We start from the raw sequence: 57,477 nt of genomic DNA, 5'->3' as shown, positions 1-57,477 counted from the left end.
TTTCGATCCATTGTTTATAATTCCCGGTCTGTTTTTTTATATCTTCGTGAACAGGAATACTCTCCACTACCGACCATGTCATACCCGCATCTTCGATCTCCTGCTTCCGTTTTTGGATCTCGTCAACAGTCCAGACCTCTCCATGCGGCAGGTGATGTAGGGCTGAAACGATCCCGGTAGCCCCGGTCTGCTTAATTTCGGAGAGCTTTATGGTGTCGTAGGATCCAAACCATCGCCAAGTCTGCTCAAATTGCATAGTATCAATCCCTTAATTTAATTTAAATATATTTTAAAATAGCCAAGCCTGTTTTCAGGTAAAGAGTTTTAGATTTTCACCAATTACGCTTGAGAACAATTCTGCTTCTAAATGATGATATGTAACCACCCAAATAGAAGTACTGTTTTGGTTCATTTGAACTGTTTAATCATTATTTTCGAGTTTATATTTTATAATGAACTTCATCTAAATCCTTTTAAGAATCGTAATACAAACTTTAGTAATTAGGAAAAGGAGGGGGGCGATAGCAATGGGGATAGCTATCATTTAGGGTAGGACATCCCCCTCCTTGGGATAACTAGATTTTAAATAATCTTTCTACCGTGAGACGCGTCCGGAGGCATCTCCGCCCATCAGCTTCTCCACCTCTTCGACCGTCGACAGGTTGGCATCCCCGTAGATGGTGTGCTTCAGGCAGGAGGCGGCCACCGCAAAGTCCAGGGCCTTCTGGTCGTCCCCGTCGAAGGTGATCAGCCCGTAGATGAGGCCCGCCATGAACGAGTCGCCCCCGCCCACGCGGTCCACAATGTGGGTGATGTCGTAGGTGTCGGTGGTCAGGAACTCCTCCCCGTTGTAGAGCACCCCCGACCAGGTGTTGTGGGAGGCGCTGATCGAGCCCCGCAGGGTCGTAATGATCTTCTTGGAGCGCGGGAATCGCTCGTAGAGCTGCTCGCAGATGGCCCGGTAGGCCTCCGATTCAACAGTTCCCCCCTGGGTTACGTCCACCTGGTCGGGATGGATGCCGAAGTGCTTCTCGGCGTCCTCTTCGTTGCCCAGGATAATGTCACACCCCTCCACCAGCTCTGGCATCACATCGCCGGGCTGCTTGCCGTAGTTCCACAGCTTGGCGCGGTAGTTCAGGTCGGTGGAGACGGTAATTCCTAACTCATTCGCCGCTTCAATGGCTTCTTTGGTCGCGTCGGCGGCCCCCTGGGAGATCGCCGGGGTGATGCCGGTCCAGTGGAACCACTGGGCATCGGCGAAGACTTCTTCCCAGTCGATCATTCCTTTTTCGATAGTGGAGATCGCCGAGTGGGCCCGGTCATAGACCACCTTGCTGCCGCGGCTGACGGCCCCGATCTCCAGGAAATAGATGCCCAGGCGTTCTCCGCCCCAAGCGATATTGTCGGTTTGGACCCCGCGCTTGCGGAGCTCACCCAGCGCGCAGCGGCCGATATCGTTGTCCGGCAGGCGGGTGACGAACTCGGCCGGCAGCCCGAAGGTGGCCAGCGAAGAGGCCACGTTGGACTCCCCGCCGCCGTAGACCACATCGAATGAGTTAGCCTGTGAAAACCGGAGATTACCCGGCGGCGTCAGCCGGAGCATAATCTCCCCGAAGGTTACTACTTTCTTCATATCAAATTGTTTAAATAGTTTTTCAACCAAAGTTTTAGTTCAAATAATTTTGTTGATTTTCAAAATCGTAGCCCATTTCGATCAATACAAAAAGGTATACTCTAGATGAATATGAAGGCTTGAAATCATTTATAAAGATCAAATAAATCGGTTTTTGTTTCTTTGTAATCTATCCTACAGTTTTAGCTTTAAAATTGCCGAACCATTTAATAGCTCAAACCATAGCCAAAAGGATATAGGGTATACTCTTCAGGATATCCGGGAGCATCCGGAGCCTGCTCTATAATAGCCTCCGGACTGTTAGCAAGGGCAAATGGCAGTTTCCCCTCAGGCGGGTAATTTCCTGTCAATATATCCATAATGGCTGCATCCCGTACACCAAACGTGGCGAGTATAGCCCCGGCATCCCTCATGCCGCTGGCCTGATCTATTACGAACGGCTGGCGAAAGTAAATGGAAAGGATAGTTTTTTCAGAACCGACCTCTTCCATGACGGCCCGAATATCTTCCACCGAGGGTGACACTTCCCACGATTTTGCCCCAACCATATCGGAGAATGCCAGCATATCCAATTCTTCCGGTATCGCTCCCCCAAACATCCCGGCGCCTTTATTGATCACATTAACTCTAATAATCGCATAATCAGTATCTTCTGGTATTCCGGGTCGCGTTTCTCCCAGCTGGGAACTGTAATCCCCTGAAACGACCTCATACCCATTCCATCTTTCATGGCTTACTACGTCCGGATCCATACCCATTGTATATAATAAAACAGGCTTCTCTTCTGTAGGAGACGCTATAGGTAATAGACCATTCTTATTTTCCAGCAAGACGATCGATTTTCGCTGTGCCTCTTCCGCTTTGGCTTGATAGACACGGTTACCAACCAGGTACGCCGCGCGATCCGGATCAACAAAAGGATCTTCAAATAATCCGAGTTCAAACTGCTCTCTCAGAAGTCTACGGACTGAGATGTCCACCCGGTCCTCGGTTATTTCTCCCTTGTTAAGGAGATCCAGTATCACATCCTTGTCATCAAAACCTGACAGTACATCTGTTCCTGCACCAATAGCGACAGCAAGTTGTTCATCTATACTTTGATCCTCCAGACCCCACGCACGTTCGCCGATGATGCCCGTATCAGAATTAACATAACCCTCAAAATCGAGTTCATTTCTCAGTAGTTCTGTAACAATACCCCGGGAAAACGCCATCCCCACATCATTCGGCTTGTATTTCTGCCCGATGGGTATGCCATAATACGGCATGATAGCAGAGACATCCGCATTGATAGCCGCCTTAAATGGCTTCAGGTGATAGTCAAAATTACCCGACGGATAGGCCTGGTTCTTACCATATTCGTAATGGGGATCTCCGCCCCCTTCCTGGGGACCACCACCCGGGAAATGCTTAAGAGTTAGCGCAATACTATTTGCATTAAGCTTTTCTTCCTGCAAGTTTTCGACCAAAATTCGGATGATATCGGTAGCCAAATCAGCGTCTTCGGTGAAGGTCTCATGGACCCGATACCAACGCGGCTCTGTGGCAAGATCTGCCATATATCCATACATGCTTCTTAGCCCAATTACTGTCCACTCGCTTCTCATAGTCTGGGCGAAATCAGCGATGAGGTCCATATCACGCGTAGCGGCCAAACCCGCCTCTTTAGGCCATTCGGAAAAAGAGCCAGCTGATACATTAATGCCCGCTTTTGCATTCTGATCATAATGATTCCGGGCGTTGGATTTAAACAGTACCGGAATACCCAATCGGGTGGATTCGGCCATCTCCTGCATCAGGTTCATGAACTGGGCAGCTTGGTATGGAGTAATCTCAGCGCCTCCCCATCCCAGGTCTTCTGAATTATCAGGAGTACTGGTTACAGGATTCCGGAAGATAAAACGAGTCATTTTTTCCTCATTGATATAACGAACTGCACGATCCGAAAGACGCCCATCCGCTTCTGCATTTAGCGTATTTATGAGCATCATGCCCGCTTTCTCCTCGATGGTCATCTGTGACAACAGGTCATCCACACGGTCTTGTACGGGCAGGCGCCAGTCTTCATAGGGATCAAGAGCTCCATTTTTATTCAGGTCCTTGAACTGCAGGCCATCCTTATAGATATACTCAGATCCGCGCGCCTCCAATGACTGCTGAACCGGTTGGGTCTGTACAGGTACCGATAGCATTCTAATACCTACAAGTGATAGAATAGCACCAATTATAACTACCGAGCCATATTTTGAACTGAATATTTTCATATGGGATATCTCTTATGAGTATCAGATTGTATTGTTGCGCTTTATTAAAAGGCCAAGCATACAGACTATGCATACTTGGCCCACACTCTACCGAATATTCTAATTTTAAATTTTCGGTTCCCAACCAGGCTCATAGTCTCTCCCCCAAAGCTCCATGGCTTTGCGATCATAGGCATGACCGGTTGAGGTATCCACATCAAAAGATTTGCCAGTACGCCATGCAATATTTGCCAAGTGACACATGTGCACACTTTTGGCACCTTCATCAATCGGTGAGTTCTGCTGGTCAGCCTCTCCTCGTATGTTTTGCAAGAAGTTGGCCACATGCCGTGTTGACATGCTGCCGCCACCGCCTAGTGCTGTGCCCTGCTCACTACCGCCTGAGGATTTCTCGCGTACTAAATCACCAGCACGATCGTATAATTTGTATTCACCACGATTAACAAATACTGAGCCTTCGGTACCATAAATAATCGTTCCTCGACCACTGCCATACGTGTCGAGCCCGTTACGACTTTTACCATCCCAGTTGATAACTTTCTCACCAGGAAATTCAAACGTAGCATACATGGTGTCATACATCGTCCAACCGTCCTCAGGGTAGTGCTGCTTGTCAGCATCTACAAAAATATGTTTTGGATAATCTACCTGCAGAGCCCACCGGGCGACATCCACCTCGTGGGTGGCGTTGTTACCGGTTTCGGCCGTACCCCATTTCCAGCCGTACCAGTGCCAGTTGTAGTCCCAAGTATTGTGATGGTAGGCCTCTCTTGGAGCCGGACCTTGGAACAGCTCCCAATTCAAATCTGAGGGCGGAGCTTGCTGAGAGCGATTAGGTACTTCTCCCCGGCGATTACTGTAAAATGCTACAGCTTTATAAGCATGACCGATGACACCATTGTGGATCTCATCTATAATTTCAATAGTATGCGGGGCGGAACGCTGCTGGTTACCCATTTGAACCACTTTATCATATTTTTTCTGAGCTTCAACCAGCAACTCACTTTCACGTGGATTGTGACTGCACGGCTTTTCCACATACACATGCTTGCCGGCTTTCAATGCCATAATCGCACCGGGAGCATGCCAGTGATCAGGAGTGGCATTAAATATGGCATCAACATTAGAATCATCGAGTACCCGACGAATATCATCTGTCAGTTTTGGAGAATAAGACAAGTTTTCCTTCAGATCATTTGCGACCCTTTCTCGCTGGCTTTGCTTTACATCACAGATATAGGACAGTTCGGTGTTAAAAGGTTCCGACAAGCTTTCATAGTAGGCCCCAACACGTCGACCACAGCCCATGAATGCTACATGAATACGATCATTGGCTCCTAGCACCCGGCCATAACTTTTGGCTGAGAGGCCCATAGCAAGACCACCTGCTCCAAATGTCGTTTTTTTGATAAAATCTTTTCGTGATCCCATAATATTTCCTTTTAAGTTAATTTTTAAAATTCTCGAACTTTTATACTTCGATAGTGTACCTCGTTTCCATGATCCTGCAGCAGTATGTGTCCCTGTGGCCACTGCCCGAAATCTTCCCACTTCTGATATTTGCTGTATGCTACCAGTGCTGTAAACATCTGGGAAAACCGATCATATTCGACTACTTTTATATTGTTGAGCCAGTGTTCAACATGCCCGTCTTTGGAGACGATACGTGCCTTATTCCACTGGCCAACACCATTAAAAGGCTTACCCCTACTAGGAACTGATAGGTTACGAGCCGCAATCAGGTCGTAAAGAGAACCCACCTTACGGTTTCCGGCTATACCTGCGTTGGCATCTGGATGGTTTTCATCATCCAAAATCTGGAACTCCGCTCCGATAGCCGAACCGGGACCCTGATTAAGTTCTGGATCTACAAAATACTTTATCCCGCTATTAGCTCCCTTGGAGATTTTAAATTCGAGTTCAAGTTCAAAATTGCTAAACTCATTTTGGGTTACAATATCACCAGGTCCCGTGGACTCCCCACCATCGGTTTCCTGTATGGTGAGTATCCCGTCACTCATTTCCCATCCACTTTTGGGGAAATGATCGATTTTTGCTCCGCGCCAGCCATAACTCGTTTTGCCATTCCAGAGCAAGCGCCAGCCATGACGTTTTTCCAGTTCGGTCAGTTCATTTTTCAGATAACTGATTTCTTTAACCTGCGTGTCAGGTTTGCGTCGGTTTTCTTCAAGGTTTTTAGTACGGATCTTTATATTGCGCCATTTTATCTTGCCACCTACCATCTCTTCCATATAGGGATAATGCACTTGGAGAGCGATGAAACCTTTGGCAGTCATATCATCTACAAGACGGGCACACTGAACGTCGTTGATCCAAGTATTTATTGAATTTCCTATTGCTTCCACCCGAATCTTATTCCATTGGCCATTTTTAAACGCCTCTTGAGATTTCTCACTTTGCGTAATTGGATAGAGCCATCCGCGGCGTGCCTCATCATAGATCCCGCCAGACCAGGCACGTTGTGAAGGATCTAATTCGACTTGGTAGCCATGTACTCGGCCATCCCGATAATCAGGAGAACTCAGACTTCGAATCTGTACGCCGCTGTTAACCTGAGGATCAACCCATACCTCGAACTCAAGGATAAAATCGTCATATTCGTCGTTAGTAGTCAGAAATGAATTCTCTTCATTACTAATAGTTTTGCCGACAATCATTCCATCCTGGACTGCATAGGGAGCATTGCCACCTTTTTGAGACCAGCCGTTTAGTGTTTCTCCATCAAATAGATCGACCCATCCATCCGCCTGAGCCTGCAGAAATAAAGGTGTTAGTAGCAGTAAAAAAAAGAGAACTGTAGTTTGTAAACGCATATCAAAAAATAGATTTGTTAATTTTTATGGTAGCAATATGCTTGAATTAAAGGAGACAGGAATACTCACCTTGCATCCCTTTCCACCCGACGATTGACTATTAATAAATGCAATCGATTGCATTTAGTCAAAAATTTTTTTGCCATAATACATATGAGAACTATTGCATGGTAAACCTAAACTTTGTGATCGGTTATTGTACCATTCGGCTTCTAGCCAGCCGCCTTCTCGAAAACTTCTTCCATAGATACCTCGAGGCCGCCCCTGCGTTTGCTTTCATCGGCTGCTTCCATAAAGGTATATATCTCCAATATTTCCTCCTTACTTACCGGGGGAACACCTGTTCGAAAAAATTTAATGATCTCCACTAATAAAGGCCTGTATCCGGTATAAGGTCCAACTTGGGCTTCACCTTCCTCCCCAAATGCTGTCCCTCCATAGCTATGATTGCCGGATCGTCGCCCGCGGAAGGTTCCTATCCTGCCATCTTCCCATGTTCCAACAACTACATCGGTATCTTCTGTATGGACACGAGTAATACTTTCACAACCGGTCCCCATCACTGTAAAGAGGGTTTCCACGCCATGAATACCATACCAATATAGGTCGGGATGTGACTTCTCCAGCGTCGCGGGGCTATAGGTATCGGCACCGGTAACCTTCCCAATTTTCTCCCCTTTCCGTATCGCCTGGGCATTTTCCATGTACCGCAGCGATGATGAACAGAATGTAGGGATGCCATAGCGCTCTGAAGCATCAAATATTGCGATTGCATCTTCAAGCGACCCTGCTATCGGCTTGTCGATAAATACAGGAGTTCCTGATTTAAATACGGGAAGAACCTGCTCCAAGTGACGGTTTCCGTCATTTGTTTCCAACAAAACGGCATCAACCTTTTCAAGCAATTCATCAATTGAATCAACAATTTCTACGCCTAAATCCTGTACCTGCTCGGTATACTTTGGTATTCTACTGTAGCTGGATTCTATTGTTAAACTACCTTTGGGATAGGCTGCCACCACCGGAAATCCTGCCAGATCAGAATTAACATTTGGATCATTGAGCGCTTCAGTAAACGCAATGCTGTGTGAGGTATCCAAGCCAATAATTCCCAATCTCATTTCAATATTTTCTGATTTTTTGCCCCATAAAGCTACCGGTCCTTTTATACTCAGGCCAAGCCCAGCCGAAGCAGCCATTTTTAGAAAATCTTTCCGATCCACTGAGGTATTCATAATGATTTCGTCCATTTTATTTCTTTAAAATTGACAAATTATAATTTATGGGACAGTGCATTCCAGCCGTTATGAAATCTCCCAAATGCATTGTTGAGACAACGGCCTATTAGCATTTAAACGGAAGGCTCCCAACCAGGCTCATACTCCCTTCCCCAAAGCGACATCGCCTCCTCGTCTCCTATAATTCGCCCTGTTTCGACATCACAGTTGAGTGTTCGGCCGGTACGGTGAGCAATATTTCCGAGCTGGCAAAGTACTACACTAATGTTCCCGTCATCTATGGGCGAATTCAATTCCGTGCCCTTACGGATAGCGTCCCTGAAATTGGCGAGGTGATCGGCATCTAGATCAAATCCTGGACCGCTTGTATCCAGGGCATCTTCATTGTCAAGCGTAACACTCTTTAATTTATTACCATCATTGTCGAAGGTGGAATACCCATTGCCATGGATAACCAAACTCCCATCTGTACCGTGAAAAGAGGCTCCGACTGAATTCCCCTCTATATTCTGTCCATTGCAACTTCTGCCCTCCCAGGCTATAGTCTTCCCTTCTTTAAAATCATATGAGGTAATCTGGGTATCGGGTGTCTCCCAGTCATCATCGTATGCGTATCGCCCACCGTTTGAACTAACCTGTTCTGGATAGTCTACCTCAAGCCCCCAGCGACAGAGATCAACAAAGTGAGTTCCATTATTCAATATTTCGCCGGTCCCCCAGTGCCAGAACCAGTGCCAGTTATAGTGGATCAAATTATCACGATATTCCTTGCGGGGTGCAGGACCCTGCCAGAGCTCAAAATCTAGTTCGGACGGTACCGGCGCAGGCTTTCCGTGACCGATGGATCCCCGGGTGTTGGCATACCATGCTCGCGCAAAATACGCGTTGCCAATTGCACCTTCTTTAACCTCTTGGATTCCTTGCACAACATTCGACCATGACCTTCGCTGATTTCCCATCTGAACGGCCTTACCATATTTCCGTTGAGCTTCAACCAGCAATTCACCCTCCCGTGGATTATGGCTACAGGGCTTTTCAACATATACGTGCTTGCCCGCTTTCATGGCTAATATGGCGGCTGGTGTATGCCAATGATCCGGTGCCGCAATCGCCAGCACATCAAGGTCCTTGTTTTCAAGAACTTGGCGGAAATCCTTAACGCCCTTTGGCGTTCTCTTCTGGCCTCCTTCGCGAACGGCATCAATTCCATTTTTTATGGCCTTATCGTCCACATCGCAGATGTAGCCAACCTCAGCCCCCGGCAACTTTGCAAATCCCTGAGCCAGTGCTGCGCCCCGGCTGTTTGTTCCCATCACAGCCACCACAATCGTTTCATTGGGTGAGCCGCCAGCGAATACCTGGGGAGCACTACTTCCCACAAGCCCTACACCAACTCCGAGCGTTGAAATTTTCTTAATAAAATCTCGCCGTTTCATCCTATCTTCCATAATCGATTGATTAGTTACCTATTGAGTTATAATTGTGTTAGCTTCCTTTTAAGCCTTCGGCTGATGCCTCATCCAAAAAGAGCACAGCGTTATCATGGGTTCTAAGTATAGAAGCGGGACAATCAGTACTGATCGGCCCATAAAGAGCATTATGTACAGCCTGCGCTTTGCGACGATCGGGCACGACACAACTGATCACCCCGCTAGCCATAATCGCCGGTATAGTCAATGAAAGTGCTTGCGTAGGAACGTCATCAATACCGTTGAACCAGCCTTCGCCCACTTGCTGTCGACGCGACTGTTCGTCCAGTTCCACAACCTTAACCATTTTAGGATCTTCAAAATCGGCTATTGGAGGATCATTAAAAGCAATGTGCCCATTTTCCCCGATTCCGATACAGGCCACATCGATCGGATATTTCTCTAAAAGATTTTCATACCGCTCAATCTCTTGTTGGATATCCTCCGTATCGCCCTGTAGAAAAAAAGCTTCTTTAGGCTGCACGTCATCAATAATGCGGTCTTGCAAATATTTTCGGAAACTAGCCTTGTGGGTAAGGCTCAGCCCTATATATTCGTCCAGATGAAATGTTCGTATTCTGGACCACTCGATGTCCTTGTTCTTTTTAAAAGCTTCCAAAAAGGAAAATTGAGATGCTCCTGTTGCTAGCATAAGGTTTAGAAACTCCTTCCGTTCCAGGACCTTTGCTATCTGATCAGCAACAAAAGATGCGGCGGCCCGACCCATCGAAGTATCATCCCTGTACACTTTAATCGCTAAAGAATCGACTTTGGACTGGAGCGTAAGACTATTTTCCATCATAAATACATACTTCTATTATTAGATTTTAAATTGATGTGCCTGCCTTATCTTTTACAAGGCTCATAGGCTTTCCTTACAGATCTTGTATGTTTTAACTGTTTAAAACCCCTGTTCCTGTGATCCCCAGATAGGTCATTCACCATCCCATTAAAAAATCAATATTCCCAAAACTATCGATACTTCAATCTTATTTGACGATCAACTAAACCAAAAACAGGCAAGGGAAAAACTTAATCACTTCAAAAAATAAGAAAAAACAACATTTATCTTCCAGATAAGTAAGCTCTAACATTTTTACTAATAAAATAGAAAAACTTCAACTTTCATTTCCTTTTACCTTGGGGAATAGTAATTCTCTAACTGCCAACCTTGTTGGTCGATCACGAGTTTATAAAGGGTATTCCTTTGAAAGTAAGGGCTTTTCTATGAATAATTTCTTTAAATCAATATTTTCATTCAAAATTGTAATATACAGTCAGTGGTATTTATGGGATCAGATCAACCAGAGTATGGGATAGGAATAGTTGGATGTGGGAATATCTCTAACACCCACGCCGAAGCAATCAAACGAACAAAACGGGGGAAATTGGTATCGGCCTACAGCAGAACCCGGCAAACAATTCGGGCTTTTGCCAAGGAATATGATATTACTGCTTTTACCTCCTATGATGATTTTTTAGCTGATACCGCTCTTGACGTTGTTGCCATCTGCACCCCTACAGGAACCCATCTTGATTATGCCCGGGCAGCGGCCAAAGCGGGCAAGCATGTTATTGTGGAGAAACCTATCGAGGTTTCCATTCAGCGTGGAAAATCCCTGATCAATTCCTGCGAAACAAACGGCGTAAAACTTGCCGTTATCTACCAAAGCCGCTTTATCGATGATGTCACCCGGATGAGGCAACTGGTTAAGCAACAAAAATTAGGCAAGATTGTGATGGCCAGTGCATCTGTAAAATGGTTCCGCTCACAAGAATATTACAGCGATTCCTCCTGGAGAGGTACTTATAAACTTGATGGCGGAGGGGTGGTTATCAACCAATCGATTCACACCGTAGATCTGCTGCAGTGGGTTATGGGTAGAATTGATTCAATAGCTGCTTTCAAGGGAACCTTTACGCATGGCGACATTGAAGCAGAAGACAACGCCGTGGCTTGCCTGAAATTCCGTAACGGTGCTATTGGTGTTTTTGAAGCATCAACCTCTATTGACCCGCCCCAGGATCGTCAGATAGAGATTAATGGAACTAAGGGTACACTCCTGCTGAAAGGAGACAGACTTCATACGATGTTGGATGATCAAACAGAGGTTTCGGATGAGAGCGATTCGACTGAATCCGCTGGTGCAGCAAGTCCCTTGGCGGGAATGACGTTTCAGCATCACAAGAAACAGTACGATGCGATCCTGGAAGCCTTCTTCCACGACAAAGTACCTACAGTTTCCGGTGCTGAAAGTCTTCGGTCATTGGCCATTGTTGAAGCCCTCTACAAGGCCGCTGATGAGCAACAAATAATTCATATTGATGAAATCCTGGACAGTCCATATTGTAATTCAAGTAATTAGATGTTACCAACATTGATATATCTTGCATATCTCAATTGATAATTTGAATAAACCATTGCACAACATTACCTTAAAATTTTTGCTTTTAAGGACTAAAAAAGTTTAGCACACTAAAATCACTATTTTATATTAAATGTTATGATTTTATTTCCTACTCATTCTCAGGTAAGATTGCTATTCATTTCTTTTAGTCTCTTGATGATGTCCTGTGGTGAGGCATCTGATGAAAAAGCCACCGACTCCCAAAGTCAACAGAATGGTTGGAACGCTATATTTAATGGACAAAATATGGACGGATGGGAAGTAATGGGTGGAGAAGGTAATTTTTATGTAGAAAATGGTGCTATAGTGGGAGAAACAAAAATGGGAATACCAAATACATTTCTGGCCACTGAAAAAACCTATGATAATTTTGTCCTGGAATTAGATTTTAAAGTGAATCCTGATCTCAATTCCGGCGTTCAATTAAGAAGTAACACATATGAGAAGGATACAACCACCGCCTATATTTCGGGGAGCCTGGAACACAGTACCAGAGATTGGTCAGCCGGCCGAGTGTATGGATACCAAATAGAAATTGATCCTTCAGATAGGTCCTGGACCGGGGGACTATACGAAGAAGGTGGTCGAGGCTGGTTGCAACCGCTGGAGAATAAAGAAAAAGCACAAAATGCCTTTAAACAAAATGAATGGAATACAATGAGAGTGATGGCAAAAAATGATTCGATAATCGCTCATATCAATGGTATTGAGACTGCCAATTATTCTGATATTTTGCATACATCTGGGTTTATTGGGTTGCAACTGCACAGCATTGATGATGAAGAAGAGGCAGGCAAGAAATTGATGTTTAAAAATATCAGAATTAGAGAAATTGAATAAAGGCTATACGTTAGATAATGACCATTCCAGGTTTTGTTGACTTGCAGGTAAATGGTTACAAAGGTGTTGACTTTTCAAGTCCTAATCTCACCGAAGAGGATTTCACCTTTGCCTGCCGGGCCCTTCTTGATAATGGAACAGCAGCCCTTTTACCGACGATCATTACCTCTCCCCTTGAGGTTTTTGAGCGCAACCTGCGCCTGATGTCACAAGCTGTAAAATGTAATGGACTTGAGGATAGATTACTCGGTTTTCATGTAGAAGGGCCTTTCCTGTCGGCAGCTGAGGGAGCACGGGGTGCCCATAACGCCGACTGGATCCGACGCCCAAATATAGATCTGCTTGATCAGATGCAGAACTGGTCGGGTGGCACAATTAAACTGATCACCGTGGCTGCTGACGTTGAAGGGGCCGCTGAACTGTGCCGCCATGCCACCGAAAATCTTGGTATAACCGTTTCCCTGGGGCATCACTTGGCCACCGCAGAAGACCTGGAAAAGATGTCTCAGGCTGGAGCCCGGGCTCTCACCCACCTCGGGAATGGGGTGCCGAAACAACTACACCGACACCATAACCCTATATGGGCAGGTCTTGCCAATGACAGACTGACAGCTATGATTATTACGGATGGTCATCACCTACCGGATACGATTATCAAAACCGTTATTAGAGCTAAGGGGATTGCTAATACTATTGTCGTTAGCGACGCGTCCCCGATTGCCGGCATGCCACCCGGTACCTATAACACACTGGGCAACGATGTGGTGCTTGATTCCTCAGGCCGCTTATACAATCCTGAGACTGGATACCTTGTAGGTTCCTCCTCATCTATTCTGGAATGCATGAACTACCTGTTATCCCTTGACATGTTATCGCTGGAGGAGATCTTTAAACTGGGATTTCATAATCCGCTACAACTTATCGGTGTGGATCCCTCTTCCCTGAAGGGAAATTTCATTTTTTATCATGAAACGGAACACAAATTTATTTGCACCAGTAAATAGGAAAACCTAGTGTTCTATGTCAGAATTTGACTCCTGTTTTGACTCAAGCAGGTCAATGATCAGCAGCAGAGATCGTAAAATATGGAACGGGTCTTTGACAGGCAGTGCGGCAATTTCATCAATAGGAATGCCTTTTCGGTCTCGAATCTGAATCCATTCGCCTATTTCAGTGTCGGGGTTGGGAAAGACATCAAATACATACCGCTCAATCTTTTTATAGAGGTCAAAAATTGCTTGGTCTCCGGTAATATCATAAGCAAGCAGGGTAGCATAAAGTGCTTCTGCATGAGGCCACCAAAGCTTCATATCCCAGGAATCTGTTATCAGCTTTTCGTAAGCATGACCTTCTTTTTGGCCTCGCGGTTTACCTCCACCAAGATCAGAAAATCTAAGTAGTCCCCCATAATACTTATCCCACCCAATCCGAATAGCGTATTCAATCGCCTTAACAGCTTGCCGGGTATATTTAGGAACCCCCTCCCGCTCTGCCGTATGGAGCACAAACCACATCGATTCGATCGCATGTCCCGGGTTCAAATGACGATTTAATATCGTCTCCACTCCTTTCGATTGGTCCTCTGGCAGTATTTCGATAATCCTATCATTTTCATCACAAAATCCTTCCATTATTTCTTTCATATATTCCAGGCTGTAACGTAACAGGGTATCAGCAAATGGGTGTTGCAAGTCCTGCGCTGTTTCGGCCATCTCCTGACTCAGATTCAACATGATCATAGGGATGGCGTGCGCTTTATATCCAGCTGGAATGGGGTAGGGCTCTGTTTTAAAAGTTCCCTTTTTTATGCGTTCCCTAATTCGGGTATACAGTTCAACCACTTTAGCAAAACGCTCGGAATTTCGGGTAAGGTGGGCATATTTAGCCAGACCAAGAGCAATAAAACAATCGGCGTAAATACTGGAATCATATACTTCAGAGTGACTGCTTTTCTTCTTTTGACCATCCTCCGCAAGTAAGTACACACAGTTACCATTCTCCAAGAATACATTCTCCTCCACGAAATCAATACTTTTATGGAGGTTTGCCAGATAGTTTTTACGGTCACCTTCCAGTTTTCCTTCACCAATCATACGGACCACTTCCGACCATAACCAAATAAACCGACCCTGAGACCAGGTATACTTATTTGTGTTTAGAAGCTTATCCCCCTCATTGTTAAAACACGTATAAATCCCTCCCTTTTTTTTGTCGACTGCCTTTTTCCAAAAAGGCAGTATTACTTCTTGGACATGCTCCCTATAAAATTCAAGCAAACTTCCACTCACCTAACTTATGTTGTCTCTTCCAATAATTCATGTTTATCAAGTTTCAGCTTATCCAGTAGCTCGTCCACTTCACCTGGAACCTTATTATTTCGGTTGAACCAGCCCATTGTTACGTAAAGTAAGAAAGATACAAACAGTGGGGAGGCAATTTCTACCACCTGTGGAGAATCAAAGGCGTATTTTGATACTACAAATGCCAGAAGTCCTGCAACAATTGATATAATTGCGGTCCTGGAGTTACAATGACGGAAAGCAGGTAGCAGGCCCAGGATCATAGGTACAGATATTGGCCCTACGATTGCCGCAAACCAACTTATTATTAATCCCAATACACCTCCAAATGAATCGGCATTAATCGCAATGACCAACGTTAAAGCAGTAAATGCAAAGGTTGACAACCGTGCTACCTGTAGTGATTTTTTCTTTTTCAAATTTTTAAACCGGTCTGATAAATTTGGGAGTATATCACGCGTGATAACCGAAGAAATAGTATTTGAATCTGATGATGTCATTGACATCGTATTGGCAAACATTGAAGCCAATACTAGTCCAACCATTCCTGGCGGAAGCAGTTCTTGCGTTATTAGAGCATATGATTGCGTGGGGTCCTCCAGATTCGGCAGAATTATAGGCGCCGCCCACATCGGAAAAAATAGGATAAGGGGCCATACCAGATATAAAACGCCTGATAAAAGAGCAGCTTTCCGGGCATCAGAACCTGAGGGCGAAGATATATAGCGGGTCGCTAGATTCCAGGTTCCACCATTATAACTTAGCAGATTGATGAAGAGAAAAGCTAGAGCAAAACCAGGGGTATATGGATCATTAAACAGCTGCCCGTTGGCTTCCGGAAGCTGATCCCATATAGTAAAGAGAGAGCTGGCTCCCCCCAGTATGTCGAGGACAATGAAAAACATGGCCAAACCGGCCACAATCTGTACTACAAACTGGGCCAAATCGGTCCAAACATCGGCCCACAGTCCACCTACTGTAATATAAATCAGGGAAATCCCACCGGCCAACAGAATTCCCACAACTAGGGAGGTACCTGTAAAAACGTTTAACAGTACCGCGATCGCCGCCCATTTTGCTCCCACATCAAACAGCTTGAGTAGCACTCCCGACCACGCCATTAACTGCTGGGTTTGTAGATTATATCTCGTTTTTAAATATTCCGTGGGAGATTCAATATTCAATTTGGCTCTCAAACGTGACCAGCGCGGTGCAATAAAAACAGATCCAACAAATATTCCGATAGCGATTGTAAATGCCCACCAGATATAAATAGTAAAACCATGTGTGTATGCCAGACCGGCATAGGCGACGAAAACAGCCCCGCTGTAGCCTGAAATGTGGTGAGATATACCTGATAGCCACCAAGGCAGTTTGCCGCCTGCTACAAAAAAATCTCCAGAATCGTCTACTTCCCGAAATGACCAAAATCCGATTATCACCATTACCAGGAAGAATAAGAATATTACAATCCAATCAAGTTGTTGCATATTTTATATACTTTATCCGAACATGAATGATTAATCGCTGAGAGGCATAACTTTGTCTCTAGCAAAACGCCAACCATGCTTATTCCAACTATTATTTGCAAAATGCGTTACGATATATAGACTTGGGAACCCTAACACCATCCCGAGCAAAAACCATTATAACAGATTGGCATTTAGGGGAACTCCATCAATCCAAACCGGTGAGGAAGATCTCAAATTGCACCCTAGGTTATATTTATTCGATGCTCGATATAACCTCATTTATGTAGACAATACTTTTGGGTACTCTTTCAATGACATCTGAACTTTCGTCTTCAATATAGTAGTACTCAATGTTCGTATCCTTTGCAGCATCCATTACTGCGGTAAAATCGATTTGACCGGTACCCAAGCGAACATCATACTCTTCGGGCGCACTTCCCGAAAAATCACTTTTTGCGCCCTTTTTTAGGTCTTTTAGGTGCATCAGCCTAAACCGATCCGGATATTGCTTCAGAAGTTTCACGGGATCAGCACCAGGATGGGCAACCCAAAGCAGGTCAATCTCAAAACTGACATACTCCGGATCAGTATTCTCAACAAGATAATCGAACAGCGTGCCGTCCTTATAGGGACGGAATTCATAACCGTGATTGTGATAGGCGAAATAAAGTCCTGCCTCACTAATCTTTTGGCCAGCACGGTTAAAGTCGGAGGCTGCTCTTTTGGTGTCTTCAATTGAAAAAGAGTCATCGTGTGGGATCCACGCTACGCGAATATATTTTGCCCCCAACGTACGAGCATTTTCAATAACCTCCTCGGTATTGTTCACAAGATCATTATAGCCCACTCCGAACGAAGTGCAAATCAGTTCTCTTTCGTCAATCATTGACCTAAGTTCATCTGCGTTGGTCCCAAAAAGGCTGGAGAATTCGATATTTCTAATTCCCATCCCTTTGATGAGATCAAGTGTTCCTGGCACATCTTCTTCAAACTGATGCCGGAATGTGTAGGAAACCACACCGGGCTCTGTAAACTGCTGATTTCCCTGTGCGTTGGCGGTTTCCAAGGTTGAGTTGTAGCTTATTGCTGCAAGACATAATCCTATCCCAATAATTATATTTTTTATCATAATCACCATCTCTTTATTCAATATTAACAGATATTTCCCCATGCTTAATTAACTAAAATATCTTTTAGATAAAAATTATTTATACTGTCAGTCGTGTTATTACCAGCGTTATACAGGACCGGAGCATCATGAGATTTACCAGTAGAATCAGGACCTTACTTTTAATCTTATTAGCGTTTATGCTGATTGGCCTGTCCCTGTACTTTTTTGGCCAATCATCTTCTATAGTTCAACAATTCACAGACACCGAAGTTACGAAAGGACGACAACTGGCTGTTACCCATTGTTCCAGCTGCCATACATTTCCCGATCCCTCGTTGCTACCCAAAGAACAATGGGCCGAATCTGTATTACCGGCTATGGCGCCGCATCTGGGAATATTCAGGCATAAATTCACAACCTATCCCACCGAAAACGATACTTATCTTCCACCAAACTATTACCCGGATAGCCCCCGCTTAACCACTATTGAATGGCAGGAAATATTGAACTATTACGCGGAGGAAGCCCCTAAAGAACTACATCGATCCCCGAAGGAAAATAACATAGTTACCGGGTCCTTTTCATTTGCGGCTAGGTTCTCTAACTCCGCCTGTGCGGAATCGCCACTGGTTACTGTCGCCAGATTTGATCCGCTCCATAAGCGGTTTTACGTGGGTGATGCCAACTTGAAAAAACTTTCAATTTATGATCATGATCTGAAGCTCATCAACGAGATCAATGCAGCCAGTCCCATTTCAGACATTCGGCACATGGATAAAACAGATAGAGAAGAGCTGCTGATAACCTACATAGGCCATTTGCTACCTTCGAATGATCCCGCGGGATCAGTGAAAAATCTCCGATTTGATCCTACTTCTTATGAATACTTATCATCCACAACGATCGTGGACAGCCTGGTGCGGCCGGTTGAAAGCCGGCTTGCAGACCTTGACCAAGATGGTAAAAAAGATCTGTTGATAAGCGAGTTTGGCCATAGAACGGGATCGCTCTTCTGGTTGAAAAAAAAGGAAAACGAGCAATATTCCAGCTCCAAAAACATCCTAATAGAAACACCTGGATGTATTGAAACGCAGCTTGTCGATTTCAATGGCAATGGATTAACGGATGTAACCGCACTTTGTACGCAGGCAGACCAGACCATCTATCTTTTCACCAACCAGAATGACGGAGAATTCAAGAAGAAAAAGCTGTTACAGTTCCCGATTACCTATGGATCGAGTTCATTTCAGATGGTAGATTTAAATGGAGATGGTAACCTTGATATTTTATATACCAGCGGCGACAATGCCGACTATTCTCCTGTTTTCAAGCCCTATCATGGAGTTTACATTTATATTAACGATGGGCAAAACCGTTTCAGTCAGAAGTGGTTTTACCCCTTGCACGGTGCCTATGATGCCAAGACATCAGATTTTAACCGCGACGGAAAATTGGATATCGCCGCCATTTCCTTTTACGCCGATTTCGAAAATAAGCCGGAAGAGGGTTTTGTGATCTTTAAAAATAACGGCAAACTTAAATTTACTCCGATCCACCACCCGGCAACCAAGAACGGACGCTGGATAACGTTGGACATTCTGGACTGGAACAACGACCAATATCCGGATATCATCTTGGGCAACTTTGCCCGTGGACTATTCAACCGGGGATCAACCTTCCAAACAGAAAGAGACGAAGGACCTCCATTCCTGATAATGGAAAACAATAACGGTACAGAAAATTAACGCCAGAAAAATCAGGAAAAAAACTTGCTAAACCAAGGTAATACGTACCGGGTTTACCTGTAAGTACCCGTATTCATTTGGTAGTATAACGCAAGGATTACATGCCATTAATATTCAGTAACTATACTTTAACAAAGATTTTATTTCTGTAAAGGAAGTACAAGACCAACCAAACCAATATCATTGCACCAAACGCTTCAAACACCTCATGCCAAGTCACGGGAGCTAAAGAATAGATTCCCGAAAACAGGAGATCAGAAGTATATTCAAAATTGATAAACCGATATCCAAGGTAGATTGCTAAAGAATTCAGTCCAATAACCTGGAAAAAAAATGCCCATTTCCTGTAGTTTAGAACATCAATTAGGCCATAGAATATAAACAGAAACAAATAAGCCATTCCACCAGTCAGCAATATATAGGAACTACTCCACAGGTGTTTATTAATCGGGAAATGCGCACTCCATATCAGGGCGATTATGATACAGAAAACACCGCCCCCAAAAAGGAGCAAGAGTTTGTTATTCTCATTCCGGTTGGATCGCAACAAATCTCCGGCCAGCGAGCCCATCACTGTTAAGCAAAGCGCGGGAAATTGCGTCAATAATCCAAGCTCGTCGTAGGTGCCTTGTAACAAACGTCCCGGTAACAACTGCCGGTCTATCCATCCTACCAAATTCCCTTCAAACGAAAGATCCCCTGCTCCATAGCCTGGAACCGGGATAAGAAAAAGTGCCGCATAGTATAAAATCAGGATGCCCGTAATCCAGTATATCCGTTCCTTCCACGAAAAATTGAGGTATAATATCGTTGTTATAAAAGCAGCGATTCCAATACGACCCAACACACTCACAAAACGTATTTGTGATGGTTCAAATATTGGAACGGGTGCATTTTTATATAAGATTCCAAGGCCGATTAAAATCAACATCCTTCGGAAACCCTTCCGGTATAACAACTTCTTATCCATCCCTATGGAAAGTCCTTTGTTTATCGAAAAGGGTAGGGCAACCCCGGCGATAAACAGGAAAAGGGGGAATATAAAATCGTAGAAGGTAAAGCCATTCCAGGCCGGATGAGTCATCTGTCCTGCCATCCAATCCACCCACGCGTAATCCGTTTTGCCCTCCATTAACCCTATAAATAAGGCTCCGCCTGAAATCAACAACATATCAAAGCCACGAAGTGCATCAATTGATAGTAATCGCTTTGATTTTTTTATCCCTTCTTCGTTATCAATCTTTGGAGAAGATAAGCTACCGAAAACAACCTTGTTTTTAATCTGCTTCCATTGTTTACTAATTACAGATAACATCATTTTTTAATCCCGTTGGATTATTTTTTGAACCATATTAGATCCCTACTACCTCTTTTGCAGATAAACACGAAAGTACTGTCCTATACCGCTATTCTTAGCCCGACTCATATAAAGCCGTTTGGACCTCTTCCAGAAACCGAGGCACTTTTTTCATCGGGTCGCCGCCCAGCGTTTCAATGGGGATATATCCCCTGTAGTCCACATCCCGCAGAATTTGGACAATTTTTTTTAGATCGGTTTTTACGATGCGGTCCTCGTACCCCAGGTTTTCCTTAATTTGCCATGAAACAGCATGTGGAGCTACCCTTGCAATATCCTCATATGGATCTTCCGTGGAAAAGCTCCCCACATCTAGAATGATTCCCAGCCATTCGGAATCGACCGAATTGATAATATTTAGCACCTGATCGGCATTTTTTAGATAATCATTGTGGTTTTGAACTCCAATCATCACTCCAAACTCTTCAGCGTAACTCACACACTCTTCTAAAGCCTCCACAATCCACCCATCAATTTCCTTCCGCCTATATCCCTGTGGTATCCCCCGGCCGGCAAAGACCCTTATAACCGGTGCCCCCAGCTTAGCGGCAACCTCCACCCACTGCCTGATAAGATCGAGATCAGACTGCCTGATTGAAGGGTCGGGATCTGTAAAATTATTGCGAATTCCCGTTCCGCTAATTTCCATTCCGTTTAGAAAAGCCATGCGCTTGATCCGGTAGATATAAGAATCATCCGGTATATTTGGATAGCCGGGGAAATAGTACCCGGTGGGATCTACCGCGTCGAAACCTAATTCGGTGCAATATTGCAGTAACTCTTCAAGGTCCATTTTCCCCTCTTGCAGATAACTATTAAAAGAGTACGCATTCAAACTAATTTTGATCTTTCTCTCCTCCGATACCGTATCATTATGCATTGAATGCCCTTGCCCGTACCAGGGTAAAAGAGCTCCCATTGCCATCATAGATTTTTCCAAAAAGTCTCTTCTGATCATATCTCCACCTTTTCCCGTGATTTATTTATGTTATCCAAATTTATCATCAGGCAAATTACCTACAACCGTTTCCCAATGAGAATTCGTCAGGCAATTCCCATGATACTGATTCAGTTTTAAAAAAATGAGCAGGTGTTTGGCATACGATTCATCGATCATTCATCATTTGTGATCTCGAAAACCTGGACCGGCTTATCATTTTTAATAACCATAATCACCGGGTCTGATTCAGATGTAGAAACAGGGAATATACCCCGCACTTCACCCCTCGTATAGAATCCACTGTCTGCGATATCGGATACCGTAAACTGACCATTGCCATCCCCTTTCAGCATCAAACAATAACTTGCATCCTGGCGTCCCCCGATCGATGGTTTAACAGCAAATAAATTACCCCCTAATAGCAGATCGGTACTTCCATCCCTGTCAAAATCTCCGGAATGCAATCCTTTTACCGGGGATAGCTGAGCTTTGAACGGTAATTCATGAACCTCATACCCAGTATTCCCTCCATTTTCGATGTATTGAGAGCTTAAGGTAGTAATCTCTTTGATTTCAGCTGTGGATATAATCTCTTCTCCAAAAATCTCGGTCATCGACTTCTCAGCAAATTCGGAGTAATCTGATTCCCCAAGTGAGATCGACGTGTATTGATTTAGCAACTCGTTGACCGGTACCAACGGGTAGTAGTCGCCCTCTTTGGGATAGGCCAGTATAGAAGTGATCTGACCGTTCTGCTCAAAATCCTGAACATATAAACGGAGCGGATATTCTGTAGAGGCCTGCAACCTAGAATTTATTCCGAAGTTTCCCGCAATGATATCAGGTCTCCCATTATCATTAAAATCATCGACTAGTAATTCGGACCATAAACCCGATGTTTGATTCAATCCTTCGTCTCCATCTACCATAGTAAGCCTCTCCCCGTCATTATTGAAAATGCGTACCGGCATCCACTCTCCAACTACCACTAGGTCCAGATGACCGGATCCGTCCATGTCAGACCACTCGGCATCCGTAACCATCCCAATGTTCCTTAATTCCGGGGCCACCGTAACAGTTACATCCGTAAAATTGCCATTGCCGTCATTTTTAAGCAGGTAGCTTGCCGGAGAAAGTCCGTAATTCTGTGATGTTTGACCTCCAACAAACAGATCCACTGCGCCATCGCTGTTAAAGTCACTGGCTACCACCACAGACCCGTTTGTACGTATAGGAGGTATATTTTTAGGCGCCCTCAGAAAGGTCCCATCCCCGGTATTGAGATACAGACGATCTCTCATGAGTTCCCCTCCATTTTGGAATTCATTTCCCCCGCTGACGACATACAAATCCGGCCTGCCATCTCCGTTTGCCTCGAAAAAGACTGCCGCCACATCTTCCATTTCCCGGTCCTGTTCAAAAAGGGAATTATCTGCGGATAACCTTGAGAACGACTCATTCGTCTGCTGTAAATAAATACTACCGGGCTGTCCCCGGGCGCCTCCTAGAAATAGGTCCTCTAGGCCGTCACCATTTATATCGCCATGGGCGAAAGCCGGCCCCTCCCTGGAGATCATATATGGCAGGCCGGGATCACGACTAAAATCGGTATACCTGTTTTCGCTATGTTGATAATCAATCGTAAACTGATCGGTTATATCCTGCAATACTCCGTTCATCTGCCGCTCATTCAACCTAGCATAATCGTATTTACCGGAAGCGCTGTCCTGGGCAATTTCCAGTAGTTGATTGGCCTGCACTTGGTAAATCGTTTGGAAGGAGTCGTCTGGCCAGACTACGGTCAGTGAGTCTATCAACTCAGTTGAACCGAGGCCGAAGTGCAGAGTATGGTCTACGGAAGACTGGAACCCTCGTGTAGGAATCTGTTCCTGATAAAACTTGTCCTCTCCTCTATGAAGGGTAACCTTAGCCCCAATGCCCGAGCTGTTTTTTCCTTTTCCCTGCAGTTTGACTTTCAGGTAGCTAGACTCTTCTAAAGACATGCTCTTATTTTGATACACAAACGCGGTCATATTCACATTGTTCACCACTAAGTCCAGGCTGCCGTCATTATCCAGATCTGCGTAGGTTGCACCGCTTGAAAATCCCGGTTGACTAAGTCCCCAATCCTCAGAAGTATCATCAAATTTAAGCCCACCCTGGTTGCTGTAGGTATAATTGGGAATCTTTACCTCTGGCATTTCTTCGATAAGTTTCAAATTTTCCTCTACTTGATCATCACCAAAAGAGATCCGCTGGCTTTGCTCGTGAAGCAAAAAATTATAATCCATATCGGTTGGCCGACCTATTAACCCATTTGTGATATAAATATCCTTGAAGCCATTGTTATCCATGTCCATCATTAAAGCAGCCCAACTCCAATCTGTGGTAGCTACACCAGCCGCAAAACCGATATCACTAAAATGCGGCTCCTCATTGTTAATCGATCCCCAGTTATACTGCAGGGTATTGTGGGAGAATTGCGGTTTGTACCCAAACCTGAGATCCGTTCGCATCCGCCCATAGGAGTTCAGGATGCCGGAGTATCTTAATACGGTTCGATCTTCGGGCAACATGTCCAGGGATAAAATTTCAACCCTTCCATCATTATTTAAATCTCCGATATCATTCCCCATCGAAGACTTGCTTGTATGCGAAATGGAATGCTCTAGGGCTTCCCTAAACGTTCCATCACCGTTGTTGATATAGAGGTAATCATCCTCATGATAGTCATTGCCTACATAGATATCAGGCCAGCCATCCCGGTTGATGTCGCTTATAGCAAGGCCTAAACCGTAACCCAGTGAACTACTGTAGATACCGGCATCGGCAGTAACATCTTCGAAGCTGTTTCCATTATTTTGATAGAGTCGATCTCCAGCGAGATAATCTCTTCGCTCCCGCAACATCTGGGCCTTACCTTTGGTATTTTCACTATGGAAGGAATGATTCAAAAGGTACAAATCCAGATCGCCGTCTTTGTCATAATCAAAAAATGCTGCCTGGGTTGAATATCCTTTAAAGTCTAGGCCATATTCCCGGGCCTTCTCGGTAAAACTACCATCGGCATTATTGATAAAAAGCTGGTTTGGCCCCTTCTTATTTGCGTAGTTAACCCGCGAAACATATATATCCAGATATCTATCGCCGTTCACATCAGCTATTGTAACACCTGTAGACCAACCCTCAGTACCACCCCCGACGCCTGCCGCATCGGTAATATCCTCAAATTCGAAATTCCCACGATTCAGGTACAATCTGTTTTCCTGGTCATTTCCCACAAAGTAAAGATCGGGCAACCCATCATTATTTATATCCCCCGAGGCTACGCCCGCTCCATCATAAAAGTAGCCGTAGTTTTGAATATTTAAATCCGGCGTATTTGAAATGTCATTTTGGAAATCGATGCCCGTTTGCTCTGGAGATAGCAATTCAAATCTCTCTGCTTGTTTTTCTTCAACAGGAGAACACCCTATAGCATGCAGTAGCAGTGGAATAGAAAGTATCAGATAAATCAGATTTCTAAGCACGTTGGAATCGTTATACCGTCATTAATTTATACTTGTATAAAGACATACCTTAATAAAACCCAAAAAAAGGGGCAACCTGCAGGTGGCTGCCCCTTCTTTGGGTGTAACGAACAAAGCTAGCGTACTGCTTTCTTAATTCTTAATTATACCCGGGATTTTGCTGCAATACCGGTTCTCCACCCACGGTACTCAAATCAATCTGATTTTGCGGAATGGGATAGTACTCATTTTTATCGGGTGTAAACTGCCCGTTACGGGTTGGAATGCCAAGCGTTGGCCCTTCATAATCAAAAAATGCATTCAGTTGCTCTTCGGCTTCCCCCCAGCGAACTAGATCGAAAAACCGGTGACCTTCCATGGCAAGCTCAAGTTTTCGCTCAAAATGAACTGCTTCGCGGGCAAAATCCTGGTCAGCAAACTGGGCAGCCGTGTATTCCTCAATCTCATAATTGGGAATTTCATATTCCTGCCAGTTACTAGCGTCACCAGAACCTCCGCCCAAGTATACAAAGGTGGTTTCAGTGTCTTCCCGGATCACCCAGTCAAACTGACCCACGTCCTCTAGGCTTAGCATCTCGTTTTCGTCAGCAACTTCCGCAATCGCCTGCGCCCGGTTATGATCCAAGTTGACCCAACCGTCTTCATTGGCCGCTCTTGCACGTACCCTGTTCACATATTGCCGGGCCTGCTCCAGAGAACCAACTTCAACCTCGGTTTCCGCCGCCAGCAACAGCACATCAGCAAAACGAATCACATATGTGTTGATTGCGGAACCAGGAGCCCAAGAATTAAGGTCGGCATACTCTGCCTGTTGCTCAGCCCAGTATACATGTTTTTTTGGTCCGTAGGGCCCAAAGTTTTCCGGCTCACGCGCCCAAGCGATACCCGGGTAAGGTCCCCAGTCTAAATAGGGCACTCCTCTGCGACCAACCGTCCAGTCGAGCCGGGGATCCAGCGGGCCGTCATACGGATCAAACTGATCTTGCGGGGATACGCCCATGTCGTTCGTAACCATCTGATCATTATAGGGATCTGGATCATTCACGTCGATGATCGGATGCCCGTTGCCATCGGTACGATATGAGTTTACTAGATCCTGCGTTGGCTGGTAGTAACCGCAGCAGGGAAACGGGCTGGTATCACCATATGGAAAAGCGGAAGACATCCCTAGGTTAGCATTGTTGGTGTGACCGGTACCGTCGTTGGCTACCATCTCCACGGCAAATACGGCCTCCGGGTTTCCGTCCTCACGGGCCGGATTGTAGTTCTGACGAAACTCTTCAATCAGGTCATATGCTACTCCCTGCGAGGTAACTCCATTGGCGATGATATCATCAAACAGCGGCTGAGCCTCGTTCCACTTTTCCTGGTATACATAGGTTTTTGCCAGGTAAGACGCCGCTGCCCATTTATTTACACGGGCTGCATCATTTTGTACTTCGGGTAAATTATCAAATGCAAACTGAAAATCAGCTTCAATATTTGGCCAAATGTCCTGATCATTGGGCTGGTTTGGATCTTCTGTATTTTCATCGACCCAAGGAACCATATTGAACATCTTTTTCAGTTCAAAGTAATAATGCCCTCTAAGGAACCGAGCTTCGCCGGCAACCCGCTGCTTGTCGGCCTCACTCATATCTTCCACTTCATCAAGCAATTGAAGCACAGAATTGGTACGTTTAATCCCCTCATATAGGGCTGTCCACTTGCCATCAAAAAAAGCAATGCTGGCCGAAGAGTTGCCGTTTCCGATTTGAACGTAGCCGTTGGTGTTGCCAAGAGATTCCCCCTTGTGGGCATCTCCACCAGCAAGACTCCCGTACACCCAGTTGCTGACATCTGTGGCTTCCCTTCGTTCGTCATTCAACAGTTGACCATCCAGTGCTCCATACGCCCCAACAAGAAGTGTTTCAACACCGTCTTGATTTGCTAAAACATCCTCACTTAACGCGCCTTTAGCAGGCACTTCAATAATTGAATCGCATGCGTAAATAAGTCCAACAATAATCAGAACTAATATTAGTGGTGTTTTCTTTAAAAAATTCATAAAACAATCCATTTAGTTGTTATATAATTTCATTTATCAGAACGATAAGTTAATACCGAGCAAAAATTGGCGGGGAGTTGCATAGGCACCTTCGTCAATACCGAAGTTTGTATTGCCTCCTCCAATTTCTGGGTCCAAACCACTATAGCCGGTAATAGTAAATAAATTGGAAGCTTGCAGGTAAATTCGCAGACGGGATGCTGATATTCTTTGGATAAGACTTTCCGGCAGAGTATAACCAAGAACCAGCTCTTTCATCCGCAAATATGATCCGTCTTCTACAAAATAGGAGTTTGGTACGGTAGATGTACTTTCACCACCCCCAGTGGTCTGCATAGGAAGAGAGGCGTCCTTGTTTTCCGGTGTCCAAGAATCATACAAGGCCGCATGACTTTTTGCACCAGCAAAGTTGGAGTAAAAATCAGTCCACCACTTAACTTGATTCCATATATCATTGCCTTGCGAACCATAAAGAAAAGCACTTAGGTCAAAACGCTTGTAATTCAGTCCGATATCAAGACCATAGGTAAAATCTGGGTTTGGATCGCCCAAGAAGGTACGGTCATCAGCGGTAATTTGATTATCACCGTTAATATCAGCATACCTAAATGTACCTACATCGGCATCTGTCTGATAATTGCCGTTAGGAGAATTGTTATTGGCCTCATCAAGTTCTTCCTGACTGTTGAAAAAACCTGTGATTTTATATCCGTAAAATGATGATATTGGCTGCCCTACTTCATTTCGGATAATATCTGACCCAAATCTGCGAGAGTCTTGGCTAAAAAACTCACTTATTTCAGATATCTTTACAATCTCGTTTTGATATGAGGTAAAGGTCAAACTCACATTATAGTTAAAATCGTTACCCAGGTCACCAAGTGTCGTTATTTTGGCATCAATACCCCTATTTTCCATATTCGCCACGTTGACGTATGGAGGAGTAGCTGTACCCGCAGTTCCTACAAGCCGAGGATTGAATAACAAATCTTGCACATCTTTCCAGTAGTATTCGGCTACAATCTCAAGCTTGTCATTGAATAGAATGGTTTCAATACCAATATTACCACTTACATTTTTTTCCCATTTGGCATCTGGATTCCCTATTCGGCTCTGTTCAAAACCCTGTTGAACATCGTTGTTACTGCCATTAATAGGATAAAAGGAAGATGAGTTATCACCTACATATAAATTATAGGGGTTGTTCGGGTCAACATTTAACTGGTTACCCATCACACCATATCCAGCCCTGACACGCAATTCAGAAAGCCACGAGATATCCTGCATGAACGGTTCCTGAGATATGCGCCATCCAATACTACCAGCCGGGAACATTCCCCACTGATAATTTTCAAATCGGGAAGAACCATCACGGCGCAGGGTTGCACTTATGATATATTTGCTATCATAGTTATAGTCAACCCGTCCGAAAAAAGATAACAATCCATCCCGGTATTCATTACTATAATTGGTTCTGTTTCCAGCACCAGTTGACAAGTTCGTGTAATCCGGATTGAATGAAAAATACCCTTGAGATGAACCTCCAAAATTGGTTCCCTGGTTATGGTAGGCTTCTGTACCTACAATTAATTCTAAAGAATGGACATCTTTAAATACGTCTTGATATGTCAGAGTATTACTCCAAGTAAAACTGTAGGTCTTGGACCCATCAAGATTGAATGCGTTTACCGAGTTGTTTTCTGCATTCTCGTATGTTGGATAGGTAAACGATTTGCTCGTCCACGATCCAATTTCTCCCCCAAAACTGGATCGGAATTGCAGTTTATTGTCTGCCATATCTACCTCAGCATATAGGTTCCCAAACAACCTGTTGTTGAGTGCCTGATTGTTTCGGTTCCTGTATTGCTGTGCCACCGGATTTACGGCCTGCCCCAACTGCTGTCCGGCTGAACCCGCAAAGTTGCCGGCAATATCATATACTGGAACGATCGGCTGCTGCCTGTAAGACATTCCAATAGCACTACCCTCAGATAGCGCATCCACTTGGGGGCTTTCAGAATGAGAGTAGGATATGTTTTCACCGATCGTAAAATTGTCGCTTAAACTAAAATTGGTGTTAACCCTGATCGTCGTTCGTTCGTTAAACGTCCTATCCAGCGTTCCTTGCTGATTATAATGATTCAGTGTCAGTATATAATTGCCGATTTCGCCACCACCACTGACCGAAAGATCGTGATTCATAGTCATAGCAGGAGAGAAGATTTCGTCGTACCAGTCTGTTCCTTGTTTGTTGGCCCGGACGATTTGATTAAAGCCATTTAGTGCTGCAGGATCTTTGTACTCCGGTTTTACAAAATAATCTTCCTCATTTACATCTCCACTCATTTCACCGGCCGGTCGAATATAATCGGGCAAAACCGGTTCAGATCCGTTTCCATATTGAGGATCCGGAGCCGGATTCCCACCTGAATTTCGAATAGCGCTCCATTTCAGTTCGGCCATCTCTTGAGGGCTCAAGATATTCCAAACATTTCCACTGTTGGGAATACTGTAACCAGCATAACCATTGTATTCTATCGTCACATCTCCCTGCCCTCTTTTTGTTGAAATGACAATAACACCATTAGCGGCTCTCGCACCGTAGATTGAGGCAGCAGAAGCATCTTTAAGAACCTGCATCGATTCTATATCGCTTGGATTCAACGAATTGATACTCTGGGTTGGAACCCCATCGACAATATATAATGGTGAATTATTCCCAAAAGTATTGATACCCCTTATTCTAACATCAGGCTCCTCACCGGGCTGGCCTGAAGAGACCACGGAAACTCCAGATGCTCTTCCCTGAAGTTGTTTCGTAATCTGCCCAGACGTCCCCTCATTAAGCCCTTCCACATCAACACTGGAGACAGAACCAGATATATTCTGTCGCTCTTGGGTAGTATATCCAACAACAACTAATTCATCCCCAGAGAAGGTTTCCATTTCAAGCTGTATATCAATAGTGCTCCGCCCATTTATGGGAACTACTTGATCCTGAAATCCAACAAAAGAAAAACGAAGAGTGTCTGTTCCACTATTAACACTTATCTGATATTCTCCATCAGTGTTTGTAGTCGTACCGGTGGTAGTACCGATAAGCAATACGTTAACACCAGGAAGCGGGGAGCCTGTCCCGCTTTCTGTAACCGTTCCCATAACTTCATATGAACCCGAATCTTGTGCATGTACCATACCAGTGCTGAGCAAAAAACACATCATGATAACACAACAAATTTGAAGTCCTATCGAGTTGTGAATTGATAAGATATGCCTATCCATTATTCCCATCATAGAATTACTCCTTCTTGCTTATTTTAGATAGATTTTTATCCCCTTTTATCGATAAAAGATATGCCTATTAGTTTTCGTAACCTTATTCCATACTTCCCTAGTTATTAGTGTGTGTTCAGGTAGAAATGAAATAATAAACATTTAATTAGCTAAATCAGCTAATCAACGTATTAAGCTCATTTCAACGATAAAAAAAGAGATCATTATTTTGTGAAATAAAACACAACCTGCATTACCAGATAATTGCTAACAAACAATTAGCAAATTCTTGTAATAATGCAATCGATTGTACATCGAACGTAATATTTTAAACCTATCATTGCAAGTAATTATCAGGATTAAAGGAATTTGGCTGCTATACAGAGAGATTCTAAACAATTGAGAAGGGACACAAACCGGATCACTTTTTGGGGATAAATTGATTTTACTCAATCATTCCCACACTTGGGTTACCTTTATTAGTATCATTTTATCCCGGTAAACAAGAGACAAGTCAATACCTACATACATAGATTAAATATGATATTTATCAAAAATTGTTAATATTAAAAGGTTTATGTGTTTTACACACATTTAAAATTGAAATGTTTTATTCAATAATTAAAATGAGTGAAGAAAAAAAAATACGACTGAGCGACATCGCCGAAGAATTAGGAATAACCGCTTCAACTGTATCAAGAGCGATGCAAGACCATCCAAGGATAAGTGACGCGACTAAAGAGGCAGTAGCTCAAAAAGCAGAAGAACTCAACTACCAGTACAACAATATCGCCGCAGCTCTTCGCAAAGGAACCAGCAATCTTCTCGGAATTTTGGTACCAACGGCCGACAGAAATTTCTTCTCTTCCATTATTCGAGGAGTGGAAGAGCTGGCCAATGATATCGGCTATAACGTGATCATTTGCCAATCATATGATTCTTATGAGAAAGAAAAAAAGAATATTAATGCATTATTGGAGGCTCAGGTGGATGGCATTCTTGTCTCTATCGCTATGGAAACATCTGACTATTCTCACTACAAAAAAGTACTATCAAAGAATATACCTCTAATTTTTTATGACAGAATAAATCCATCACTTAACACCAGCTCTGTGGCGATAAATGATTACTTAGGGGCTTACCAAGTGACGGAACACCTGATTGATCAAGACTGTAGTCGTATCGCTCATTTTGCGGGAGAACAACATATAAATATTTATAAAGAAAGGTTGAGAGGATATAAAGACGCTTTAATAGCAAACGGACTACCTGTTGAGGATGAACTAATTATAAATAGTAAACTCAAAATTAGTTCCGGTTCAAACGATATTAAAAAATTACTCGCATTGCCCAATCCACCAGATGCAATATTTTCAGCAAGTGATTATGCAGCAGTCGGGGCCATGAAGGTATTGGAAGAAAAAAATATTAAGGTTCCTAAGGAGATCGCAGTGGCAGGTTTCAGTAATGAATCTTTCACTTCCCTAGTTAGTCCTCCCTTAACAACGGTTGATCAACAAACAAATAAGATGGGCAGAATGGCCGCAGAACTATTTTATCAACAGATAAAATCGAAAGAGAAAAACAATGAACCCCAAAAAAGAATATTGGAGCCAAAGTTAATCGTCAGGGAATCTTCATTAAGGAAATAATAAAATTCTGCGAATAAAAAAGGTAGTGTAAACTAAACTCTGTCCTGTTATTATGAACCCAGAAGGAGTTAGTATCAGTAGGGGTTGCGATTCAAGTCCAGCTGTAGTTGGTCTCAAATCTATTTTTAGTTGCTGAACAGTCAATGCCAAATTTTGCAATAATGATGTCCATTTCTTCTCAATTTTCTGGATAGCCAGACACACCACTTGAGTAAGGCCTTATCACACTCCCTCGGTCTTGGTAACCAGCCCTTTGTATCGATTGTATAAATTAGCCTACCCATGGAAGGCGTATACTGAAAATAGGGTATATTGAGATAATAAGCCTTTAATAGAGAATTTATCCGGATTACTTTTGGGGTGACTTCTCATTCATAAGACGGATCTACAGAAAAAAGTAAACTTTTTACTTCTCTGACCCCTCCATTTTCAACACTCACGGGAACAAAAGTAAACATCCATTTCCATGAATTGCCGCCATGAGGAATTTTGAGTAGAACTTTATTCCACCTCTTACTGAGTTTTATTTTTTTGGAGAACGATAGTAATAATCCTCGTTTAAAAACGGTATTTCAGGGGTATCAGAAGGGATACCAGGATTCTCCCAGTGAGGGGGCTGTATGGATTGATTGTTTACCCAGATGTTGGGTTTTGTTTTGTGCCATTCTCCCTGTGACGGTGTTGGACCGCCTCTTCGGCCGCCAGAACGACTCCAGTTGTGGAAGCCGATCCAAAAGTCAACGGTTCGCTCAGACTTTGAGTGGACGTAGGTAAGAGCATAAACCGTTCCCGAATCCTTTTCTACCGGAGCGGGAAATCTAAAAAAATGTTTGATATGTATTTTTCCCCCATGCTGGATTTTTTCATGCCAATCATATGTTTGGCCTTCAACGGTGTACCGATCTTTGATTTCATCTTCAGCGGGAAAAGAGCGAGACAGATCCCCACCATGATCAAACGGTCCTATAATCTTCCAAGGTATATGTCCATTTTTTACATATGGAAACGATGTGGCCTCTTTGATACCGAAGGTCATGAGGTTACGTCGACCGATGGTCCCACATTGTCGGAGCATGCTTATAATATATCGCTTCGTACGCCCGAGGGAAAATCTGTGCGTCTTTCTGATTTTAAAGGGGATGTGCTTTTTGTGAATGTCTGGGCTTCATGGTATCCGCCCACTGCGTGGCCGAAATACCCACAATTGAGACTTTGTATAATATAATGTATCCGATCATAAAGATATCAAATTCTTGTTACTATCGCTGGATGAGCAACCTGCTAATGCAACCGTATTTATGGAGGATAAAGAGTTTCCAATGCCGTATTATTTTCCAACCAATGGACTCTCTGCCAGCTTCAGAAGTCCTTATATTCCATCTACCTTTGTGGTTTCCAAACATGGAAAAATAGTCTATAAAAAAGAGGGCTTGCTGATTATAGCTCAGCTGCTTTTCGCAACTGGCTTGTTAAGCAAACTGAGTCAAGGATCTTTGGAGATTATTAAATCTAACTCCTATTGAGTAAACTGGTTGATTTTCTTGTTAGACATTGTAAACCAATAGAAAAAGAAGTTATGTAACTCCTTAAACAAACTGATAATAATAAATAGATAAAAATGATGACTAAAATAAAATGTATTCTGCTCTTTAGCTTGGCAGCCATTTTACTGACGTGTGGTAAAGCTGATCAACAAGATATTTCAACTACTGATGCAGATTCATTTGTTTCCGATTCATTACAAAAATTCATTTCTTACAGCTCCAATGCAGTCTTAGGAGAAACAGTTTATGTTCCAGTATACTCTCACATTTATCAGCAAAATCGAAGCAGAACATTCAATCTTACTACAACACTGAGTATTCGAAATACGGATCTGAATGCACCTATAATAATTAAAAAAGTCTATTACTATGACTCAGATGGAAATTTGGTTCACAGATATCTTGATGAACCTCAAACGATAGATCCTTTGTCATCTACTTCTTTTGTAATTGAAGAAGAAGATTTGCGAGGAGGAGTTGGTGCCAATTACTTAGTGCTTTGGGAGGCAGAACATAATGTAAATCAGCCTATTTTTGAAGCCGTAATGATTAGTACCGCTCAAAATCAAGGCATTTCATTTGTCAGTGTTGGCAGGATAATAGACGCTTTAAGCCGAACTTCAGAATAATCTTTTAGGGACAAATTTATAACCACTAGTTTTTAGTTTAAAAACTTACAATTGAGTTTTTTGAAGGGTAGTTATTATGCGTTTAAAAAATTTTGGGGAGTTCTTTAACGAAAGTCATATTCCCATGTGGATATATGATACGAGGGACTATTCAATCAAGGATATTAATAAGGAGATGATTGAGCTATTTGGTTATTCAAGAGAACAGATGCTTACCTTTACTTTATTTGATCTGCGGCCGGAGGAGGAGATTCCGAAGCTCAGAAAACACCTGGCACAGGCCAAGAATAATAAATTTAGCAAGGAAGGGATATGGAAATACAAGAAAAAGAATGGAAAATTAATATACGTATATGTCATCTCAAATCCAGTGACTTTCGAGGGAGATAGCCAGACCTATCAGTTGGCCATGCATAAAGATATTACAGAGGAAATGAACGCCCGGATAAGTAATGAAATGCTTTTCAAGAATAGTTTAGATGGGGTTATGTTGACAAATCCAAACGGAGATATTATGCATGCAAACCAGGCAGCCTGCGATATATTGGGCATGACTGAAAAGGAGATCATGGAGCGCGGTCGAGAAGGGATTGTAGCAAAGGATAGAAAATTAGAAAAAGCATTAAAGGAGCGTTCAAAAACGGGAAAATTTACCGGAGAGCTTAACTATATCCATAAAAAAGGCTACGAAATACCCGTTGAAGTTACCACTTCAGTTTTCGTGAATTATGCAGGTGAAAAACGGACCAGTCTTACATTTCGGGATATCAGTGATCGAAAGGAACAGGAACGAGCTTTGCAGGAGGAAAAGGAATTTACCGAGACAGTCTTGAATAGCCTGCCAGGTCTGTTTTACGTCTTGGATCAAGAGGGCAAAATTGTTCGTTTTAATAATCGTGCTACAAAAGTATTTGGCATACCTGCTGAAAAAATAAATGGACGATCTCCTGCTGAGTTTGTGCATGAATCTAATCAGGAAAAAGTACCCGAAGAAATTCGAGCCGTTCTTGAAGAGGGATACCGTGAATTTCAAATAACCTTAAAGACTGTTGGTGGGGACGCAGCTATTTACCAGTTTAATGCGGATCGACTAGAACAGAATGGGCAAATATATATTATTGGCACAGGATTAGATATTACGGAGAAAAAAGAGCCTGAAGATAAGTTAAGCTCATTGCTACAAGAGCATGGCCAACGGAAGAAGGTAGAAGCCGATCGTAATAAGCTTCAGGAAATGTTTGAAGAAGCACCAACACCAAAATGCTTATTGGAAGGTCCTGATTTACGATACGCGATAGCTAACAAAGCATATCGACAATTAGTGGGAGAAGAATATATCATAGGGAAGCGAGTAGTTGATGTAGTACCTGAAGTGAAGGAACAGGGTTACATGGATGTTTTAGAAGAGGTTTACCGAACCGGGGAAGCCTATTTAGGCTATGGAGATCCCGTACAAATTGACAAAAGAAAAGAAGACTCGAGTCAAAATTATATCTTTAACCTTTTGTTTATGCCCTTGTTTGATGAAGATGGAGAAGTGTATGGCATTTTTATTGAGGCGATGGATTTTAGTAAGCAAATCGCCTACCAACAGCAATTGAAAAAATCTCTAAAAGAAAAAGACACGCTTCTGGCTGAAATCCATCACCGGGTAAAAAATAACTTAGCCATTATAACGGGCATGATGGAACTGCAGGCCACGGAGGCCAAAGAGGGTGAGCTGCGGGATTCACTTAGAGTAGCCCAGCAGCGCATCCGGACTATCGCTAACATTCATGAGCTGCTGTATGGAGCAGAGAGCTTGTCGCACTTAAATTTTGGAGAAAATTTAAAACAGCTGGTCCAAAACCTTGAGGAGGTATATAACAGCAGCAAGCGGATTACCGCCACTGTAGAGGCCGAACCGATTTCCATGAATATAAATCAGGCTATACCTTGCGCACTACTTGTTAACGAAGTAGTTACCAACGCCTATAAACACGCTTTTAAAGATCGGGAAGAGGGAGAAATCAAAGTCAGACTGCAGGAGAAAAATGAGAACGTAACAGTGGAGATTTTCGATAACGGAGTAGGATTACCTGCTGATTTTTCTCAAGACTCTTATACATCTATCGGAATAACATTGATAAAGCTACTCAAGCAACAATTAAAGGGAGAAATTACATTTTCTAACCAAAATGGAACACGATTTGAATTGACTTTTAAAAAGGCTGATGTAAAAGGAATTGGTAGCAATTTATTGCAAAATTGATCTGATATTATATAAAGTGGAGATCAATTATGCCTTTAACAAAGATACAAATACATGCTTATTGATGAGATAATCCCCGATGGGGTTTAGATTTAATAGAAGTAATAGGGACTTTTGCATTTGCGATATCTGGTGCAATAGCAGCTGTTAAAAGCAGGTACGATTTGTTTGGAATCCTTGTGTTGGCGTTTGTAACAGCTATAGGGGGAGGTACGATTCGTGATTTACTGATTGGCAATTTACCGGTTAGCTGGCTAAATAATTCAATTGCTATATGGTCAGCTATAGGGGGATTTGTACTGACGGTTATTTTTCACAAATGGATTAAAAAGATCCAAAATTGGATTCTTTTTTTCGATGCTGCCGGACTGGGACTTTTCACAGTCATGGGGATCCAGGTAGGACTAAACGCCGATATGGGTATGGGAATATCTATTGCCTTAGGAACAAATAACCGGTTGTTTCGGGGGCGTTATACGCGATGTTCTTTCCGGAACTCGACCGCTCATTTTTCATTCTGAATTATATGCTACCGTTTCTGTTCTTGGTGGGGTATTCTACATAGTGTTGCTGACTCAAATTGCGGAATTTTGGGCTCAGATTATCGCAATCACAACTGTTATCGGTGTCAGGGTCACAGCATATCATTTCCATCTACAGCTGCCACAATTTAGTTCTAGTTTAAACGAGGTAGCTTAGAGATATGACTTCTTGAATATTACACTACTTCTGAATAATCCCATGCATTACAATATCCATGAAGGTGTTATAAATTTCATGTTCTTGCTCGTTAAAATCCTGAAAAAAGGGAGTATTTCTCGCAGCTGACTCGGCGTCAAATATTTCCAACATGCCGCGTATGCCGCTCCACAGCATTAGAGTTAACAGTCGGGGTGAATAAGACCCTTTGACAGACCCGTCCTGCATGGCAACCTGTAAAATACGGTAGGTGTGAGTTAATAATAGTTGGCGCTTTTCTTCACACTCTTTGACGATTGGTTTGGTATGGATGTCTCTCGCTTTGGTGTGCAATTCATAATGACGGAAAGCCTCCATATGAATAGGATAGTTTTCAGGAAAACGTACTCCCAACTTCCAAAGCCTTTCTATCATTTTTTTACCAGACTCATTACTGGAAAAAATTTTGGACAGCTCTTCATTTATTATGCTAAATCCCTTGGAATTAATTGCATAAACCAAATCATCCTTACTGGGATAGTATAAATATAAAGTACCCTTACTCAATTCTGAGCGTTCGGCGATATCATTCATTGTAATTGCATCCAGCCCATGCTCCAAGATCAGCTCTTCGGCAGCACAAATAATGGTTTTTTTGCGTTGTTTCTTTTCGCGTTTTCTGCGCTCTTCGGTACCCATTTTTCTAAAAATTGAGGCTAATATTATTATAATAATAGTAACTACAGTTATATCAAATATTCCACTCCTCGTTGATGGATGCAACTAGTGATTAGGATTTTTCTCTATTCCTTGGATTAATTGATATATATCAAGATTATTTCCTGTCATATATCAATGGAGGATATGGTCCCACACTTTATGTTAGGCATACATTAATCGTTTAACATAAAACCAATAGAACATTGACTACTGCAACGAAAATATTATGGAAGATTGATCCCACGCACTCGGAAGTACAATTCAAGGTGAAGCACCTGGTGATTTCCACCGTTACCGGAAGCTTTGGCTCCTATGATGGTACAATCGAAGCTGATGGCGATAACTTTGAAAATGCCAAGGCTACGTTTACCGCTGATATCGATAGCATAACCACCAATAATGAAGATCGCGATCAGCATCTAAAATCAGATGACTTCTTTAATGCTGACGAATATCCACAGCTGAAATTTGAATCGACGAATTTTGAAAAAGTCGGCGACGGTAAATACAAAGTCACCGGAGATATGACCATTCGCGACATCACCAAGCAGATTGAGCTGGAAGTTGTCCACGGCGGCACAGTCGACGACCCTTATGGTCAGACCAAAGCCGGATTCGAAGTCTCTGGCACCATCAACCGAAAAGAGTTCGGTTTGACCTGGGATGCTGTGACCGAAGCCGGAAATGTAGTGGTAGGAGATAAAGTTAAGCTGCAACTAAATGTTCAGTTTATCCAGAATTAATACTGGCGCATCGGTTGTCCCATAGATGAAAGCGGGTATCCTTTTGTAGGATATCCGCTTTTTTAATTTGCTCATTATTAATGTACATTTTTCAGACATAGCCTTAAGATCTAAATTTATAATTCAATGTTTGAAGAACTTAAAAAAAGTATAGAGCAACATGTTTCGCTATCTGATAAGGAATGGGAAGTGTGTAAAAATAAATTCCGTCCTAAAAGAATGCTCAAACGACAATTCTTGCTTCAGGAGGGGGATGTTTGCAGGGATTTAACATTTGTAGAGAAGGGAGCGCTCTATTCTTACACAGTAGATTCAAAGGGGAACCAGCATGTTATCCGGTTTGCTTTTGAAGGCTGGTGGATGGCAAACCTACAGAGCTTTTTTACTGGAAATCCTACAACACTAAATATAGAGGTGTTGGAAGACAGTGAGCTGCTTGTCCTTGATCGCGATAATCACGAAAAGCTTTTACAGGAAATATCAGCCTACGAAACGTATCATCGCATTATTTTGCAAAATGCATATACGGCTCTTCAGCAGCGTGCCGAAAATGCGCTGGGGCTTACAGCCGAAGAAAAGTATAAACGTTTGCTGGAGCAAAACCCTGAGTTTCTGAATCGCGTACCCCTAAACCTCGTGGCTTCCTACCTGGGTGTCAGTCCTGAGACCCTAAGTCGTGTTCGGGGCAGCTTCAACCGGTAAAACCAGCCTTTCTTTTACCGCAGTTCTGTCTCTTGGGGGATTTTGCTTGATATATATCATGAAAGTTTTTTGATAGATATCAAGGTAATATAAGCGGAACGCATGTATTTTTAATATGAATTCACACTAAAAATACATGCTACGATGGAAAATAATACTGAAAAAATAAGCAAAGAAGCGGAACCCGAACAAAGGGAGAGAAGGGAGTATGAAAAGCTGGACGAAGATCTTATGCAGACATTTCTAGCAAGTGACCCAATATCTTATTACTAATAAGGCAGTGATAAAAAGTTGAAGATGTAAACCAATCAGTTGATACGCATTATTGTTTGGAAATTTAATATTTGAATAGAGTAAGTTTTTTAGAAAACAGTATCAATAAGTGGTATGCACATAAACTCTTATCGCTAACATTCACACTCGCTCTTCCTACCAGCGTTACCACACTATTCTTGATATAAATCAAGGGTTTTTCTTAGCACATATCAATGAGAAGGTAATGCAGGCTAGCTAAGTTTGCAGTAACAAAATAAAACTGCAAACAGAAGAATTGTTATGCCTATTACCAAACAAACAATAGCGATCATAGGAGCCGGCGGGAGTATGGGATCCGCTATCGCAATACATGTTGCCGGCGGTAACTATCGTCTACTCCTATTTGACCAAGATTCGGGAAAATTACCCAGACTCAAAGAAGAAATTCAACAGCAATATCCCAATGCCGATGTGAAGGCGATGGATTGTGCTCATGACTGCAGCTGGGAAGCCGATATAATTATTCTGGCTATTCCTCACGATCAGGAAAAGCAGATAGCTGACAAGATACGTGACGTTGCTACCCAGAAGGTCGTGGTTAGTATTGCCAATCCTGTGGATGAAGATTTTAGTGAATTAACCACTGATCCCAATATAAGTGCTGCTGAGGAGCTGCAACAGTGGCTTCCGCATTCAAAAGTCGTAAAAGCATTCAATACGACTTTTGCAGCCGATTTTGAACAGCCAGTTTTGGATGGACAAAAGTTCGATTCTTTTATCGCGGGCAACGACGAGCAGGCAATCGAAACAGTTACCGAACTCATTGAGACTGTAGGATTCAATCCTATCAAAATTGATGACCTTGTGTTCAGTCGTACCCTGGAACGCATGCAGTTTCTGCTACTGAAAATAATTCACAGGAATGACTACCAGAGGTTGGCCGGATGGAAGGTACTACACAATTAAATCTCACTTTAAGACTAACAATAAACAATTTAACACTATGATACTTATTACAGGAGCAAACGGAAATTTAGGATCACAAACCATTGATTTTCTATTGGAGAACAACCCCGATGCTGAAATTGCCGGACTCGTCCGAAGTGAGGAAAAAGGTTCCAAACTTAAAGAAAAAGGCGTGGAGCTGAGAATCGGTGACTATGCTGATTATCCTTCAATAGAAGAAGCAATGCAAGGTATTGACACGCTACTCTTAATATCCTCCAGTACCCTGGAAGGACGGACTGATCAGCACAAAAATGTGATTGATGCAGCTGTAAAAGGGGGTGTAGATCAGATTTTCTACACCAGCATTGTGGAGGCCGACAAAGAATTAAGTCCACTTTCCCCGGATCATGCGGCAACGGAAAAGCTTATCAAAAATTCCGGCACTCCCTACACTATTTACCGGAATGCGTTCTATATGGAATTTCTCCCGCTTTTCCTCGGAGATGCATTAGAAACCGACCAGTGGGCATTTCCATCCGACGACAAAGCTATCAACTTGGCCCTGCGCTCGGAGATGGCCGAAGCCCTGGCCAACGGCCTCGCAGATCCCGAAAAACATAAAAACAACATCTATGAAATCACTTCGGGACAAGACTACACGCTTGCAGAAATTGCCGAGATGCTGAGTGAAGCGTCCGGCAAGCAGATCTCTTATACTGATATCTCCGTATCTGAATTTGAACACGCCTTGACCGAGGCCGGACTGCAGGATGAGCAGATTGCCATGAGCGTAATGACGGCGACCACTTTTGTAAATGGCGCGCTGGATTTCACCTATGATGATCTGGAAACCCTGCTCGGGCGTAAGCCAACAGGTCTTGATGCCTTTATCCCCGAATTTGTAAACAATTAACAAAAAGAATAGACCCATGAAAATAGAAATTTGGTCAGACTTGGTGTGCCCGTTTTGCTATATCGGCAAACGGAAATTTGAGCATGCCTTGGAACAGTTTGAACATAGCGATGGCATTGAAATTCAGTGGCGAAGCTATGAGCTTCAGCCCGGATTACAAACCGACGGCTCAAAAAGTCAGTACGAACATCTTGCTGATAGGAAAGGATGGACCTTGGATTATTCCAAACAGGTGCACGATCAATTGACGGAAACGGCCAAAGGAGCGGGATTGAATTACAATTTCGACAAAGCCATTCCGGCCAACACGTTTAACGCGCATCGTCTTTCACATTTGGCTGAAAAGCACGTTCTGCAGGATGAGATGGAGGAGCGTCTTTTTCGCGCTCACTTTACCGATGGAAAAGACATAAACGATGATGAAACATTGGTAGAGTTGGGCGTTGAAGTCGACTTGCCGGAAGAGGAGATCCGCGACATGCTGCAAAGCGATTTATATGCCGATGAGGTGAAGGATGATATCCGTAAAGCCCATGAGGTAGGTGTTCAGGGCGTACCATTCTTTGTTTTCCATGAGAAGTATTCGATTTCAGGAGCGCAGCCAAGTGATTTGTTTCTGGCGACCCTCCAAAAAGCATACAAAGAATTCAAAGATGAAAACACGCCTGAAGTTATCACTGATGCTGATGGAGCTTCCTGTTCGATTGCTAACACATTTTAAATCAATAACTACAATTTAAATCACAATCATAAACACGACTAAACCAATGAAAAAATTAACTTTTATTCTGTCACTTTTAATTCTTCCTGTCAGTGTCTTTGCGCAAGATACCTGGGTCGAAGATCCCGCGCACTCAAAGCTTGGATTCACGGTCACCCACCTGGGTATCGCTGATGTACCGGGTTATTTCGGTGACTACGATGTTACGATCAACGCATCTGAAAAGGGTTTCAGCGACGCGCAGGTAGAGCTAACTGTACAGACAGCCTCTATCGATACGCGTGTTGATAAGCGTAACAATCACCTCAAAAGTCCCGACTTCTTCAATGTGGAAAAGTATCCGACGATGACCTTCAAAAGTACGGATATTAAAGAAGCGGACGATGATAAATATGAGTTGACCGGTGATCTGACACTTCACGGTATAACCAAACCGGTAACCGTGACCATGGTTTACCGCGGAACCATCCAGAATGAGATGACCCAGGGCAACCTTAAAGCCGGAATTCAAATAACGGGTACGATTGACCGCTCTGAGTTTGATCTTGGAGGCGATTTTCCACCGCCCATGATCAACAATGAGGTCCGCATCAAGGCGGACGGTGAATTCATAAAACAATAAGATATGTCCGATTGGATCCGCAAAGTTTTAAACCTTTGCGGATCACTTAGTCTGAAAACACAAACAGCAACACGAAAATACTTTTAGAACAGATGTACAACTTGAAAGTTATCTCCTCAACAACGCGTCCCGGTAGGAAGGGTCCCATTATTGCGGGCTGGATTTCCGAAGTAGCGGAACAGCAAGACAGTTTTGATGTGGAAATGCTCGATCTCGGAGAAATTGATTTGCCGATGATGAATGAACCTAATCATCCGAGAATGAAAAAGTACGAGCATGAACATACCAAGCAATGGAGTGCCAAAATTGATGAAGCAGACGCCTTTATCTTTGTAACCGCAGAATATAATCACACCTATCCGGCATCCCTTCAGAATGCCCTGCAGTACTTGTCACAGGAATGGAATTACAAAGCGGCCGGAATTGTGAGCTACGGCGGCGTATCGGCGGGAACCAGAGCGTATATCGATCTAAAACGAGATCTGTTGACATTTAAAATGGCTCCCCTGGTAGAGGCCGTAAATATTCCGTTCTTTCCTCAATTTATAAATAATGAAGATGAACTTATTCCAAACGATGAGATGAAAGAGGCTGCAAGTACTATGTTAGATGAACTAGCGCGATGGAGCGCCGGAATGAAAGTCATCAAAGAAAATAAGGTTGTAAGTGCTTAATGAAATCTAATTACAAGGAATTTTGATCATGGAAAACAATCACACCACCCCGTCCGAAACTCGAATCGGACACGTGCATTTGAAAGTGTCCGATCTGGATCGAGCCCTTGAATTTTATCGTGATCTGTTGGGCTTCGAGCTAACAACTATGTATGGTGAAAACGCGGCCTTTCTATCGGCTGGCGGATATCATCATCATATTGGACTCAATACTTGGCACAGCAAAGGCGGTCCACCCGCCCCGAAAAACAGTGCGGGACTCTATCATACCGCCATTTTATTTCCCACGCGAAAAGATCTGGCTGAAATTCTGCAGCGGCTGATTGATGAGGAATATCCCATTGACGGGGCCAGTGATCACGGCGTTTCGGAAGCGATCTATTTAACCGATCCCGACGGCAACGGCGTAGAGTTGTACCGCGATCGACCGCGCGACAAATGGGAATATGCCGAAGACGGGTCGGTAAAAATGGTAACCAAGCCGCTGGACGTAAAGGATCTGCTCAAAGAACTAGAATAAAAACATTTTAATCTGAACGTTCTCAACAACTAATCATAACGAAATAGAAATACCTTTTATCAACCAATGAAGAAATTGAAAATTACATATTGGATAACAACCGGATTTTTTAGTGCCATGATGCTATTCAGCGCGACAATGTACTTTACGAATCCTCAAATGGCTCAAACGTTTGAACATCTGGGATTCCCGGATTACTTCCGAATAGAGCTGGGTATTGGCAAAATAATAGGGGTACTTTTATTGCTTGCTCCTTTTACGGGACGCTTTAAAGAATGGGTCTATGCTGGATTTACCATCAATATGATTTCCGCCAGTATTGCTCATTCAGCAGCTGGTGATCCCATATCAGCTATACTAACGCCACTTGTGTTATTGGGAGTATTAGCGGTTTCATATGTACTACTTCAAAAGCTGAATGAAGAGATCGAGCCGGAGTTTATTGAACAACTTGTAACCTCAAGCTAGTCAACCATGTTTCATATATCCAAAGCTGATAAACGCCAAAGAGTAAGCCGGGGACCGTTTACCTCCCGCTTTCTTCCCTTGGGTCGAACCATACCAGATTCCTCCGATCATGGCATCGCCCAAATCGGGCGGCTGGAACACGCCACACTCGAAGGTGGTGCCTTGGTGCCGATGCACCTGCATCAGAACGAAGAGATTTTGTCCTATCTGCGTAAGGGAATGATGCATCACAAAGACAGCGACAAAAACGAAGTACCTATACATAACAGGCACATGATGTTAATGAATGCTGGAAGCGGCATCCATCATGAAGAAGGAGTGCACGAGGGTGACGAAACCGTTGAGATGCTACAGATATTTATCCGACCCAAAGCAGATGATTTGAAACCGAGGGTTCAGTTTTATGAACCTGATGAAATAAATAGTCTGAATGAATGGCGACTGCTTGCTGGGCACGAACGATCCGAAGCCCCGATGTTATTCAGAAGCGAAGTGTTGTTCTACGACCTGCATCTGGAAGTAGGAAACATCATCAAAACTCCCAGCCTGGAGGGGAATACCGGATTTATGTACCTGTTTAGCGGGAATGTAGCGATTGGAAGTAATTGCGAAAGTGTCGAGGAGGGCGATCAACTAATTATAAAAGATGAACAGTTGACTCTGGAAGCAAATGAGGATTCAGATCTGGTCTTTTTTGTATTAGATGAATCTGTACCCTATAGCCGAAATGGGCTTTATACAAAATGAAATATCATCAGAAATAGGAGTTTCAAAAAAAGTAAAAGACTTGAGAACGTACTATATATCCCATGTTTTATAAGAAGAAAGAGAATCATACCGAAGGAAGCATTCTTCATTCTCTTGTTTCTCTTGCTATTCCCATAATATTAGCCAACATATTTCAGACGGCTTATCAGCTCATCGACACCTTTTGGTTGGGTAGGTTGGGAGCCAATGCTGTGGCCGCTGTGAGCATCAGCTTTCCCGTTCTATTCCTCGTGTTATCGGTCGGCGGCGGACTCACGGTAGCGGGCACGGTCATTGTATCTCACTACAAAGGTGCCGACGATCAGCGCGGGGTTAACTTCAGCTCAGCGCAAACCGTATTTATCATTTTTATTGTTTCGATTCTCTTGTCGGTGATAGGATACACCACGGCGAAACCGCTGATGAGGCTGGTGGGCGCCGGACCCGAAATTTTTGCTGATTCCGTGACTTATTTCCAAGTATCCTCCCTCGGCTTTGTGTTCCTTTTTATGTTCTATGTATTCCAGTCATTGATGCGGGGAATCGGGAATGTACTAATGCCGATGTACATCATTATTGGGACGGTATTTCTAAATTTAATCTTGGATCCGCTCTTTATTTTCGGATTCGGGCCCATCCCCGGCTATGGGGTAGCGGGAGCAGCTATTGCAAGTGTTTTTACACAAGGACTTTCGGCACTTGCCAGTATAATAATTCTCCGACGCGGAAACAATGGCATCAAAATTCACTGGTCGGATATGACCATTGATATCTCCTGGATTAAGCGGATGTTTGATCTGGGAATTCCAGCCAGCCTCGAACAGTCGGCACGTGCCGCGGGCATGACTATGATGGTAATTATTGTTGCCAGCTTCGGGAGCCATGTGGTAGCGTCATATGGAATCGGCGCTCGTATTTTAAGCTTGGTCATTGTCCCTGCACTGGGATTGTCCATCGCCACCACTACGCTAGTCGGACAGAATATTGGGGCTGGAAAAATAAAACGCGCTGAAAAAGTCGGTAACCTCAGTACGAACATCGCATTCTGGGGACTTACGGCCACTGGGCTGTTGCTTTTTATCGTTGCCGAACCGCTGACTGCCTTTTTTGTCCCTAACGATCCAAGAGTCATTCAAGACGGAGCGCTGTTCATCAAAATTATGGCACCCAGTTTTGGCCTGCTGGGCGTTCAGCAAATATTAAACGGTGTCTTTAATGGGGTAGGATTTACCAAAGCTTCCATGCTTATCTCTATCCTAAGTTTATGGGTCCTTCGCTTCCCGTTAGCCTATCTTTTATCATATAATACACCCCTTGGATTTGAAGGAATATGGTGGGCATTCCCGGCTTCCAATCTCATTGCTGCTATCGTTGCCTTTATCTATTACAAGACGGGCTACTGGAAGAAACGAGTGGTCCAGAGTCAGCACTATACCTTATAAATTGGCTTTCAAACTTAAAATTGAGATATATCAAGGGGTTTTCTTAGCAAATATCAATGAGCGTTAACTCCGTTCTATGTACGTTATCAGTAGATTATACAAAGATAACTAAGCAGAGGAACCAATTATGAAAATTTCAGATTCCAGTATCCCAAAAGACAACACCAAAGGTTATGACTATGTTGTTGTAGGAGCCGGATCGGCAGGGGCCATTGTCGCTGCACGTCTTTCTGAAGATCCCGACACCGAAGTACTACTTCTTGAAGCGGGTCCCGAAGACGACAGTTTTTGGTCAAAGATCCCACTCGGATTTGCCAAAATTCTTTTCGACGAGAACTATATGTGGTTAGACCAAGAAACGGAACCCGAACCCGGTCTAAATGATAAACAGTATCCGCTGCCGCACGGAAAACTGCTTGGTGGATCTAGTGCTATTAATGGATTGGTTCTCGTGCGCGGTGCTCCTCATGATTATAATTCGTGGGCTGAAAATGGCGCCGAAGGATGGAGCTACGAAGAAGTACTGCCTTATTTCAAGAAATATGAAAGCCATGAAGGTGGAGCCGATGAATATCACGGTGGCGATGGCCCTATTGGAGTTGAACAAGCACGTTGGAAAAATCCACTTGCGGACGATTTTATTGATACAACTATAAACACGCTCGGTATTCCTCGAAACAATGATTTTAACAGTCCTGATATTGAAGGAGCCGGATATTGGGATCTGTCTGCGCAAAACGGTCGTCGTTCATCCACCTCTCAAGGTTACCTAAAGCCAAACCGCAACCGCCCCAACCTGCATATTCTCACCGAGGCATATGTGACCAAGGTTGAGTTTGAAGGCAAAACCGCAACCGGTGTTATTTATGAGCGTGATGGACAGCTTCATCGCGCCCAGATGGATCAAGAAGTTATTCTTAGTGCCGGAGCGCTCCAAACTCCACAGTTGCTACAACTTTCAGGTATAGGTCCGGCGGATTTGCTCAAAAAATACGGCATTGATGTGGTACAAGACTTGAAGGGCGTAGGTGAGAACCTGGTAGACCATGTACAAGTAGGACGAAGATATTCTACTTCGAGCGAATATACGTTGAACAACAAGGTAGGTGGTCTCTTCTCACAGATGAAGGCAGGAATTAATTACTACCTTGGTCCGCGTAACGGTCCCCTGACCATTGGAGCTTCCCTTGCGGGCGCGTATGTGAAAACGCGTGAAGACGTGGAAGCCCCGGATCTGCACTTGCACTTTCTGCCGTTTATGCCGGGAGAAAAAGGTTGGGACCTAGCGGATTTCTCCGGATTCAGGCTCGGCATGTATCAAAGCAGACCAACCAGCCGCGGTAGGGTCCGTATTACCTCTGACGACCCCAAGTCCAATACATCTGTTCTCTTCAACCATCTCACAGAGGATGAAGACGTTCGCACTCTCATGGAGGGCATGAAAATAGCTAAGCGGGTCGCTGAAGCCATGCCCAAGAAATATAATGTTAAAGAGATTGCACCAGGATCTGACGCCGATACTGATGAGGGGCTGCTCGATTATATTCGCACAACGGCGAATACCGGCTTTCACTACTGTGGCACAGCCCGAATGGGCACGGATGAAATGGCTGTGGTTGATCCCCAGCTTCGAGTGCATGGCGTGGATAATCTGCGCGTGATAGATGCATCGGTGATGCCAACAACTACTTCTGGAAATATCAACGCAGCTGTTCTGATGATCGGTGAAAAAGGAGCTGATTTGGTAAAAGCAGAATGATATTTCTTGGTAGACCCAATATAACAATTGCAAGCAGGCATGAATCAATTAGTAAATAATCTTCATAAAGAGGTACCTCTATTTATTCTATTAATAAAATATTAGTCCCGACCGATTTCTCAGAAAATGCCTCTTATGCTTATAGCCAGGCCCAGCGGATTGCAAACCACTATGGAGCCAAAATTGATTTCATTCATATCATTCCAACGCTCCATTATTTTTCGGAAAGCCTGCAACAGCTTGGTATGCCACTGGATATGGAAAAAGATCAGTATCCGCGTGCCCAAGTGCGGGCTACAGAAAAAATATCAGAATGTATGGGAAAGTACCTTCATCCGGGTACTAAAGGAAGAGGCATTGTACGAATTGAACCAAGGCCATCAAAGGCGATTGTAGAATTTGCTGAAGAAGAAAAATATGATCTGATTGTAATGGCTGCTAAAGGCCAGCACGAGTCTGATCTATTGAGAGGCAGCATAACGGAAAAAATAATCCGTCATTCCAGGGTACCTGTTCTAACTATGCCCAAACTTGATACCTACAATGTAAAAACAATATTGGTGCCGACCGATGGATCTCAAACGTCGCTGAAAGCTCTGCCAATAGCCATATATCTACCGCACTAAATCATGATGCTTCAATCACCTTATTTCACGTGCTGGAATTGCATGGAACGTTAACGGAAAATGCCATGAAAAATGTACATGAATCTGAGGTCGAGAATATCAGGGATGTCATTTATGATGCAATAGATACGTTCTTCAAAGACTCTTGGAATAAAGCAGAACTTCGACGAGATGAGGGATTCCGGGATGAGTGGTTTGACGGCGAGTTTGTATTTAAAGACGGAGATTCTAACGCTATAATCAAGATAAAAGGAGATTCCAATGCAACAATCAATATAAAAACTGTTATTAAAAAAGGGATATCAGCAAATTACGCCATAACCAGTTACGGTGACGAACATACTAATCTGATCGTTATTGCCACGCACGGGCATAGTGGTCTAGCTCATTTGCTTTTAGGCTCAACTGCTAAGAAAGTTGCTCAGCATTCGATATGCCCTGTCTTAACTGTAAGACCGGATTTTATTGGAGTTGCATAATAATATAGACACTGAAAATTCAATTTTTAGCGGCTCTTTCTGCTTTTAAAAGCAGGCGAATATAGTCTGACTGATTTTTGCTTGACAAAATGAGGAGCTTGTCATTGGCCGCTATTTCGGTGGTCCCACGGGGCACCATAAATTTACCCTCTCTGTTGATCAAAGTAATTAATACGTCCTCCGGCAGCCCTAACTCATGCACCTTTTTACCCCTGGCAAAATCATCTTCTTCGATTTCAACTTCTTCCAATGCTGCTTTGGTATCCACGGTTGGTTCCAGTTCAATGGGATATCGCGTTTTCTCTTCAATCGGTGAGGCGACTTTTAATAAACGAGCTACAAACGGTAGTGTTGGTCCCTGAATCAGAACTGAAGTGACAACCACAAAAAAAACAATACTAAAAAAAAGTTCGGCATTTTCAATGCCGGCCACATAAGGGAACGTGGCCAAAATAATAGGTGCGGCTCCCCGCAACCCCACCCACGAGACCATTAGTTTTGATCGGGTATTAAAGTCAGTAAATATCATGGATAGAAAAACACTGACGGGCCTGCCAACTACTATTAACGACACGGCAAGCAGGAGTCCACTTCCCGCGACAGTAACAAGCTGTGAAGGGAATACAAGTAAACCTAAAGTTAGGAACATGGTAATCTGCATGAGCCAGCCGACCCCATCGAAGAAATTCATCAAACTGCGACGATGTACAAAGATAGAATTCCCCATAACGAGTCCGGCTATGTATACAGCTAAAAAACCACTGCCTCCCAGCAGGTCTGTGGCTGCATAGATTAGGGGAACAAAGGAGAGCATCAATACCGGGTACAGCCCGTCATATCCCAGGTTGGCATGATTGATAATCCATGTCATAAGTTTGCCAGATAACAACCCTGTGATTAATCCAATAGACATCTGCAGCACAAAAAGCATGATGAGGGAATCCCAAGACATATCCGGTACCGTCAGATACAGGATAATTCCAATCGTCAAAAAGATGGCCATGGGATCGTTGGTGCCCGATTCAAACTCAAGAAGTTCCTTTAACTGATATTTGAAACCAAGAGCCTTGGAACGCAGTACCGAAAAAACGGCAGCGGCATCAGTCGAAGATACCACTGCCCCTAGAAGCATGCCCTGGAGGAGGCTGACATCCAGTATCAACGAAGCCAAATAACCAACAATCAATGCCGTGATTAGCACGCCAATCGTCGCCAAGATTAAACCAGGAATTGCGATGGGTTTGGTAGTCTGCCAATTAGTATCGAGACCGCCAGAAAAAAGAATGTAAATAAGCGCAATAATCCCGAGATGCTGTGCAAGCTGATAGTCATCGAAATAAACCACGTTAAGAGCATCTGAACCAAAGATCATACCGATCCCGAGAAAGATAAGCAGGGCTGGAATCCCATACTTCAAGGAGAGCTTGCTCGAGAAAATACTGAGCAACAGTAGTAGCGCCGCGGTTAATAGGTATAGAGAATAAGCCACAAAAGTTGATGTTAATTGGTAGCAGATTGGTAATAATCCCGAACTGATAAATGTACTATTTTAATGGCAGTTTTTTAATGAAAAAGATCGGCGATGTCGTCGGCATTTCTCAAATTCCAATATTTAGCAATCAGTTTCGGGATTCTTTCAGGTTTGTATGCATGTTCACAATCACTCATTTTTTTATTTCGATTTATAGAGTGCTTTAAAATAACTCCTCCTAAGTCCCTCTTATTTTCACAGGGGGGATTTGGGGAGGTCAAACAGTATTTTAAAGCCCTCTAATCGGTAATCACCGGAGTCTCAAATGCTATAAGTTCCCTTGCCGCGAGACGGGCAGCAAAATGGACCTAAATTGAATAACGTAATTTACTCGGGCAGTACAATGAGTGGGATTGTACCGTCATGTACAATCCTGTTTATGAAAAAGCGTTTTAATACCATGTCTTTAAAGGAGTCTCCTCCTTTTTGAAGAACGAGAAAGCTATGTTCTTTTGTAGTTGTATATGATTTAAATTCCTCAAAGACTTGTTGGCTCTTAAATACCTTATAAGATGTGGGTATCCTACCGTTATACTTATTGCTCAATTCCTTTAAATAGTTTGTTGACAGGTTTTTATCCTCAGATCGATCGATAGAAATAAAATCGATGCTTTTTAAAGTTGGGCACAGAAAATTCACCAGTTGATCTAATTTTTCATCATTAATAGGATAATCCGGATTTGCAGGAACAATTAAGTTTTCAGGAGTTGCTTTATTAGCCTTCAGGGGGACTCCAACCGTAATTTTATTTAGTTTACTAATAATTTGAGTGGCTACACTTCCAATAAAAACTTTTTTGAGCAGCCCGGTACCTTTGAGTCCCAGCATGATGACGGTTTGTTCCTTGTCCGACATCAGATGTGGTAAAAAATAAGTCAAGCGCCTGTCTGTCACCTCATATTTTGTAGAAATGTGTTCTGGAATATTTCGCTCTGCCAGTGTTTTCAGCATTGAAATGGCTTCCTCCTTCTCATAGTCAATTATATTATAACGAGTATCGTCATCAGCCATGGCTGGAACCATACGTGGTACTTCGTGGACAAGAACAAGCACCGCATCAAGCAAATCAGCCCAATTAGTTGCAACCTTAATTAAACATTCAGTATAAAGGGAAAAATCAACCAGAACTATTATTCGCATTTTGTTAAACCTCAACTTTTTTGATGGCTGTTTATCAGTAGGTAGTCTATTAGTTCATTATTGATAGAAGATACGTATTCATTAAATGATAAATCAGTTGTATGGGAGGAGATATCGCTAAATAAATAAGCTTCATTCGGGTGACAAAATTACAACTCCAAAGTGCCTAAGCCATCTTATACGGGACAAACCCCGTCAAACCTCTGTCCATATTTACTTTTAATCTTCATCCATCATTTAAAAAATACGGACCGTTTCTCAGCTGAGTGGGAGTTTACAAATAAAAGAAGGGCAGGATTTTTATTACTTCCTAGGTCTAAAAATGTAGGAAATAATCAGTCAAAGAGGAATAGGATGTCACCGAAGTCCCAAATACTTCATCAACTCCCTTGCCGCAGCACCACCTGCACGGTTGGCACCAATGGTGGAGGCGGAAGGTCCATATCCAACTAGGTGAATTCTCGGGTCCTTTTCTACCTTTGTGGCCAGGCGGCCGGTCATGGTAATACCACCGTCGTCATTGCGCAGCATCAGAGGTGCAAGGTGATCAAGCGAACTGTGAAAGCCCGTGCACCAAAGAATGACGTCCGCCCGGAGGGTGGTGCCATCGGACCAACGGACGCCAGTTTCTGTAATTTCGCTGAACATCGCCCGCCGCTTTAGTACGCCGTGCTTCTTCATGGATTTAATGTGGTCAGTCACGGGTAAGCCTGTTAATGAAACAATAGAACCGGGCGGCTGACCATTGCGTACTCGTTCTTCAACAATGGCTACTGCCGCTCGACCATCTTCCTTTGTGAATGGGCCCTCGCGAAAATCGGGCGGCCGGCGTGTAACCCAGGTGGTTGTAGTGACCTGTGAAATTTCATCGAGCAGTTCAATAGCCGATATGCCTCCACCCACGATAACCACATGCTGTTCTTTAAACTCATCCGCAGTCTTATAATCTTTGGTATGCAATTGCCGGCCTTTGAAGCGGTCGTTACCAGGATACTCAGGTAGGTGTGGACTTTCCCACGTACCGGTTGCATTCATAATCCCGCTGGTAGAAAAGTGAGGTCCATCCGTTTCTACTTTAAGTCGGTTGCCTCTATCGCAGACCGCCATTACTTTTACAGGTCGATAGACTGGAAGGTTGAATTCCTGCTCATACCTCCTAAAATACTTCGGCACGGCGATATTGGCTTGTATATCTTCCTCATCAGTATTGACCGCTTCATCAAAGGACAAGCCGGGTAGATCGTGAATGCCATTGACCGTGCTCAGCGTTAGTGACGGCCAACGATGCTGCCAGGCCCCTCCAGGATCTTCCGACTGATCCAATACTACAAATCCGCGACCCGGTTCCATCCCTTCCCGTCTAAGGTGATAAGCAGAAGACAGTCCTGCTTGTCCCGCCCCGATAACCACGATATCTGTTTTATACAAGACGCGTGATGCCGGTTTAGAATCCGTGGCGTCATTTGTGTGTGTTCGTGCATCTGCCATAGAGGTTCACTTATTTCGGCCATATCTTTGACATAGTACTGTGTCAAAAATCTCCTCAGTATGTTCCGTTTCTTCAGGCCCTGCCCCTGACTATTTCGAACTGTTTAATAGCCGGTCAATAATTTTTGCCTTGGCCGGATCCACATACATGCCGTAGAAAATAATCAACAATCCCTTGGCCCCTGATTCCGTGGTAATGGCATGTACGCTTTACTCACTGCCGGGTTCTGTTCCCCTGCTCAAAGGAGTGAGATTCGACAAGAGTCAGTTCATCAGGAGTAAATTCTTTTTCTAATGAATTACAGGTAATACAATCATATTCTAATTCAAAGATGTTGGTATAGCCTTTTTCATTAAATGATTCAACGGCATCGGCAAGGTCTTTATACATAGTGATCACCTCTCAATATTTATTAATCACAATCTTATTTAAGGTGTAAGTATTTACCTTTAATACAAAATATTTGAATCAGGGATAAACTGCATTGGTTAAGCAACTGCTTACTTTCATTTTCTTGCCCCTCTTTCATCAAAAAAACTTCGAAGCCGGTCAAGTTCCTCATTGCTCCAGTTCTTTGGTTCGGTGAGTTCTAACCAGGATTGAAGGTAGTCGGAGGAAGCATATTCATGTCCATAGCCCTTAGGAGCTTCCGTACTTAAAAGCATGTCCGCCACCAGCTGCAATGTAGTTACGACGGGATACCATTCCATCTGTTCGTTGACGCTAGGCCCTCTTGGACGTTGCATCCATTCCGGTTCTCTGAGCCATGAATGAGGATCAAAAAAGACAATGGGATCGCTGGCATATTGCAGGTAGGCAATGCGAAAGCCCCCCCATCCGGCATTCCCTTTTGACAGGCCACCGTTACTATTGGCAAAGCGAACTACAGAACCGTCTCGGAATTGCGGAAGCCAAATGGGAGAATCTGGCCGGCGCTCCTCGGTCACCCGCTGCCAGGTTTCACTGCGGAAGGGCGGCCCGCTCCAGAGCGCTCCGTGAAAAGGATCATCGATGATGTCAAACAGATCAAATGATTTGTCGGAATTTAGGGCTCCCAAGCTTAATCCTTGCAAATACAGTTTGGGACGTTCATCTTCAGGAAGCTCCGACCAGTATCTATACACTTTTTGAAATAGGATTCTGGCCATTTCTGAGCCATATTCCCCTTCCAATAATAGCGAAAGCGCGCTGGGCAGATAAGAGTATTGGGCTGATACCGTGGCAATATCACCGCGATACAGGTATTCAACCGGATCAATGGCCGCCACATCTACCCAGCCTGATCCGGTAGGAGTGGCAAGTATCATGACTGAGCGTTCAAATGCATTCACCCGCTTTAGCTCTTGCAAAGCCAGTTCGGCACGCTCTTCAAGACTTCCTTCAAGCATACCGGCATACACGCGAATAGGCTGGCGTACAGGCTGATCGGTAAATCTCTTGAGATCGGTAGTATCCGGAGATTGGGACAAAAACTCACGTCCCTGTCGTCCCATTTTATCCCAGTCAAGTAGTGAGGCCTCGCTGCCGGCTTTTAGGGAGTCGGAGGGTTGTCCCAAGTCGGGCTGAATCTGACGATCCCATTGTTTATAAGTGGCATCGGCTCCCTCCAGGATGAGAGTAAACAGCACTCCGTTGGCTGCGAGCCCAAATATGATAAATGTTGCGACTAGACCTATAGCATTTGAGATGCGTCTGGGCACATACCGTTGCAACCATTCCGAAAGTCGGTGGAATATACACCGGAAGACCCGCCCGAGCATCAACAGGATCAGGAACAATCCTACAGTTATAAGAAATATGACTATCGGACGCATGGCAGCTGTCTTTTCCATGCCCATCATGCCGCGCAGGGAGTTTTGCCAACCGGTGGCCTGCCAGAGAAAAACGGTTGTTATTATCAGGCAAATACCACCGGTTATATAGATCAGGATCTTTTGTGTTTTTTTCGTCGGTATCGGTAGTTCAAAAAAGGACCAGTTCCACCGGATCAAAACACCTAATCCGTAGCCAGATGTCAGGGCCAAGCCCGAAATCAAACCCTGTATAACATTTGTCCGCGGCAGCAGGCTAGGCGTCAGTGAGAGGGCGAAAAATAACGTCCCCAGCAGTAATCCTATAGGGGATATGTTTTGTTTAAATAACATGATTTAAGTTTAAAAATGTAGAAATTCAAATAGGTACGTAAAGGGATTGTAATGAGCAATGAATTATACCTAATTAGACACACCTTTATTGGATGGCTAAATGATCAGGTTGAAAGATCACAAAATACAAGCTTACCATGCTTAACTGACAGACATCAACCAATTTTCTTATCAAATATCAATGCTGTTAGCAAGGTACCATTTTAACTTTAGCTAAAGGAATTAAACCATTAACCTAATTTTTTACTGTGAAAACTTTAAATAATACCAACGGGTCGCGACCCGTAAAACGTTGGTATCTGCCGCTTATATTTAGGGATCATTTTTATAGCTGTAGGGATATGGGTCATCTTAACCCCGGCCGAGTCGTACCTGGCCTTTCGATATTGTTTGCCATTGCCTTTTTGATTTCCGGTATTCTTGGCATCAGTTATCTCCAACCGTGAAATATTATCGGGCTGGCGCTGGTCGCTAGCAGCCGGTATCGCAGAACTACTCATTGGAAACCTGCTGATTGCCAGGCTGGAATCACTGTCGTTTTCCTATCTTTGTAAGTAGGCTTTGCCTTCCTTTTCCGATCTATTATGTCCGTGATCTGGTCATTTGAAATTAAAAAAATGAGCTTTCTGGGTGGTATAGTTTACTTGTATTAGGGATTACTTGCTTTAATACTGCTTTGGAATCCTATTTTGGTGGGACTGACGGTAGTAGTTTATACTTCCGCGGCATTTATTATAATTGGAGCGTTCCAGGTATCTCTTGCAATTAAGCTGAAGAAATTAAAAAGATAGTGAGAGTTATACTTGTTGATATTTTAATCAAATAGGGTACCTGCCATGACAGCTATTTATTCACGGGTGTAATTGGTGTCGTATTGTTTTTGCATTTGGGAATCACAGACCGTGCCCAGGCCCAAGCATCCGATAAGGTGAATTATTACTTAGATGTTGGGATCGGGATTCCTGCCAGTCTTGCCAATTTCACTCAGAACTGGAATGCTACGTATGGCGCCGGAGCTGGTATAAGCTACGAAATTCGACCCTCGGTTAAACCCCAGCTTTACAGCCAATATCATCGATTCAGCTTTGATGAAGATGGTGCTCGCGTTAAAGTAAATGTTCCGCAGTCTATTACCGATATTGATGGCGCGGAGGCCGAAATTTTTACGGCTATGCTTAATGGCATTTATGAGTATGAGCTGCCGAGAGTATCTACCTTGACATACGCTTCGGTAGGAGCAGTTTTTTTCAGGTCAATACGGAGAGATTTCACAGTATCAACCGCTAATGATACATTTACATTTGATCAGCGTTCAGAATCCACTTTGGGCATCAGTGGAACTGTTGGTCTGCGTCATGCAATTAATGATAATTTTGCTGCTTATGCTGAAGCAAAAGTTGTAACCAGCTTTTTTGTCGATCGGCGAACCCAGTATTTTCCTATCAGTATCGGCATTCCTTTTAAGTTTCCGTTATAAACTTAGCGCAACTACTTTTAAGCGTCTATATCTATGCCAAAAGCCTGTGAGTTAACCCTCACAGGCTTTTTTTATTGAGATTTATCAACTGTTTTTCTTGTCAGATATCAATGACAGTTTAGGCTGATTGAAATAGTTTATG

At 43.5% G+C, this 57,477-nt stretch carries 50 protein-coding genes; 26 read left to right on the top strand and 24 right to left on the bottom strand.

The features are described from left to right. The 8 genes from NC796_RS02935 to NC796_RS02900 all read right to left on the bottom strand — a co-directional run. Window positions 1-256: mannonate dehydratase (locus NC796_RS02935; protein ID WP_310681978.1), on the bottom strand; the 256-nt coding region annotated here is incomplete at its 3' end. Window positions 257-595: 339 nt separating this feature from the next. Then, complete coding sequence (locus tag NC796_RS02930; protein ID WP_310681976.1) at window positions 596-1,633, bottom strand: sugar kinase; 1,038 nt, start codon at window positions 1,631-1,633, stop codon at window positions 596-598. A 206-nt stretch (window positions 1,634-1,839) separates the two neighbouring features. Then, window positions 1,840-3,825, bottom strand: a complete 1,986-nt coding sequence (locus NC796_RS02925; RefSeq protein WP_409070347.1) for a glycoside hydrolase family 3 N-terminal domain-containing protein — start codon at window positions 3,823-3,825, stop codon at window positions 1,840-1,842. Window positions 3,826-4,002: 177 nt separating this feature from the next. Beyond that, entirely contained in the window at window positions 4,003-5,328 is a 1,326-nt protein-coding gene (locus NC796_RS02920; RefSeq protein WP_310681973.1) for a Gfo/Idh/MocA family oxidoreductase, read from the bottom strand. A 23-nt stretch (window positions 5,329-5,351) separates the two neighbouring features. Further along, entirely contained in the window at window positions 5,352-6,731 is a 1,380-nt protein-coding gene (locus NC796_RS02915; RefSeq protein WP_310681971.1) for a DUF1080 domain-containing protein, read from the bottom strand. Window positions 6,732-6,943: 212 nt separating this feature from the next. Next, entirely contained in the window at window positions 6,944-7,966 is a 1,023-nt protein-coding gene (locus NC796_RS02910) for a Gfo/Idh/MocA family oxidoreductase (RefSeq protein ID WP_310681970.1), read from the bottom strand. Window positions 7,967-8,082: 116 nt separating this feature from the next. Next, on the bottom strand, window positions 8,083-9,405 hold the full coding sequence (locus NC796_RS02905; protein ID WP_310681969.1) for a Gfo/Idh/MocA family oxidoreductase: 1,323 nt from the start codon (window positions 9,403-9,405) through the stop codon (window positions 8,083-8,085). Window positions 9,406-9,454: 49 nt separating this feature from the next. After that, a complete protein-coding gene (locus NC796_RS02900; protein ID WP_310681966.1) occupies window positions 9,455-10,240 on the bottom strand; it encodes a glucosamine-6-phosphate deaminase in 786 nt (261 codons plus the stop codon). Between the two features lie 487 nt (window positions 10,241-10,727). On the opposite strand from NC796_RS02900, the gene NC796_RS02895 reads away from it, so the two are divergent. The 3 genes from NC796_RS02895 to NC796_RS02885 all read left to right on the top strand — a co-directional run bounded on the left by NC796_RS02895 (window position 10,728) and on the right by NC796_RS02885 (window position 13,690). Further along, the gene (locus tag NC796_RS02895; RefSeq protein WP_310681964.1) at window positions 10,728-11,804 is read left to right on the top strand and encodes a Gfo/Idh/MocA family oxidoreductase; all 1,077 of its coding nucleotides are present in this window, start codon (window positions 10,728-10,730) and stop codon (window positions 11,802-11,804) included. Between the two features lie 138 nt (window positions 11,805-11,942). Then, the gene (locus tag NC796_RS02890; RefSeq protein ID WP_310681962.1) at window positions 11,943-12,686 is read left to right on the top strand and encodes a DUF1080 domain-containing protein; all 744 of its coding nucleotides are present in this window, start codon (window positions 11,943-11,945) and stop codon (window positions 12,684-12,686) included. Between the two features lie 17 nt (window positions 12,687-12,703). After that, window positions 12,704-13,690: a hypothetical protein gene (locus tag NC796_RS02885; RefSeq protein WP_310681959.1), complete on the top strand. Its 987-nt coding sequence runs from the start codon at window positions 12,704-12,706 to the stop codon at window positions 13,688-13,690. A 6-nt stretch (window positions 13,691-13,696) separates the two neighbouring features. Here the strand turns inward: NC796_RS02885 and NC796_RS02880 are convergent, their stop codons facing one another. The 3 genes from NC796_RS02880 to NC796_RS02870 all read right to left on the bottom strand — a co-directional run bounded on the left by NC796_RS02880 (window position 13,697) and on the right by NC796_RS02870 (window position 17,587). Then, window positions 13,697-14,974 (bottom strand): AGE family epimerase/isomerase, encoded by a 1,278-nt coding sequence (locus NC796_RS02880; RefSeq protein ID WP_310681956.1) that lies wholly within the window; start codon window positions 14,972-14,974, stop codon window positions 13,697-13,699. A gap of 5 nt (window positions 14,975-14,979) precedes the next feature. Next, entirely contained in the window at window positions 14,980-16,476 is a 1,497-nt protein-coding gene (locus NC796_RS02875) for a sodium:solute symporter family protein (protein WP_310681954.1), read from the bottom strand. A 235-nt stretch (window positions 16,477-16,711) separates the two neighbouring features. Next, complete coding sequence (locus tag NC796_RS02870; RefSeq protein ID WP_310681952.1) at window positions 16,712-17,587, bottom strand: sugar phosphate isomerase/epimerase; 876 nt, start codon at window positions 17,585-17,587, stop codon at window positions 16,712-16,714. Between the two features lie 179 nt (window positions 17,588-17,766). Here NC796_RS02870 and NC796_RS02865 point away from each other — a divergent pair, with 179 nt between their 5' ends. Continuing rightward, window positions 17,767-19,314 carry a VCBS repeat-containing protein gene (locus tag NC796_RS02865; protein ID WP_310681950.1) on the top strand — a complete coding sequence of 516 codons (1,548 nt, stop codon included), beginning with the start codon at window positions 17,767-17,769 and terminating at the stop codon, window positions 19,312-19,314. A gap of 121 nt (window positions 19,315-19,435) precedes the next feature. Here NC796_RS02865 and NC796_RS02860 read toward each other — a convergent pair whose 3' ends face one another. The 5 genes from NC796_RS02860 to NC796_RS02840 all read right to left on the bottom strand — a co-directional run bounded on the left by NC796_RS02860 (window position 19,436) and on the right by NC796_RS02840 (window position 30,383). After that, window positions 19,436-20,632, bottom strand: coding sequence for a DUF5009 domain-containing protein (locus NC796_RS02860; protein WP_310681948.1), 1,197 nt, complete (start codon window positions 20,630-20,632; stop codon window positions 19,436-19,438). Window positions 20,633-20,726: 94 nt separating this feature from the next. Continuing rightward, window positions 20,727-21,629: a sugar phosphate isomerase/epimerase family protein gene (locus NC796_RS02855; protein ID WP_310681946.1), complete on the bottom strand. Its 903-nt coding sequence runs from the start codon at window positions 21,627-21,629 to the stop codon at window positions 20,727-20,729. A gap of 155 nt (window positions 21,630-21,784) precedes the next feature. Further along, window positions 21,785-25,042, bottom strand: a complete 3,258-nt coding sequence (locus tag NC796_RS02850) for a VCBS repeat-containing protein (protein ID WP_310681943.1) — start codon at window positions 25,040-25,042, stop codon at window positions 21,785-21,787. Window positions 25,043-25,280: 238 nt separating this feature from the next. Beyond that, a complete protein-coding gene (locus NC796_RS02845) occupies window positions 25,281-27,188 on the bottom strand; it encodes a RagB/SusD family nutrient uptake outer membrane protein (RefSeq protein ID WP_310681941.1) in 1,908 nt (635 codons plus the stop codon). Between the two features lie 36 nt (window positions 27,189-27,224). Further along, entirely contained in the window at window positions 27,225-30,383 is a 3,159-nt protein-coding gene (locus NC796_RS02840; RefSeq protein ID WP_310681940.1) for a TonB-dependent receptor, read from the bottom strand. A gap of 704 nt (window positions 30,384-31,087) precedes the next feature. On the opposite strand from NC796_RS02840, the gene NC796_RS02835 reads away from it, so the two are divergent. Beyond that, window positions 31,088-32,113, top strand: a complete 1,026-nt coding sequence (locus tag NC796_RS02835; RefSeq protein WP_310681938.1) for a LacI family DNA-binding transcriptional regulator — start codon at window positions 31,088-31,090, stop codon at window positions 32,111-32,113. Between the two features lie 523 nt (window positions 32,114-32,636). Here NC796_RS02835 and NC796_RS02830 read toward each other — a convergent pair. Beyond that, window positions 32,637-33,188 (bottom strand): hypothetical protein, encoded by a 552-nt coding sequence (locus tag NC796_RS02830; RefSeq protein WP_310681936.1) that lies wholly within the window; start codon window positions 33,186-33,188, stop codon window positions 32,637-32,639. Window positions 33,189-33,366: 178 nt separating this feature from the next. Here NC796_RS02830 and NC796_RS02825 point away from each other — a divergent pair, with 178 nt between their 5' ends. The 5 genes from NC796_RS02825 to NC796_RS26760 all read left to right on the top strand — a co-directional run bounded on the left by NC796_RS02825 (window position 33,367) and on the right by NC796_RS26760 (window position 37,236). Beyond that, the gene (locus NC796_RS02825) at window positions 33,367-33,636 is read left to right on the top strand and encodes a hypothetical protein (RefSeq protein WP_310681935.1); all 270 of its coding nucleotides are present in this window, start codon (window positions 33,367-33,369) and stop codon (window positions 33,634-33,636) included. Window positions 33,637-33,731: 95 nt separating this feature from the next. After that, a complete protein-coding gene (locus NC796_RS02820) occupies window positions 33,732-34,286 on the top strand; it encodes a DUF3124 domain-containing protein (protein ID WP_310681933.1) in 555 nt (184 codons plus the stop codon). A gap of 76 nt (window positions 34,287-34,362) precedes the next feature. Then, window positions 34,363-36,537 carry a PAS domain S-box protein gene (locus NC796_RS02815; RefSeq protein ID WP_310681932.1) on the top strand — a complete coding sequence of 725 codons (2,175 nt, stop codon included), beginning with the start codon at window positions 34,363-34,365 and terminating at the stop codon, window positions 36,535-36,537. 95 nt (window positions 36,538-36,632) lie between these two features. Further along, a complete protein-coding gene (locus tag NC796_RS26765) occupies window positions 36,633-37,058 on the top strand; it encodes a trimeric intracellular cation channel family protein (RefSeq protein WP_409070346.1) in 426 nt (141 codons plus the stop codon). Continuing rightward, window positions 36,988-37,236, top strand: coding sequence for a trimeric intracellular cation channel family protein (locus tag NC796_RS26760; protein WP_409070345.1), 249 nt, complete (start codon window positions 36,988-36,990; stop codon window positions 37,234-37,236). The genes NC796_RS26765 and NC796_RS26760 overlap by 71 nt, the downstream gene beginning before the upstream one ends. Window positions 37,237-37,260: 24 nt before the next feature. Here the strand turns inward: NC796_RS26760 and NC796_RS02810 are convergent, their stop codons facing one another. Then, window positions 37,261-37,914, bottom strand: a complete 654-nt coding sequence (locus NC796_RS02810; protein WP_310681929.1) for a TetR/AcrR family transcriptional regulator — start codon at window positions 37,912-37,914, stop codon at window positions 37,261-37,263. 224 nt (window positions 37,915-38,138) lie between these two features. On the opposite strand from NC796_RS02810, the gene NC796_RS02805 reads away from it, so the two are divergent. From NC796_RS02805 to NC796_RS02735, 15 genes are all read left to right on the top strand, one after another. Then, window positions 38,139-38,678, top strand: coding sequence for a YceI family protein (locus NC796_RS02805; protein ID WP_310681926.1), 540 nt, complete (start codon window positions 38,139-38,141; stop codon window positions 38,676-38,678). Window positions 38,679-38,897: 219 nt separating this feature from the next. Further along, entirely contained in the window at window positions 38,898-39,380 is a 483-nt protein-coding gene (locus tag NC796_RS02800) for a Crp/Fnr family transcriptional regulator (RefSeq protein ID WP_310681924.1), read from the top strand. Window positions 39,381-39,524: 144 nt separating this feature from the next. Then, on the top strand, window positions 39,525-39,653 hold the full coding sequence (locus NC796_RS02795) for a hypothetical protein (protein WP_310681921.1): 129 nt from the start codon (window positions 39,525-39,527) through the stop codon (window positions 39,651-39,653). 282 nt (window positions 39,654-39,935) lie between these two features. Next, entirely contained in the window at window positions 39,936-40,601 is a 666-nt protein-coding gene (locus NC796_RS02790; RefSeq protein WP_310681918.1) for an NAD(P)-binding domain-containing protein, read from the top strand. A gap of 37 nt (window positions 40,602-40,638) precedes the next feature. Beyond that, entirely contained in the window at window positions 40,639-41,496 is an 858-nt protein-coding gene (locus tag NC796_RS02785; RefSeq protein ID WP_310681917.1) for an SDR family oxidoreductase, read from the top strand. Window positions 41,497-41,512: 16 nt separating this feature from the next. Then, on the top strand, window positions 41,513-42,217 hold the full coding sequence (locus NC796_RS02780) for a DsbA family oxidoreductase (protein WP_310681915.1): 705 nt from the start codon (window positions 41,513-41,515) through the stop codon (window positions 42,215-42,217). A 46-nt stretch (window positions 42,218-42,263) separates the two neighbouring features. Continuing rightward, window positions 42,264-42,839, top strand: coding sequence for a YceI family protein (locus tag NC796_RS02775; RefSeq protein ID WP_310681913.1), 576 nt, complete (start codon window positions 42,264-42,266; stop codon window positions 42,837-42,839). Between the two features lie 92 nt (window positions 42,840-42,931). After that, the gene (locus tag NC796_RS02770; protein ID WP_310681911.1) at window positions 42,932-43,513 is read left to right on the top strand and encodes an NAD(P)H-dependent oxidoreductase; all 582 of its coding nucleotides are present in this window, start codon (window positions 42,932-42,934) and stop codon (window positions 43,511-43,513) included. A gap of 28 nt (window positions 43,514-43,541) precedes the next feature. Then, window positions 43,542-44,033 (top strand): VOC family protein, encoded by a 492-nt coding sequence (locus NC796_RS02765; protein ID WP_310681910.1) that lies wholly within the window; start codon window positions 43,542-43,544, stop codon window positions 44,031-44,033. A gap of 66 nt (window positions 44,034-44,099) precedes the next feature. Then, window positions 44,100-44,501: a DoxX family protein gene (locus NC796_RS02760; protein WP_310681908.1), complete on the top strand. Its 402-nt coding sequence runs from the start codon at window positions 44,100-44,102 to the stop codon at window positions 44,499-44,501. A 6-nt stretch (window positions 44,502-44,507) separates the two neighbouring features. Next, window positions 44,508-45,248 carry a pirin family protein gene (locus NC796_RS02755; RefSeq protein ID WP_310681907.1) on the top strand — a complete coding sequence of 247 codons (741 nt, stop codon included), beginning with the start codon at window positions 44,508-44,510 and terminating at the stop codon, window positions 45,246-45,248. 62 nt (window positions 45,249-45,310) lie between these two features. Next, on the top strand, window positions 45,311-46,690 hold the full coding sequence (locus tag NC796_RS02750) for an MATE family efflux transporter (RefSeq protein WP_310681906.1): 1,380 nt from the start codon (window positions 45,311-45,313) through the stop codon (window positions 46,688-46,690). 127 nt (window positions 46,691-46,817) lie between these two features. Further along, on the top strand, window positions 46,818-48,449 hold the full coding sequence (locus tag NC796_RS02745) for a GMC family oxidoreductase N-terminal domain-containing protein (RefSeq protein WP_310681904.1): 1,632 nt from the start codon (window positions 46,818-46,820) through the stop codon (window positions 48,447-48,449). An 80-nt stretch (window positions 48,450-48,529) separates the two neighbouring features. Then, window positions 48,530-49,075 carry a universal stress protein gene (locus tag NC796_RS02740; RefSeq protein WP_310681984.1) on the top strand — a complete coding sequence of 182 codons (546 nt, stop codon included), beginning with the start codon at window positions 48,530-48,532 and terminating at the stop codon, window positions 49,073-49,075. 65 nt (window positions 49,076-49,140) lie between these two features. Next, complete coding sequence (locus tag NC796_RS02735; RefSeq protein ID WP_409070341.1) at window positions 49,141-49,554, top strand: universal stress protein; 414 nt, start codon at window positions 49,141-49,143, stop codon at window positions 49,552-49,554. 19 nt (window positions 49,555-49,573) lie between these two features. Here NC796_RS02735 and NC796_RS02730 read toward each other — a convergent pair whose 3' ends face one another. The 6 genes from NC796_RS02730 to NC796_RS02705 all read right to left on the bottom strand — a co-directional run bounded on the left by NC796_RS02730 (window position 49,574) and on the right by NC796_RS02705 (window position 56,358). Next, on the bottom strand, window positions 49,574-51,043 hold the full coding sequence (locus NC796_RS02730) for a potassium/proton antiporter (RefSeq protein ID WP_310681902.1): 1,470 nt from the start codon (window positions 51,041-51,043) through the stop codon (window positions 49,574-49,576). Between the two features lie 369 nt (window positions 51,044-51,412). Then, window positions 51,413-52,225, bottom strand: a complete 813-nt coding sequence (locus NC796_RS02725; protein ID WP_310681900.1) for a universal stress protein — start codon at window positions 52,223-52,225, stop codon at window positions 51,413-51,415. A 357-nt stretch (window positions 52,226-52,582) separates the two neighbouring features. After that, window positions 52,583-53,713 (bottom strand): NAD(P)-binding domain-containing protein, encoded by a 1,131-nt coding sequence (locus NC796_RS02720; RefSeq protein WP_310681898.1) that lies wholly within the window; start codon window positions 53,711-53,713, stop codon window positions 52,583-52,585. A gap of 214 nt (window positions 53,714-53,927) precedes the next feature. Further along, window positions 53,928-54,104 carry a hypothetical protein gene (locus NC796_RS02715; protein ID WP_310681895.1) on the bottom strand — a complete coding sequence of 59 codons (177 nt, stop codon included), beginning with the start codon at window positions 54,102-54,104 and terminating at the stop codon, window positions 53,928-53,930. Between the two features lie 116 nt (window positions 54,105-54,220). Next, on the bottom strand, window positions 54,221-55,858 hold the full coding sequence (locus NC796_RS02710; protein WP_310681894.1) for an alpha/beta-hydrolase family protein: 1,638 nt from the start codon (window positions 55,856-55,858) through the stop codon (window positions 54,221-54,223). Window positions 55,859-56,115: 257 nt separating this feature from the next. Beyond that, window positions 56,116-56,358, bottom strand: a complete 243-nt coding sequence (locus tag NC796_RS02705) for a hypothetical protein (protein WP_310681892.1) — start codon at window positions 56,356-56,358, stop codon at window positions 56,116-56,118. A gap of 374 nt (window positions 56,359-56,732) precedes the next feature. Here NC796_RS02705 and NC796_RS02700 point away from each other — a divergent pair, with 374 nt between their 5' ends. Beyond that, entirely contained in the window at window positions 56,733-57,335 is a 603-nt protein-coding gene (locus NC796_RS02700) for an outer membrane beta-barrel protein (RefSeq protein ID WP_310681890.1), read from the top strand. Window positions 57,336-57,477: the final 142 nt, after the last annotated feature.

It is taken from the genome of Aliifodinibius sp. S!AR15-10, from assembly GCF_031569985.1.
Lineage (GTDB): Bacteria > Bacteroidota > Rhodothermia > Balneolales > Balneolaceae > JAMQKA01.
Note: the sequence above shows the minus strand (reverse complement) of the source record. Positions and strands in the feature narration are given on the sequence as shown.

Coding starts and splice junctions, on each gene's coding strand:
- NC796_RS02770 (WP_310681911.1), top strand. CDS start 42,932: ATGTACAACTTGAAAGTTATCTCCTCAACAACGCGTCCCGGTAGGAAG.
- NC796_RS02720 (WP_310681898.1), bottom strand. CDS start 53,713: ATGGCAGATGCACGAACACACACAAATGACGCCACGGATTCTAAACCG.
- NC796_RS02905 (WP_310681969.1), bottom strand. CDS start 9,405: ATGAAACGGCGAGATTTTATTAAGAAAATTTCAACGCTCGGAGTTGGT.
- NC796_RS02895 (WP_310681964.1), top strand. CDS start 10,728: ATGGGATCAGATCAACCAGAGTATGGGATAGGAATAGTTGGATGTGGG.
- NC796_RS02725 (WP_310681900.1), bottom strand. CDS start 52,225: ATGCGAATAATAGTTCTGGTTGATTTTTCCCTTTATACTGAATGTTTA.
- NC796_RS02845 (WP_310681941.1), bottom strand. CDS start 27,188: ATGAATTTTTTAAAGAAAACACCACTAATATTAGTTCTGATTATTGTT.
- NC796_RS02865 (WP_310681950.1), top strand. CDS start 17,767: ATGCTGATTGGCCTGTCCCTGTACTTTTTTGGCCAATCATCTTCTATA.
- NC796_RS02705 (WP_310681892.1), bottom strand. CDS start 56,358: ATGAGTAGTTCTGCGATACCGGCTGCTAGCGACCAGCGCCAGCCCGAT.
- NC796_RS02835 (WP_310681938.1), top strand. CDS start 31,088: ATGAGTGAAGAAAAAAAAATACGACTGAGCGACATCGCCGAAGAATTA.
- NC796_RS02860 (WP_310681948.1), bottom strand. CDS start 20,632: ATGATGTTATCTGTAATTAGTAAACAATGGAAGCAGATTAAAAACAAG.
- NC796_RS02815 (WP_310681932.1), top strand. CDS start 34,363: ATGCGTTTAAAAAATTTTGGGGAGTTCTTTAACGAAAGTCATATTCCC.
- NC796_RS02915 (WP_310681971.1), bottom strand. CDS start 6,731: ATGCGTTTACAAACTACAGTTCTCTTTTTTTTACTGCTACTAACACCT.
- NC796_RS02710 (WP_310681894.1), bottom strand. CDS start 55,858: ATGTTATTTAAACAAAACATATCCCCTATAGGATTACTGCTGGGGACG.
- NC796_RS02785 (WP_310681917.1), top strand. CDS start 40,639: ATGATACTTATTACAGGAGCAAACGGAAATTTAGGATCACAAACCATT.
- NC796_RS02760 (WP_310681908.1), top strand. CDS start 44,100: ATGAAGAAATTGAAAATTACATATTGGATAACAACCGGATTTTTTAGT.
- NC796_RS02775 (WP_310681913.1), top strand. CDS start 42,264: ATGAAAAAATTAACTTTTATTCTGTCACTTTTAATTCTTCCTGTCAGT.
- NC796_RS02930 (WP_310681976.1), bottom strand. CDS start 1,633: ATGAAGAAAGTAGTAACCTTCGGGGAGATTATGCTCCGGCTGACGCCG.
- NC796_RS02780 (WP_310681915.1), top strand. CDS start 41,513: ATGAAAATAGAAATTTGGTCAGACTTGGTGTGCCCGTTTTGCTATATC.
- NC796_RS02870 (WP_310681952.1), bottom strand. CDS start 17,587: ATGATAAAAAATATAATTATTGGGATAGGATTATGTCTTGCAGCAATA.
- NC796_RS02875 (WP_310681954.1), bottom strand. CDS start 16,476: ATGCAACAACTTGATTGGATTGTAATATTCTTATTCTTCCTGGTAATG.
- NC796_RS02755 (WP_310681907.1), top strand. CDS start 44,508: ATGTTTCATATATCCAAAGCTGATAAACGCCAAAGAGTAAGCCGGGGA.
- NC796_RS02800 (WP_310681924.1), top strand. CDS start 38,898: ATGCTCAAACGACAATTCTTGCTTCAGGAGGGGGATGTTTGCAGGGAT.
- NC796_RS02855 (WP_310681946.1), bottom strand. CDS start 21,629: ATGATCAGAAGAGACTTTTTGGAAAAATCTATGATGGCAATGGGAGCT.
- NC796_RS02925 (WP_409070347.1), bottom strand. CDS start 3,825: ATGCTATCGGTACCTGTACAGACCCAACCGGTTCAGCAGTCATTGGAG.
- NC796_RS02900 (WP_310681966.1), bottom strand. CDS start 10,240: ATGATGGAAAATAGTCTTACGCTCCAGTCCAAAGTCGATTCTTTAGCG.
- NC796_RS02920 (WP_310681973.1), bottom strand. CDS start 5,328: ATGGGATCACGAAAAGATTTTATCAAAAAAACGACATTTGGAGCAGGT.
- NC796_RS02810 (WP_310681929.1), bottom strand. CDS start 37,914: ATGGGTACCGAAGAGCGCAGAAAACGCGAAAAGAAACAACGCAAAAAA.
- NC796_RS02820 (WP_310681933.1), top strand. CDS start 33,732: ATGATGACTAAAATAAAATGTATTCTGCTCTTTAGCTTGGCAGCCATT.
- NC796_RS02765 (WP_310681910.1), top strand. CDS start 43,542: ATGGAAAACAATCACACCACCCCGTCCGAAACTCGAATCGGACACGTG.
- NC796_RS02715 (WP_310681895.1), bottom strand. CDS start 54,104: ATGTATAAAGACCTTGCCGATGCCGTTGAATCATTTAATGAAAAAGGC.
- NC796_RS02910 (WP_310681970.1), bottom strand. CDS start 7,966: ATGAATACCTCAGTGGATCGGAAAGATTTTCTAAAAATGGCTGCTTCG.
- NC796_RS02885 (WP_310681959.1), top strand. CDS start 12,704: ATGACCATTCCAGGTTTTGTTGACTTGCAGGTAAATGGTTACAAAGGT.
- NC796_RS02795 (WP_310681921.1), top strand. CDS start 39,525: ATGGAAAATAATACTGAAAAAATAAGCAAAGAAGCGGAACCCGAACAA.
- NC796_RS02890 (WP_310681962.1), top strand. CDS start 11,943: ATGATTTTATTTCCTACTCATTCTCAGGTAAGATTGCTATTCATTTCT.
- NC796_RS02840 (WP_310681940.1), bottom strand. CDS start 30,383: ATGGTACATGCACAAGATTCGGGTTCATATGAAGTTATGGGAACGGTT.
- NC796_RS02790 (WP_310681918.1), top strand. CDS start 39,936: ATGCCTATTACCAAACAAACAATAGCGATCATAGGAGCCGGCGGGAGT.
- NC796_RS02735 (WP_409070341.1), top strand. CDS start 49,141: ATGAAAAATGTACATGAATCTGAGGTCGAGAATATCAGGGATGTCATT.
- NC796_RS02750 (WP_310681906.1), top strand. CDS start 45,311: ATGTTTTATAAGAAGAAAGAGAATCATACCGAAGGAAGCATTCTTCAT.
- NC796_RS02830 (WP_310681936.1), bottom strand. CDS start 33,188: ATGCTCCGACAATGTGGGACCATCGGTCGACGTAACCTCATGACCTTC.
- NC796_RS02745 (WP_310681904.1), top strand. CDS start 46,818: ATGAAAATTTCAGATTCCAGTATCCCAAAAGACAACACCAAAGGTTAT.